Below are 57,671 nucleotides of genomic sequence, written 5' to 3'. Positions count from 1 at the left end.
GAGGTGACGCTGCGCCGCGTGGGCGACACCACCCTGCTCGCCAGCGTGTATCACGTGCCCGAGGGCGGCCACCCCGACTTCGCGGCCATCGACGTGCTGACGCTCGCGCTGGGCGACCACCCGTCGGGCCGTCTCTACAAGGCCCTGGTGGAGACGAAGAAGGCGTCGAACGTGTCCGCGTACAACTACCAGTTCCGCGACCCGGGCATCATCGGGTTCAGCGCGGACATGCGCGAGGACCAGCCCCTGGCCGCCGCGCGCGAGGTGCTGCTGAAGACGGTGGAGGACTCGGCGCGCACGCCCTTCACCGAGGAGGAGGTCTCCCGCGCGAAGGCGACGCTCGTGAAGATGATGGAGTTGACGCTGAACAACTCCGAGCGCGCCGCCATCGGCCTGTCCGAGTGGGCCGCCACCGGCGACTGGCGCCTGATGTTCCTGCACCGCGACCGCATCGAGGCGGTGAAGCCCGCGGACGTCACGCGCGTGGCGGCCACGTATCTCAAGGCCTCCAACCGCACGCTGGGCGCGTTCATCCCCACGGCGAAGCCGGAGCGCTCGGAGCTGCCGCCGCCGGTGGACATGGCGAAGATGATGGACGGCTACAAGGGCCGCGCCGCGGTGGCGCAGGGCGAGGCGTTCGACCCCTCCCCCGCCAACATCGAGGCGCGCGTGCAGCGCGGCGAGCTGCCGGGCGGCATGAAGTACGCGGTGCTGTCCAAGAAGACGCGCGGTGAGATGGTGAACGCGTCCCTGTCCTTCCACTGGGGCACGGAGGCGGCGCTGCGCGGGAAGGCGGACGCGGCGTCGTACGCGGGCCGCATGCTGATGCGCGGCACCAAGAAGCACACGCGGCAGCAAATCCAGGACGAGTTCGACAAGCTGAAGGCGCGCGTCGGCGTGGACGGGGGCCTGGCCGGAGCGTCGGTGTCCATCGAATGCCCGCGCGCGAGCCTGCCCAAGGTGCTGGCGCTGGTGGCCGAGATTCTTCGCGAGCCCTCCTTCGACGAGAAGGAGTTCGCCCTGCTCAAGCAGTCGCGGCTGGCGGACCTGGAGTCGCAGCGCAGCGAGCCGGAGACGCAGGGCAGCATCGCCTTCTGGCGGACGCTGTCGGGCCACTATGCGAAGGGCCACCCCTACTACGTGCCCACGCTCGATGAGCGCATCGCCGGCGCGAAGGACACCACGCTGGAGCAGGCCCGCGCCTTCCACAAGGCGTTCTACGGCGGCGCCAACGCGGAGCTGGCCGTGGTGGGTGACTTCGACTCGAAGGAGCTCGTGGCGGAGACCGGCAAGCTGTTCGGCGACTGGAAGAGCCCGGCGCCCTACGCGCGCGTGCCGGAGGTCTTCAACGACGTGGGGCCCAAGGCCGTGGCCCTGGAGACGCCGGACAAGGCGAACGCGTACTTCTACGCGGGGCAGACGCTCAAGCTGCGCGAGGACGACAAGGACTGGCCGGCGCTGATGCTCGGCAACTTCGTGCTCGGCGGCGGCTTCCTCAACTCGCGACTGGCCACGCGCATCCGCCAGAAGGACGGCCTGTCCTACGGCGTCGCCAGCAACATCGACCCGGGTGACTTGGACGCGGTGGGCACGTTCATCACCTACGCCATCTACGCGCCGGAGAACGCGGGCCGGCTCGAGACGGCGATGCGCGAGGAAGTGACGAACGTGCTGCAGAAGGACTACTCGGCGGAGGAACTGGAGAAGGCTCGCGCGGGTCTGCTGGAGTACCGGCAGGCGGCTCGGGCGCAGGATGGCAATCTGGCGCGCAAGCTCTCCAGCTACCTGTACCTGGGACGCACCCTCACCTTCGACGCGGGCGTGGAGCAGCAGCTCTCCAAGCTCAAGCCGACCGACGTGCGTCAGGCCATGTCGCGACACCTGGACTGGACGAAGGTCACCCAGGTGAAGGCCGGTGACTTCGCCACCGCGGAGAAGAAGGCGAAGGCCCCCGTGCCCGCTCAGGCCGCGCCGTGACGCGGTGACGGCTCGCCCTTCACCGGGTTGAGCACCCAGCCCCGAGGTGCCCATGTGTGGCGCCTCGGGGCTTTTTCATGTCCGCGCGCGGGGGCTGTGAGCGACGTGGGTGCGGACCTCGCCGACGCCTTATTTCGAGGCGGTCTTCTTCTTCTGCTTTTTGATGATGTCGTTGCACAGGCCGACGCATTCGTCGCAGATATAGGCGTTCTCGCTTGCGATGAGATGTCTCACCTCGCGCTGGTACTTCTCGCAGAACGTGCATTGGAGGTTGATGCCGGGGAATGGGCTCTTCATGGCGTCGGCGATTTTGTCGAGCCACAGAGAGCTCCACTGCGCCAGCGCTCTCTCCGCGTCTCCGGGAGGGACCTGGTAGTCCCTCCATTCGTGGACCGTGGTCTTCTCCATGCGCGCCCAGCTCCCATCCGGCGCCACATTCAGGGCCCAGGTGCCGGGCTTGCGCTGACCGTTCTCGTAGACGCCCAGATGCACCACCAGGCCGTCTGGACCGAGCTCCGCGTAGAGCCCCTCCTTCCGGTCGAATGAGACGCCCTCCGGCAACCGCGAGCGGTCGAACCGTTCCTTCTTGTCCATGCGGTGGCACCTCTTCCCGCGAGGCAGATGGAGGAGAGGACCCACGTCGGTGCGGGAACCCGAGGGTCCACACGAGAAGATAGCCTGTTCATGAGAGGCTTTTGCTCGAGATGGCACGTGCGGGCGACGGGCTCGACGTCACATTTCACACATCACGTTCACCCGACACGTGAGGACGCTGGCTCCGTGCTCGCGGCCCGCGTGCGTGCCCGGTGGCCCAGGACGCCAGACAGCCACGCCAGCACGGCCGCCGCCAGCACCACGCCGCCCATGGGCTTCGCTGTGTTGTCATTGAGCACGCTCACCGCCCAGGACGCGGAGGCCGCGGCGGTGAACTGGAGCGCGCCCAGCACCGCGGACGCGAGGCCCGCATGCGCGGCGTGTCGCTCCAACGCGATGGCGGCGGAGTTCGGACCCACCAGACCGAGCGTCGGAACGAACAGGAACAGCGCGGCGGCAATCCCCCAGAAGCCCCCTACCCCACTCCACGTGACTGCCATCACCCCCGCCGCCGTCACCACATACAGCGTCAATGCCAGACGAAGCAGCCGGTGCAACGGGATGTGGCGCAGCAGCTTGCGATTGAGCTGCGCCATCGCCACCAGCCCCACCGCGTTCGCACCGAAGAACCAACCGAAGTCCTGTTCCCTCACCCCGTGCAACGTGATGAACACGAACGGCGCACCCGCGATGTATGCGAACATCCCCGCGTACGCGAAGCCACCCGCGAGCGCCGGGCCCACGAAATCCGCGTCCCGCAGCAATTCGCCCAGGCGCGCACGCATGCTCTTCGTCTTGGAGTGCTCGGGCGCTGTCTCCGGCAACACCTTCCAGGTCGCGACCAGGGCCGCCGCGCCAATGATTGCGAGCAACACGAAGATGACCCGCCAGCTCGTGTGCTGGAGCACGAAGCCACCCAGCAGCGGCGCGAGCACGGGCGCCACGCCCACCACCAACATCAAGCGCGACATCGTCCGCGCCGCTTCAGCGCCGGACCACAAGTCCCGCACCACCGCGCGCGGCGCCACCAACGCCACCGCGCCGCCCAACGCCTGGAAGAAGCGCATCGCCACCAACGCCGTCGCCGTGGGCGCGAGCGCACAGCCGAGCGAGCCCAGCACATACACCGCCAGCCCCGCGTACAGCGGCCGTGTCCGTCCGAACCGGTCGATGAGCGGCCCGGTGAAGAGCTGCCCCAACGCCAGCCCCGCGAAGCACGACGCGAGCGTGAGCTGGATGATGGACTGCGTCGACTGCAAGTCCTGCGCGATGCGTGGCAGCGCGGGCAGGTACATGTCGATGGACAGCGGCGCGAACGCGGTGAGCGTCCCTAACAGCAACTCCAGCGACAACGTGCCTGACGGGGGCGACTTCTTCGTGAGGGCGTTCATGCCATCCCAGATGTGAGGTGCGCACCGCGACGCGCGCGAGTTCGTGTCGGGCTCCGGATGTCGGGCAGACGACCTCTCGACGGGTCGCTCGCGAGCAACGCGGTGGCGACTCCCTGGGAGGTGCTCCGGAGCTTCATCATCGTGGACGCTGGATAGCGGCGCCGGCCCTGGCTGACCAGCACCACGAGGAGCCACGCAGCGTTCCACGCCGGGAACAATCCCCCCGCCTGGCTCCGGGACTCGGCGATGGCGGGGGAGGGGAGTGCCTGGGACCTACGTCCGCGCCCACTCACCTCCAGAGGGGCCGGCCCGGCGAAAGCCGGCATGTCAGACCCCTCGGTTATTCATATCCCCGTCGCGCACACGGGGGTGCAGGACCCTTCGGAGTCTCGAGCTCGAGTTTACCGTCGCGCCCTCACCGCCACGGTCCCAGGTCCGCCCTCCGTGTGTGCGACACCATGAAGTCAAAGCGCGCGAGGCGGCAGGGGCCCTCTCGCACGCAAGGGGGAAGGGGCGCCGCGCGAAGACGCGGGGCCTCCGAGGTACCGGCGACGCCTTCGGGCCCGCCCGACATTTTTGAATCGCCATCCAGGCCGGAGGGAAAGCCCGTCGCACGGGACTGACTTTCCGGAGGATGGCCGGTGCGCGCGAGGCAGGCAGCCCTCAACCCCTCCCACTGCCCGCCTCGCGCGCTCCCGTAAACCTTCCCTTTGCTTGCCAAGGGGGCGCACCGGAGACATAGGGACTCGACAGGTCGCGGCGCGCGGAGCCAGGGTGCTCGGTGCCATGACGGAGCGGGCCCGAGTCAGGTCCCGAAGCCCTCCGGCGACCTCGTGAGCGATGGGACTCCGGTACGACGTCATCGTGGTGGGCCTGGGCCATGCGGGCTGTGAGGCGGCGCTCGCCTGCGCACGCCTGGGCCTGGCCACGCTGGGAATCACCCTCAAGCGCGAGCGCTCCGCGGTGATGAGCTGCAACCCCGCCGTGGGTGGCACCGCCAAGGGCCACCTGGTGCGGGAGTTGGATTCGCTCGGCGGACAGATGGGGCGCGTGGCGGACCTTGCCGGCACCCACTTCAAGACGCTCAACGCCTCGAAGGGCCCCGCCGTCCAGGCGACTCGCGTGCTGTGCGACCGCGAGCAGTACTCCGCCCTGATGCAGTCCGTCCTCTTCACCCAGCCGAACCTCACCGTGCTCGAGGGCGAGGTCTCCACGCTCGTCGTCGAGGACGCTCGGGTGAAGGGCGTGCTGCTCGGCGACGGCACGCAGGTGTCCGCGTCGGCGGTGCTGCTCACCACGGGCACCTTCCTCCAGGCGCTGATGCACGTGGGGGAGAAGAAGGAGGTCGGCGGACGCCTGGGCGACGACGCGGCTCGCGGCCTGTCTGATTCGCTGCGCGCGCTCGGCTTCACGCTGGGCCGCTTCAAGACGGGGACACCGGCGCGGCTGGCGCGCGAGAGCATCGACTGGGACGCGGTGCAGCCGCAGCACGGTGACTTCCCGCCACGTCCGTTCTCCTGGCGCACGCGCGAGGAGTCGGGCAGGGGCGTGCCCTTCCCGCGTCAGCCCTCGGTGACGTGTGGCATCACGGCCACCACGCTCCAGACGCACCGCGTGCTGCGCGACAACCTGCACCGCTCGCCGCTGTACCAGGGGGAGATTGTCGGGCGGGGGCCGCGCTACTGCCCGTCGCTGGAGGACAAGGTGGTGCGCTTCGCGGAGCGCGAGCGGCATCAGGTCTTCCTGGAGCCCGAGGGCCCGGACTCGCCGCTGGTGTACCCGGCGGGCCTGTCCACGAGCCTTCCCGCGGACGTGCAGCTCGACTTCCTGCGCACCATCCCCGGACTGGAGCGCGTGGAGGTCATCCGCTACGGCTACGCGGTGGAGTACGACTACTCACCGCCCACGCAGCTCAAGCCCACGCTGGAGACGAAGTCCATCGCGGGCCTGTTCTTCGCGGGCCAGCTCAATGGCACGTCGGGCTACGAGGAGGCCGCCTTCCAGGGCCTGTGGGCCGGGCTCAACGCGGGACTTCAAGTGAAGGGCGAATCGCCGCTGCTGCTCGGCCGCGACGAGGCGCATGGCGCGGTGCTGGTGGATGACCTGGTGACCAAGGGCGTGGACGAGCCGTTCCGCATGTTCACCAGTCGCTCCGAGCACCGGCTGCGATTGCGCGAAGGCAACGCGGACCTGCGGCTGGCGCGTCACGGGCACCGCGTGGGGTTGTTGCCGCGCGAGGCGTTGGAGCGTGCGGAGGCGCGCGGTCGCGAGGTGGCCGGGGAAGTGGCGCGGCTCAAGCGCACGGGCCTCGCGGCGAGACTGAAGCGGCCCGAAGTCACGTATGCGCAGTTGGGGGAGGGGAGGGCGGACTGGCCCGTGGTGGCGGAGGACGTGGCCGAGGAGGTGGAGGTGGAGGTGAAGTACGAGGGCTACATCGCCCAGGCGGCGCGAGCGGCGGCGCGCGAGTCGGAGGCGACGGACCGGTGGCGGATTCCGGAGGGCTTTCGCTTCACGGAGGTGCGGGGGCTGAGCAAGGAGGCGGCGGAGAAGCTCGGCGCGCACCGGCCTTCGACGGTGGGGCAGGCGCGGCGGATTCCGGGCCTGACGCCCACGGCCGTGTCGCTGTTGCTGGTGGCGCTCAAGCGCGTCTCGGGCCCCTCGGGCGGGGGCAATACCCCCCTGGAGTGATCAGAACAGGGGGTGTGGACAACGTGTGGACAACTTTGGGGATGGGAATCCCCTGAATGATTCCGGAGGGTTATGGCCCTCTGCGCTGTGGAGGCGCTGTGGATAACACGAGGTTCGTAGATCTGCTGGCATCCGGTTGCCAGGCGTTGGGCGTGTCGGTGGGCGAGGACGTCGGGCCCCGGTTGCAGCGGCTGATGGCGGAGCTTTTGAAGTGGAACGCGAAGGTGAACCTCACGGCGATTACGGCGCCGGAGGAGGTGCTGGAGAAGCACTTCCTGGACTCGCTCGCGGTGTTGCCGGAGGTGACGGGCGCGGCGTCGTTGTTGGATTTGGGCGCGGGTGCGGGCTTCCCGGGACTGCCGTTGAAGATTGCGTTGCCGGCGCTCGGCGTGACGTTGGTGGACACGGTGGGCAAGAAGGTCGCGTTCATCAAGGCCGCGTCGGCGAGCCTCGGGTTGCAAGGCGTGCGTGGGTTGCACGCGCGCGCGGAAGGGACGCCGGAGACGGAAGGGATTCCCCGCGCGGAGCTGTTGATTGCGCGAGCGTTCAGGGACCTGCCGGACTGGCTGGCGTTGGCGCCGGCGTATGTGGAGCAGGGGGGCCGCGTGGTGGCGATGCTCGGCAAGTCGCAGTCGGACGCGGAGCTGGCGGCGCGCGCCGAGGAGCGACAGCTGCGAGTGGTCTCCGCGAGGGCGTACCGGCTGCCGTTCTCTGGTGCCGAGCGTCAGGTCGCGGTGTTCGCGAAGCAGTAGGGCAGGGGAGGGCGGGCTCGCGCGTGCACCGTGGAGGTGCGCGCGTGGCGCCATGCGGACAACTGCCATCCAGTATCAGTTGCCGACGTGTCGTGAGGGTGAGCGAGCGGGCAGGTGGAGAGGGACCTCGTTAGCTTCAGGGCGGAGGTGCCTCGCATGCAGCCGATTCCGACGGACCGGCCGGTGGTCTGGGGTGGCGACGAGCCCCACGAAAGTGAAGTCGCGGCGGCCCGAGTGTCCCGCGCCGACTTCGAGCGACGCTGGGGACCTCCGCATTTCCGAGACGTGGAAGGTGATGGACTCGGCCCCACTGACTACTGGGGTTGGCGCGCGGACTGCGGCTTCCAGTTCTTCGTCTTCTATCTGCAGGTCACTGACGATTTTCATGTCATGACCTCGGAGGAGGAGTTGAGCCATGCGCTCGCGCATCTCGACTGGTGGCGCGACGAGGTGGTGTGGCGGGCCAACCCTGGAGCGCCGCCGCTGACGGATGGCTGGGCGGTGTACCGACAGGACGACACGGGTCATCGCCATGATGTCTGTGTGATGACGAGCCGAGGACATGCGGAGTGCCTGGCGCGTCGGATGGAGGCTCGGGCGCACAAGCAGTGGTACGCCGTCGAGCAGCGTGGAACACCGCCCGTGCGGCAGTCTCGCCTGCGTCAGGGTTGGGCCGTGATTCGGCAGGACGAGCACGGCAACCGGGCGGAGGTGGCGGTGTTTCGGACCGAGCGTCGCGCGCGGGAGCTGGCCGCCGCGTACGAGTCCGAGCCTCGGCACAAACAGGCGTACTTCGTGGAGCCCGTGTCTCCTCCGAATCCGTGAGGTGGCGGCGAGGGTTTCTCGCGTGAGCCCATCGCCCACGGCTCTGACGCGTTGGCCTTCTGCCATTGCCTTGCCGTGTGTGAACACGGGCGCCCGGGATGGCGCGATGCTTCCGCGACTTCATCGTGGACGGAGCGCTGCTCGTCATCGAGTGCGCACGCGTCACGACCGTGAGACGCGCGAGCCTTCATCGGGTTCGTTCGTGGTGAGGACGGACCTGGGATGGAGATGTGCAAGCTGCGAGTCGCTCGACCGACGCGAAGCCTGACGGCGGTGGTGCGGTTCTATCGAGAGGGGCTTGGCTTCGAACTCGTGGGAGGCTTCGAGGACCATGCGGGCTTCGACGGAGTGATGCTCGGCCAGGTGGGGACGCCGTACCATCTGGAGTTCACGGTGGAGCGCGGACACGAGGCGCCTCGCGCTCCCTCTCCGGAACACCTGCTGGTCTTCTACGTGCCGCGGCGCGCGGAGTGGGAAGCGCGGGTGAAGCGCATGGAGCAAGCGGGCTTCCAGCCAGTGCGCTCACACAACCCATACTGGGACGTGCACGGAAAGACCTTCGAGGACCCCGATGGATATCGCGTCGTGCTCTACCAGGGAGAGTGGGCGCGCTGAGCCGCGCGCCTGGTGAAGACGTGGGTCATGCGCCTTGGGAGTCAATCCAGGTCGCGCAGGAGTGTGTCGCGGTCCGCGACGAGCTTCTTGGAGTTGAGGTGCTTGCGAATCACTCGCGCCGCTTCCGCGTGGACCGTTGAGTCACGAAGTCGAGCGAGCCACTGCGTGCGCAGTGCTTCGAGCTGTTGTCGCTGGGGCAGGGGAGTCGATGCGAACCATTGCTCCAGCTCGAGGATGACGTCGGGACGGGGTGGCCGGACTGGAGGCTCCGCGACGAGGTCAGTGGGCTTCGGCGTGTATCGAAACGAGGCCAGTTCATCGGAGAGCGGACCCCATGATTCGGCGAGTCCGCGCAGACTGAGTCGGACACTGTCGAGCGGTGCCTCCAGTCGCGGGTCGGTGAGCAGGCCCCAGTCGAAGAGTCGTTGCTTCACGGCTTCGCGTCCGTGGACTTCGTCGTGCGCTTCCTCGCCCAGATGGGCAGTGCCCCAGACGTTGAATTGATGGTTGTGGTGGAAGATGGCGCTCTCGACATGGGCGTCGCCGAAGACGCAGGTGCCCAGGGGTTCGTCCGCGCCGAACAGGCGGCGGACTCGAAGGTCCCCGAGGATGACGAGGTACTCGGAGGTGTAGACGGTGTGCGCGATGAGGTTGCCGCGCACGAAGACGAGTCCGCCCGGGTTTTCGAACCAGCCATCGACGACCAGGTCCCCGTCGATGAACGTCGAGCGTCGGCTGTTCTCCAATTGGAGTGATGAGACGCGCCCGCCTGCGAACAGCCCGGCACCGCCGCCGCCGAAACCGTCGGAGAGGACCAGGGGGTCCACGTCCATGCCGTTGCCGGCGCTTCGTTGCCGGAAGGCCGCGTAGGGACGGAGCACCTCGGCGGCTTCTTCGGGCGACAACCAGCGTTTGAGCGGGAGCACGGAGTAACCTTCGGACGAGTGAGGTTTGCTTGTCGTCGCGAGCGATGCGGCGTGGGCGCGAAGCCCGTCGACGTCTGGCCCACGCACTATCTCAAGGGTTCGAGCGCCACGGTCGCCGGGCCGTGATTCGACCTGCCATTCGCGCGGAAGCCGGCTCGGTTTGGGGGCAGGGGAGGGAAGGTTGCTGGGTGGCCTGGAGGACTGGCGGTTTCTTCATGCGAGTGAAGTAGGCGGCTGGTGGTTGCTTCGAGTCATGGCGAGCGGGGTGCGCGTGCGCTCGCTTGATGGGTCGCTCGCTCAAGCTGCGAGCGACCCAGGGATTGAACTGCCTGCTCGTGAGGCTTGAGGTGATGAATCAGCTGGGTCGAGCGTTGGAGCGAGGACGCGGACTCCGTTGAGTCGAGCGCTGAAGCCAGGACGCGGACTCCGTTGAGTCGAGCGTTGGAGCGAGGACGCGGACTCCGTTGCATGAAGTCGCGTGGATACTCATCGCGCCGAAGTTTTTCGGTGTGCGAGGCGCGGCGTTTCGCGACCCCTGTTGTCGCAGCGTGCGCGTGACGCGGAGGCGGTTCGCGACAACGGACGCGGTATCGAGTCCGTGTGGACTGAGCGCTCTTGTCCTCACGAGGGTCACGTTCGAAAGCCCCCTGGTTCAAGAGGTTCGCGAACACGGAGGAGCCTTCTCAGTTCCCAGTCCTGCGTGGTGCCGCGTGCTGGAGTGCGGTGGCCCAAGCCAGGTCACGAGGTTGGAGGAGGAGCATGCCTGCATGCTCAGCGCTGCACGGCTGTCATGACTTGATGCGAGCGTCCAAGCAGGTGCACGAGAGGCCCGTTGCGGATGCGGAGGTCCATGCCCGGTTTGATGCTCGTTCCACGTGGAACAGGGCCGACGCGGCGCCGTGTCAGCGTGAGCTCCGACTGCGGGGTTCGGCGTCATCGTCCTGAGGTGAGGGCTTCGCGACCGGACCGTGTTCGAACGCGCGCGGGAGGTAGTCGCTCATGGTCATGGGCCGAGACCTTCGAGCCTCGCGACGTGAACTCCGTGGCGCGTGAATCGTGGGCCGGAAGGCGGTTCGGAGTGCGCGCATCCTGGAGGCTCGAGGCCACGGTTCGAACTCCATGTGCTCCAGCACATGGGCTGGGCCCGCACTCAGATGGTTCGTGGCGCGCGCCTGGGACTCCGTCGCGAGGCTCACTTGAGCCGGGTGGTCTTGTTTGTGAGGCGTGAGTTCCGGCCCAGGTGCTGAGGCGCGAGCGATGGAGGTGGAGGGCTTGAGGTGACGAGAGTTGGCGCGAACTTCGATGCGACCCCTGTCCTGGTCAGGTCGGGGTGAGGTTGGCGCACTCGCGCGGCACGAGGATGTGAACGCACCCGGTTCGCGTGGCCATCGGATGTCCCCTCGCGTGGGGTTCCTTGAGCTTCTCGTTCGCGGGTCTTCGATGCGGGAGTGGCTGGGGAAGAGGAGTGGATGCCGTCCGCCACTTTCGGCCGCCTCCACGTGGCGCGAGCGATGGAGTCCGCGGGTGGTCCGGTCCTTTGGGTCAGTTTTCTGAAGTGAGGCCTCGCAGGTGATGCCGAGCAGGGCTCCTTTGGGTGGCGCGAGGCGCGGGTGAGGCGACTTCAACGAGGTGCCGCGCATGGCGTCGACCGGCGAAGTGACGAGGCCTGCTGGTTGGTGGGGAGGGGAGGGGGCGCGCCAGTGGTTGGGGAATGGAGTGAGGTCCGGGTGCGGTGCCGGCATCACCTCGCGGGTTCCTGAAGCAGTGCCATGCCGTGGTGCGCCCCGCTCATGAGGGCTCGCGTGAGGTTGAGTCCCTGAACGGAGACGAGTTCATGGGGTGCGGCGACGCGCCGGTTCTTCTTGAGAGGTCGCCGACCCGAGGTGCTCGTGATGCCCTGCTCAGCGGTGTGCCCGTCATGAGTGTTCGCGCTGGTTGCTTCTCGTGAACGAAGGCGAGCAGCGGCAACCGCATCGTGATGGTCCCATCCACATCCATGCCCCAGGCTCACGGCTCCGGGTTCCGCGCGTCGCCCTGGTTCCGTGAGGTCGCCGAGGAGCTCCTTCATGGTTCCAGCGCGCATCGACTCGCGCGAAGAGCGAGCCACCTGGCGTTGCCGCGAGCCGCGTTCCACGTGGAACGGCGAAGAGCGCAGATGCGCACCCCGCGCTGGCCTTCACGTGGATGAAGTCGCTTCGTGGTGCCGCTCAGGCCGACTTGAGTGAGTTCTCAGCCATCCGGAGAGATGCCGTGCGCCGTGTTCCACGTGGAACGGCAACGAGGAGGCTGGGGCTAACCCTTCTTGGTGTGCGTATCTGGTCGATGAGGCTGCTTCGCGCCGCCGTGCATGGCGATTCGCGAGAAGCGTCAGCCATCCGGAGAGGCCGTGCGCCGTGTTCCACGTGGAACGAGAAGAGGCGCGGATGGGCGTCGCGCGTTGGCCGTGCGTGGTTGAAGAGGCCGGCGCGAAGCTCCTCTCCGTTGCCGGCGTCGAACAACTCGCGTGAGGCCTCAACCCACTCGAGATGCCGTGCGCCGTGTTCCACGTGGAACGAGAAGAGGCGCGGATGGGCGTCGTGGCCAGGCCGCGCGTGGTTGAGGAGGACACTGGGAAGTCGGCTCGCGTGCCCACGCCGGACAACGCGCTTGAGGGTTCGGTAGGCCAGCGATGCCGTGTTCCACGTGGAACGAGAAGAGGCTCGGATGAGCGCCGCGTGTCGGCCTCACGTGGTTGAAGAGAGCACTGAGAAGCTCTTCCTCGTGCCCATGCCAGACAACGCGCTGGAAGCTTCGGTAGGCCAGCGATGGCGTGTTCCACGTGGAACGCGAAGAGTCTCGGATGAGCGCCGCGTGTCGGCCTCACCTGGTTGAAGAGAACGCGGAGAAATTCGTTCGCGCACCCACGCCGGACAACGCACTGGAAGCTTCGGCCAGCCAGCGATGGCGTGTTCCACGTGGAACGAGCAGAGGCTCGGATGGGTGCCGCGTGTTGGCCTCACGTGGTTGAAGAGGTGGCCGTGTAGTGCCCCTTTCAACGTGCCCGCGGCAGACAACTCGTGGTCGCTCAGCGATGCCGTGCGCCGTGTTCCACGTGGAACGAGAAGCGACCTGGACGCGCGCGTTGCCTTCTCCACCTTGCTTGATGAGGTGGTGGAGGAGTCGCTGCGTGGTGGCGGTCGCTGATGGTTCGCGGCGCATGCCGTGCGCCGTGTTCCACGTGGAACGAGTTCAACGTGGAGCGCGGTGATGCGCGGAGAAGTGAGGCAGCGGTGCGTGACCTGATGACGCCTTTGCGAGCACGTGCGCTGGCGAGCATCTGTGTTCCACGTGGAACGCAGCTCGCTCCATGCGCCATGACCGAGCTCCGCCACCTCATCGATGAACGACCGAGGTCGGCATCCAGGGCTTCACGAGAAGCCCATCACCACCGCGTGTTGTCGCGAAGCGCGGTGATGGTGGAGACCTCTCGTGGGTGCGTGACGTGTGGCGCGTTCCACGTGGAACACGGTGGTGCGTGAACTAGAGGAAGAGGTCAGCCACCGGTATTGAGCGGAGCCTCATGCATGCGCGTTCGTGTTCCACGTGGAACAGCGAAGAGGCATCACGCGCCACGTGTCGAGGCCTCGGTGAGAAGTGGTGCGTCAGTTCGCGCCGGCGCCATGGATGTGGCCGAGCGTCGTTGGTGCGACGCGAATCGTGTTCCACGTGGAACGGGAAAGCGGTCAGCGCGAGCCGCCGAAAACTGAGCTGACTCGATGCCGTGTTCCACGTGGAACGCGGAAGCCGTTCACGTGGAGCCGTGAACCATGGGCCAGCGGTTCGGCAACGCGGTGGTGGACCGTGGTCGATGTGGTTCAAGGACGGCGCCTCGTGTGGCGTTGCCGCGAGCAGTTGATGCGGCGTGAGTCGTGTTCCACGTGGAACGCGAAAGCGGCTGAACGGTGATGCGCGCGACAGGCTCGCGGCCTCGGCGATGTGGTGCTGAGGACCGTTGAGCAGGTTCTTCATGTGGAGGCCCTCGCGGTGGTTTGAAGCGTCGCGTGTCGTGTTCCACGTGGAGCGTGGATGCGCCCCGCGCGGTGATGCGCGTGACAGGCTCGCGGCCTCGGCGATGTGGTGCTGAGGACCGTTGAGCAGGTTCTTCATGTGGAGGCCTTCGCGGTGGCTTGAAGCGTCGCGTGTCGTGTTCCACGTGGAACGCGATGGCGTGCCGGAAGGACGGGGAGTCATCCGCGAAGACAGAGCGGGCCGCTGGGCTCGAGCCGATGACGTGGACTGGCAGATGTCCGGCTCGTGGTTGTCGTGCGTGAGTTCGCATGACGTGGCGGACGTTGCTGAGTCATCTGCCCGAACCCCATGAAACGCCGTGATGCCGTGCGCCGACGTGGTCCGCTGATGTGCAGCCGAAGCGCGCATCAGTGGACGTCGCGTTCCGCGTGGAGTTGGTGGCGTGCCTGCGGTGGAGTCCTGATGGTGGAGATGAGGACTCACGAAGCCCGGTCCCGCACCAGGTTCCAACTGGAGTGGGTGGCGGTTCGGTCGGTCCTCGGATGTGGTGGTGATGCCGTGCGTTCAGGCTCGCCAGTTCTGGCGTGGAGCGAGCCGTGTGGTGGCCCGTGATTTCAAGTGCGGGTGCCGGACAACGCTTCGATGACTTAAGTCATCGGCGCCACGTGAGGTTCGTGTCTTGGGCTACGTGGTGCGCGAGACCAATTCGATGTCGAGCCGCTCAAGGTCGAGGCTGCCCACCACGGGTTCGCCAACTTGAGGGGGCACAAGTTGGAGGCAGGTGGAACGGCGGAGAGGTTCGTAGCGCATCGTCCCGATGGAGGCCGCAAGGGCCACCTGCGTTTCGACACCCAGCGCACGCACCGGTGCATCGCTTCAGGCCGAACGACGATGGGTGTGGCGAACCAGTTCACGTCAGCGCGGAGTCCGCGCACCAGATGGCGTGGCGAACGGGTCGGTGAATCGGTGGGGCAGTTCAAGCGGGCGCTTCTGACAGGGGGCTGATGGAGGCGGCATCAGCGGACACGGAAGCACCCACGTCATCGCTCAGGTGATGAATGTCGCGAACCGGTTCACGCCGCATCGGTGGGTAGCACCGTTCAGAGGTCGCCCATGCGCTTCATGACGCGTGGGCGATGGAGATGGCGAACCGGTTCCTGCGGAGACTCTCGTTGGTGCGTATCGGCGGGCATCACACCGGAGGGTGGTCGCGCGGCGATTCGTGGCGCGCGGGAGTTGGATGCGGCGAACCGGCGCATGCGGAGGTGCTCGATGAAGGCGCATCGCTGGGTGCCGCATTGATGGGCACCGCGCTTCACGGCCCGCAGTCGATGGAGGCGGCGAGTCGGTTCGTGTGGAGGTGCTCGATGAAGGCGCATCGCCGGGTGACGCACTGATTGGCACCGCACTTCATGGACCACGAGCGCGGATGGTGGCGAGCCGGTTGCGTGGAAGCTCCCGACGATGGCGCATCGATGAGCACCGCACCGGAAGGTGAGCGCTCAATGCGCCGGAGAACGGGTTCGCGTGGAGGCGCTCATCAATGACGCATCGGTGGCCGGTCACCACAGGGGAGGGTGGCCGCGCCTCATGTCGAACGGACCGTGGAGGTGTGCACAGGCCCGTCAGTGCTCGGCCTCGCGGTACGGAGTTGCTCCCGCGCTCCATCCCGAACGGGCGAGCGCCCTGGCGAACCGGGTCCAGCGATGACTTCCAACATCCCACCCAGAAACGGTCGCCACTTCGAACAGCACACGCACTGCCTCCATGGCGAACAGGTCACAGCGCTCAACCCGCTTCACGAAGACCCACCGCGATGAACCCGACCCCGTCCCCGCGCGCGTGCCTCCACCCCCACCAGCACCCCAGGCCCGTTCCCCATGGAACGCGCGCCCCCACGCGCCTCCTTATAAGGACAGCATCCGAGCAGCCTCCATCCACCACCCGAATCCAGGATGCGAACGCCCGGTCGGCCGGGTTCTGGACGTAGGAAATCTTGCGTCCAAGTCTTCGGAATCAGGCCTTCCGGCTTGCTTGGTCGCCCTCGAAAAGAGTCGTCGGTCCAGGAGCGCCGTGAATTTGATCCAACACCGAATCGCGTGCTAGCAGCGGATCAGCGTGCAGTCGTGCACCGCATCACGCACGGCGCCTGGCTCTCCGCCGGGCAAGAGAGAGGATGGGGCTCGTGGGTCGAATCATCTGCATCTCCAATCAGAAGGGTGGCGTGGGGAAGACCACCACCGCCATCAACCTCGCCGCGAGCCTCGCCTCCGCCGAGCGCCGCACGCTCCTCGTCGACATGGACCCGCAGGGCAACGCCGGCAGCGGCCTGGGCCTCAAGCAGGACAAGCTCCACGGCACCATCTACGACGCGCTCCTCAATGGCCGCCCCATGAAGGAGCTCTTCCACCCCACCGAGCTGCGCTACCTCCAGGTCGTCCCCGCCACGCCCGACCTCACCGGCGCCGAGGTCGAACTCGTCAACCTGGAGAACCGCGAGTTCCGCCTCCGCGACGCCCTGCGCCCCCTGGCCTCCGAGTTCGACTACATCATCATCGACTGCCCGCCCTCGCTCGGCCTGCTCACCCTCAACGCCCTGTCCGCCGCGGACTCCGTCCTCATCCCGCTCCAGTGCGAGTACTACGCGCTCGAGGGCCTCTCCCAGCTCACCCACACCATCGACCTGGTGAAGCAGGGCCTCAACCCCGACCTCAAGATGGAGGGCATCCTCCTCACCATGTTCGACGCTCGCGCCAACATCGCGCACCAGGTCGTCGACGAGGTGCGCGGCTACTTCAAGGAGCAGGTCTTCCAGGTCGTCGTCCCACGCAACGTGCGCCTGTCCGAGTGCCCGTCCTTCGGCAAGCCCATCATCCTCTATGACATCAAGTCCAAGGGCTGCGAGAGCTACCTCGCCCTCGGCCGCGAGCTGATGAAGCGCGACACTCCCAAGACGCCCCGCCGGCGGGTGGCGTGAAGCCCTCCGCTCGCGGCACTGGAGTCATGACTTGGTGAAAGCAGACACGCAGAAGCGCGCCCTCGGTCGTGGGCTCTCCGCACTCATCCCCCAGGCCGCTCCTGGCAAGGCCGCCGAACAGGCCGCCCTCAAGGCCGGCGTCCTCAAGCTTCCCATCGAAGCCATCCACCGGGACAAGGACCAGCCCCGGCGCTACTTCGATGAGGAGAAGCTCAAGGAACTCACCGAGTCCATCAAGACGCAGGGCATCCTCCAGCCCATCCTCGTCCGCAAGGACGGCGACGGCTACAAGCTCATCGCCGGCGAGCGCCGGTGGCGCGCCTCCCAGGCCGCGGGCCTCAAGGAAGTGCCCGCCATCGTCAAGGACGTCACCGAGGTCCAGGCCTTCGAGCTGGCCCTCGTCGAGAACCTCCAGCGCGCGGACCTCAACCCCATTGAAGAGGCCGAAGGCTACAAGCGCCTGACGGACGAGTTCCGCCTCACGCAGGAGCAGGTCAGCCAGCGCGTGGGCAAGGAGCGCTCCACGGTGGCCAACGCGCTGCGCCTGCTCGCGCTGCCCGCCGACGTGAAGCTGATGGTGGCGGATGGCTCGCTGAGCATGGGCCACGCGCGCGCCCTGTTGGGCGTCCCCCGCCTGCCCGAGCTTCAAAACCTGGCCAAGCAAGTGGCCGAGAAGAAGCTGTCCGTGCGTGACACGGAGCGGCTCGTCCAGCAGAGTCGCACCCACGGCAAGAAGGATGCGGGCAAGACGCCGCCGAAACAGAGCCCGCAGGTGAAGTCCTTGGTGGAGGAGCTCCAACGTCGCTTGGGAACCAAGGTCCGGTTGACCGAACGAAGTCCCGGAAAGGGCACCATCGAGGTGGACTTCTTCTCCTACGATGACCTGGACCGGCTGTTGAAGCTGCTCAGGAAGGAGTAGCGCGTGGCGCTCCTTGGCGGGAAGAAAGACGAAGCACCCAGCAAGCCCCTGTTCAGGCGGGAGGAGGAATCCGTGTCGCAGCGCTCTGGTGAGGTTCATACGCTTCTGGGCAAGGGAAGCGAGTTCGAGGGGAAGCTCACCTTCGAGGGACAGGTCCGCATCGACGGAAAGTTCCAGGGGCAGATCATCACCAAGGACGTGCTCGTCATTGGGGATGGCGCCAAGGTCCAGGCCGAAATCCAGGCCGGCACCGTCATCATCAACGGTCAGGTCGAAGGCAACGTGAAGGCCACCCAAATCATCGAGCTCAAGACTCCGGGCCGGGTGAAGGGGAACCTCGAGACGCCGTCGCTGTCCATGGACAAGGGCGTCATCTTCGAGGGCACGCTGAAGATGGAGAACATCGGCGGCAATGCCCCCGGGTCGCGTCCTCCTCCTCCTGGCGGCGAGTCGAAGAAGTAGGTGCGTCAGCGCGCGCACATCGCGCCAGCCCTGGTGCTGGCGCTGTCGCTGCTGCCCGGTTGCAAGGGCTGCAAGGACGAGGGGGCCGACTCGGACTCCCTCTCCGCGGATGGCGGCGCGCAGACCCCGCGCTCCGGCGTGAAGGTCCCCCTGCCGGACGGTTGGTCCGCGCAGGTCGCTCCCGATGACAGCTTCCAGGCGGGCCCGCCCGGCCGCCCGGTGCTGCGCGTGGACCTGCGCCGGGGCCAGGGCGAGCAATTGCCCACCGTGGATGCCCTGGCGGACCGCGTGCGCGAGGAGTCGAAGACCTTCGAGGTGTCACTGGACCAGGAAGAGTCCAAGGACACCTACTCGCTCCTGCGCGTGACGATGGCGCCGAAGCTCGGAGACGGTGGCGTTGGCCTCCAGGCTCCCGCGCTCTTCGGTGCCCGCCGCGTGGGCAATGACTTGTTCCTCTGCGCCACGCTGCCCGGCGCCTCGCCGGAAGACGTCCGGCTGGCCACCGAGGCGTGCCGCGAAATCGAAGTGCAGTCCAAGTAGCTCGCGCGGCTCCTCTCGGAGGACTGTGAGGCGCCTCCTCGTCACGCGAGCGAGCCGCCGAGCCCTTGCGTGGGCCCATGTCCTCGCGCGGCGTGCTCGCCCGAGCACTGGACCTCCAAGGTCCATCCGCACGAGGGAACGCACCCGGTTCTCCTGCGTCATGGGTCGCAACCAGGCGCGGGCGTGGCAAGGTTTGCCCCGGAGGTGGTCATGGACGACTGGCGAGCGAATCTCATCGAGGACGACGCGGGCGTGCGGCAGGTGCTGGAGCGCTCCCGGCGGGTGGCGGTGCTGGGCATCCGTTCGGAGGCGCAGGCGCACAAGCCGGCGTACTCGGTGCCAGCGTTCCTCCAGAAACATGGCTACGACATCGTCCCCGTGTCGGTGCACGGCGAGACGCAAGCCATCCTCGGCCGGCCCGTGTACTCCGCCGTCGCGGACATCCCCGGGGACGTGGACCTGGTGCAGGTGTTCCGTCGCCCCGAGGACATCGACGCGCACGTGCCGGATTTGCTCGCCAAGAAGCCGCGCGCCGTGTGGTTCCAACTGGGCATCCGCAATGACGCGGCGGCGGAGAAGCTGGCGCGCGCCGGCATCCGCGTCGTTCAAGACCGGTGCATGAAGGTGGAGCTGAATCACGCGCTGCAAGAGCGTCAGCTCGGTGGCGCGCTCCCCACCTGACCTCCGAGAGCAGGCAGGCGTGGCGACGTGCTGAACATTCAGCGAGCGCCGGGCGTCCATCTGATTATGGATGAGAAGAGGGAGCGGAAGGCTCCGAAGTCGGGACGAGGGGTGCACTTCCGTGCACGCCGCGTCGCCATCGTCTCACGGGGACTTCCAGAATCCCTCGCGAGTCCCTAACCTTGTCGTTCCCCGGCCCGTGGTGGGTCAACACCCCAGCCCATCCTCCGGACCTCCACGCAGCGCCCCGCAAGGAGTTCCCCGCATGTCGTTCACCGGAATGCTCCCTCTTCACCTTGCCACCGTGGACCTCAGCCCCGTGGGGGAGCGGCTGTTCGCCGCGGGAGGGCTGGCCGTCACCGTGCTGGCCGCGCTGTGGTTCGCCTGGACGCGGCCCCAGCCGCAGCCCGTGCCCGTGCGCGTGCAGTCCCGTCGCAACCCCCGCCGCTAGTCGTCGGGAGGACGCCGGACCTGGTGGCCGGGTGATGCCCGACCCCAGGTCCGAGCCCGTGGAACTCAGCCGCGCTTGAGCGCGAGGGACAGGGCGAAGTCACCCGCTCCGTCCGTCCACCACGCCGCCAGTCCCAGCCCCGCCGCGTCCAACTCTTCTTCGACGCGCGCCTGCTCGAACTTGCAGCTCACCTCCGTGCGCAGCACCTCGCCCTCGGTGAAGTCCACCCGACGCTTCAGGGAGGACAGCCAGACGGACTGCGTGCGCTGCGACACCAGCCGCATCTCCACCCAGGAGTTGTTCTCGTCGAAGGGCGCGATGTGCTGGAACGCGTCCGGGTTGAAGTCCGCGCCCAGCTCGCGGTTGAGCACGCGCAGCACGTTGCGGTTGAACTCGGCCGTCACCCCGGCGCTGTCGTTGTAGGCGGCGAACAGCCTGTCCCGGTCCTTGATGAGGTCGGTGCCCAGGAGCAGGCCGTCGCCGGGCTGCAGGCCCGCGGACAGCTCGCGCAGGAAGCGCGCGCGCTCCAAGGGCTTCAGGTTGCCGATGGTGCCGCCCAGGAACGCCACCAGCCGGCGTCCACCCGCGGGCAGACGGGACAGGTGGTGCTCGAAGTCACCCACCACCGCGTGCACGGTGATGCCCGGGTACTCGCGCGCCAGCGTCGCCGCCGCGCGGCGCAGGAAGGCCTCGCTCACGTCGAAGGGCACGAAGCGCGAGAGCTGCCCGGCCTCTTCCATCGCGTCCAGGAGCAGGCGCGTCTTCTCGCTGGTGCCGCTGCCCAGCTCGATGAGCGTCGTCGCGCCGCTCAGCCTCGCCACGTCGCTGGCGTGGGCCAGCAGGATTTCCCGCTCGCGCCGCGTGGGGTAGTACTCCGGCAGGCGGGTGATGTCGTCGAAGAGCTGGCTGCCCCGCTCGTCATAGAGCCACCGGGGTGACAGCTCCTTGGGTGAGCAGCACAGCCCCTGGAGCGCTTCCTGCCGCAGCGCGCGCTTGGCGTCGCCCGGCTTCACATACACCTCCACCTTCACCCCGGGAACGCCCCGCGTCCCCTCGCCCGAAGTCGTCTCCGCTGGCTCTACTGTCGACCGCATCGCTTCACCTCACACCTCTGACGCACAACGAAAGCCAGCGAAAATCTGCCGGCGGATGGGGTAATCCCAGTTGCGAAAGCCATTGCGTACCGCCACGGGCGCGCTCGCCCAGGCACCTCCTCGAAGCACCTTGTAGTCGTCGCCAAAGAAGACCTCCGAGTACTCGCGATAGGGGTATGCGCGGAAGCCCGCGTAGGGCTGGAAATCGCTCGCCGTCCATTCCCAGACATCTCCCAACAAGCCCCAGACACCGTCGCGGCTGACGCCCTCCGGATGACTGCCCAGCAGCGCGGGCCCCCATCCGTCGCCGCCCAGGTTGGCGCGCGCATGCGTGGGCACATCGTCACCCCACGGGTGCTCGCGCGCGACACCATCCGTGCCGCGTGCCGCCGTCTCCCACTCGGCCTCCGTGGGCAGCCGTCGTCCCGCCCAGCGCGCATAGGCGTCCGCTTCGTACCAGCACACGTGCTGCACCGGCTCGTTCGAGGGCAGCGGCTCCACCCTTCCGAAGCGCCTGCGCAGCCAGCGTCCGCCCTGCTGCGGCAGCCAGAACTGCGGATGGCGCAACTGCTCCGCGCGCACGAAGTCCCAGCCCTTAGGGTGCCACCAGCGCGCGTCGTCGTAGCCACCGGACTCGACGAAGGCCAGGTAGTCCCCGTTGGTGACGGGGTGCGCGTCCAGGAGGAAGGGCGCCACCTCGCGCGCGTGCGCGGGCTTCTCGTTGTCGTAGGCCCATGGTGATTCGCTGCCCAGGCGCGCGGTGCCGCCGGAGATGAAGACGGGCTGCCGGGAGACGGGCACCGGACGCGGGTGTGGCCGCGGCGAGACGATGCGGTACTCCACGTCCGTCATCAGTTGCAGCGTGGCGGCGAGCGTCTCCGCGTGCTGCTGCTCGTGCTGCGCCACCATCCCGAAGACATAACCCCCCACGAGCAGCGGCGCCTCGCTGTCCTCGGGCACATGGTCCGCCAGGTGTGCTCGCACGGCCTCTCGCACGCGCGCGGCGTAGGCGAACGCGGACTCGGGCGGCAGGAGCGGCAGCATGGCGCGCGTGCGCCGGGGGTGCTGGAAGGCGTCGTAGATGGCGTCGAAGGCCGGGTCCGTCAGCGCGGGTGCGCCGAGCGCGCGCAAGAGCCACTGCTCTTCATAATTGGCGACGTGCGCGACGTCCCAGATGAGCGGTGACATCAAGGGCGAGTGCTGGTTCATCAGCACGTGCTCCGGCAGGCCGGAGAGCATGCGCAGCACCCGCGCGCGCGCGGTCTCCAACTCGGCCCAGGCCCGAGCCTTCCAGGTCCTCCCCGGGCCTCCGTGGAGGTGTCGTGTCAACGAGTTGTCCGTCGTGCGGGACATGGCGCCTCAAGCTAGGGAGTGGAAGGGCGCGCGGGAAAGTCCCGGGCCCCTGGGGCCCGAGACACTCGTGCGGGAATGTACGTTTCCGTGGTGAGCGGTCAACCTGGCCGGTCCTTCGTCACCTCGCCGCCACCCCACCCGTGACATCCGCCCACGCCTCGCGTGCACGCCAGGCCGCGCGAGTGAGTGAATCCTCCCCGGCGGGATGCGTGACGAAGCCCGAGCGCACGCACGATTCTGTCCACTATCGCCGTGTCGAACGGGACACCGGGTCGCCGTGAGGGGGAGGGGGACTCTATGCTGTCCACCATGGCCAGCAGCATCGCGAAGCACAGCTCCGTGCTCGTCGTGGAGGACGAGGACGACATCCGTGCAGCCATCGCGGAGATTCTCGAGAGCGAGGGCTACGAAGTCACCATCGCGACCAATGGGCGCGAGGCGATGGAGGAGCTCTCCGACGTGCGCTACGTGCCGCGCCTCATCCTGCTCGACTTGATGATGCCGGAGATGAACGGGCATGAGTTCCTCGCGCGTCGCCAGGCGATTCCCCGACTGCGCAACGTGCCGGTGATGGTGCTCACCGCCGTCACCACGGACATTCCCCCCGGCGCCAACGGCCTCCTGCGCAAGCCCTTCTCCGTGGAGGAGTTGCTGGATGCCGTGCGGAGCATGCTGCCCATCGCCGCGTGAGTGACGCCGCGCGCGCACCGGGTGCTCACGGCTCGCGCTCCAACGACAGCAGCGTGAGCGTGCGCGAGCGGTCGTCCCACGCGTAGTCCAGGACGAGCCCGTGGCGCGGCACCTCGTGGCGGCCGGTGCCGCTCGCCTCGTTTCGCGGCTCGCGCACCAGGCCGTCTCCCAGCCGCTCCAGCGCGCCCTGGAGCGCGCCGAACGTCTCCGCGCTCATGCGGCCCACCTCTCGCCACGCCTGGGGCGAGTAGTGGATGCGGTGCGGTCCTGGGAGGCGGGGGCGGGACTGCGGCATGTTCCGGGGGCGACGTTCCTTTCGGTGTCACCCCTTGCGATTGCCGTGCCCGCGCGGATCCACCGGTCCTTCCCCTCGGAGTGCGGGGTGGATGCTTCGGGACTGGAAGGAGTTACCGAAGCCATCCCATGCGGGGCGGAAGAAACGACGGGCGTCGAGGGGTCCTCCGCCCGAGCGTGGGGCGAGGGAGCGGGCGTGGCGCGGCGCTTCAGGACGGGGCCTGTCCGCGTGGCAGGGGAGGAGGCGGCACCCCGAGCCGTCCTTGTGCTCTGGCTGCCCGCCCGGGGCCCGCGTGCTCACGTTTTGACACACGGGGTGGGCTTGGGCCCCGACAAGACAAGGAGAAGCCATGGCGGCACGGCGCGAATACACCCCCTGGTCTGCCACGAACGGGCTGCTGTTCGGCGTCGTCGCGGGCGTGGTGCTGGGGCTGGCGGAGGTGGTGATGGCGCTGGCGGCGGGCGACAGTCCGATGCGGCCGGTGCGCATGTCGGCGGGCGTGGTGTTGGGGCCTCGCGTCTTCGGCGAGGGCTTCCCCGAGGGCACGATGGTGCTGGCGGGCGTGGGCTTCCACCTGGCCGTGTCCGCGCTGGTGGGCGTGTTCTATTCGTTCCTCGACGCGCTGCTGCCGCCGGATGGACGGGGACGTTGGGAGTTCCAGGCCGCGGTGGGAATGCTCTTCGGAATCGCGGTGTGGCTGGTGGACTTCCAGTTCATCGCGCGCGGCTACTACCCGTGGTTCCTCGACGTGCCGCAGTTCCCCCAACTCGTGTTGCACTCGGTGTTCCTGGGGTTGCCGCTGGCGCTGCTCTTCACCGCGGCGGAGCGACGTCGCGCGCTGATGGATGTGGAGGAGAGCGTGTCTTCCGCGCCGTGACGTGACGGTGGCGCGTGAGGCTCGAATGCGAGTGAAGCGGAGGCCGCGACAGAGGCGCGCGAGGCGTGGCGCGTGTTTGAAAAAACGCTGAAGGTATGGTGAAAGTACCCGACCTTCAGGGTTATCTAGGGGCTTCCGAGGCGCCTGGAGCGGGGCCCTTCTTTCGTGGACGACTGACACACGCATGGACACAGAACTGGCGAGCATGCTGGGCGCGGCGGCGAGGGCTGCCCGGGTGCGGATGGGCCTGACGCAGGCCGATGTGGCGGAGCGGATTGGGATGGCGTCGGAGGTGTACGGCCGCCTGGAGCGAGGCCACATGCTCCCCAGCGTGCAGAACCTGCGGCGGCTGTGCGTGGTGCTGAATGTGCCGCCCCACCAGTTGCTGGGGTTGGGTGATGACCTGGCCGCGCCGCCGCCCACGAAGGAGAAGACGGGCGGCAAGTCTCGCGAGGACGACACGCCGGAGATGCGGCGGCTGATGCGCAACCTGCGCAAGCTGTCCCCGGTGCAGCTCAAGCTGATGAACCTGGTTGCCTCCGCGATGCAGCAGAAGAAGAAGTGAGGCACCCGGGCCCCGGCGCCATGCGCGCGGGGGCCGTGTCTTGGGCTCGCGGACCTGGAGGTGAAGGTCCGCTGGAGCCTCGGGAGGGGTTGCCCCTCGTGCTCAGCGCAGGGCCAGGAGCGCCCAGCCGAGCAGGAGGAGCAACGCCACCCACGCCCCCACCATCCAGGGCTTGAGCGTGATGATCAGCTCCCGTCGTGCCGCGCGCGCGCCTGGGCCGCGGGCCTCTCTGGGCCGAGCCTGGGTGCCACCCTCGGATGACGCCACGGGCCTCGACTGAAGGCGTGAGCCTCGGGGTGGGGTGAGTCTCCTCGAGGGGCCGCGGATCATCCGCGCGGGCTCACCGGAGAGGCGTCGGGGCGACGGCGCGCTCCGCTCGGGAGGTGGGCGCTCGAAGAGGGGGCGGTCCCAGTCGGACGTGGCGTCGTTCAGCGCTGATTCGAGCGCCTCATGCAGCGTCCCTCCATCCGGGAACCTGTCCTCGGGACGCTTGCGGAGCAGCCGCTGGGTGATGGCCTCCAGCGCCAGGGGCACGCGCGCGTTCAGGGTGGAGGCGGGCGGCGGCATGCGCGTCTCGATGTGCTCGGCCAGCACCTCTCGGGGAAGGGTGGGCGAGAAGGCCGGGGTGCCCGTGAGCACCTCGTGGAGCGTCACGCCCAGCGCGTAGAGGTCATCCGTGGCGCGGAAGGCGTAGCGCGCGCCTCGCTGGGAGTGGTGCTCGCGGTGGAAGCGCAGGGCCTCCGGGCTGCGGTACTGGGGCGTTCCCGGTGGGAGGGGGCCCTCGGTGAGAGGGAGGGACTCGGCGTGGTTCGCGCTGCCGAAGTCGACGAGGACAGGGGCGTCATCGACGGCGCGCACCAGGATGTTGGAGGGCTTGAGGTCGCGGTGGAACACGTTGCGCGCGTGCAGCTCCCCGAGCGTCCGGGCCAGTCGGGAGAACAGGCGCGCCACGCGACGCGCGGAGGGGGCCTCGCGCTTCACCCACGCGGCCAGGGTGGCGCCTTCCACGTAGTCCAGGACGACGTAGTGGAAGCCCGTCCGAGCGTCGGGCCAGCGCCCGTGGGCCCAGACGCGCACGACGTGGGGATGCACCGCGTGGAGCAGACACGCCAGCTCGCGGATGGCCCGCGCGTCCGTGCGGTCCAGGTCCTCGCTGCCCGGTCCTCGCAGCGCGAACTTGAGCGCATGGAGCCGGCCGCCGTGCTCCACCTGGAACACCGCGCCGAAGGCCCCTTGCCCCAGCCGGCCGAGGACGCGCCAGGGGCCCACCCTCATCCCCGGACGCAGCGCGAGCGGATGGCCCGTCGTCATGGGGACCTCCGGTGCACCGGGACGGTGGCGTGGGGTGGGGATGCGGGACGGGAGAAGAAGGGGGCAATCATCGACGGGACCCGGGGGTTGGGTTGGAGCAATGGGTGACGACCTCCTGGGTCACAACCTAACAGGGTGGCCCCACGTTGGAAGATGGAACAGGTAGGGGGCCGCGTTTGGAGGTCGGAGGACCCTCCTGGAATCCATGCCCCTCCGGGCTGTAACCACGGGCCGCGCGCCGACGTAGCGGGGACGACACCCCTTCCGTGGGCTCATGGCCCGCCGTCACGTCGCGAGGTCCCCTCCGTGAGAATGCGCTTTCCGCCGTGCGCCGTGCTCCTGCTGCTGGCCGCCTGTGGCCCCTCCTCCTCGGTGGACGAAGGGCTGGGCATGGTGGGGGAGTTGGACACGTCGGAGGCGGGCATCACCGCCTTCGTGCGCGCGGGGCGCTACCTGGAGTGGCTCGCGGAGCCCGCGCCGCGCAAGTCCGTGAACTCCCACGGGGACAAGGTTCGCGTGTTCTTCAACGCACCGCTGGCCGAGTCGATGATGGCGGGGAACGCCACGCACCCGGTGGGCAGCATCACCGTGAAGGAGCTGTTCGAGTCGGACGGGAGGACGGTGCGAGGGTACGCGCTCGACGTGAAGGTGTCCGAGGGCTCGGGCAAGAACACGTGGGTGTTCTACGAGGGCTTCGGGCCGGACTACGACGACAACTACTACGGCCGGGGACATGACACCTGTCATGGATGCCACGCGGCCAACGGGACGGACTACGTCGCCACCCCGCTGCCTCGCTGACGGCGCGTAGACTCCCGCCCATGGTCGACGAGCTGATTCGCGGGCTGGGCCTCCTGCCGCACCCCGAGGGTGGTTTCTACAAGGAGATGTACCGCGCGGCGCTGAAGGTGGAGACCCCTCGGGGCACTCGCTCCGCGAGCACGGCCATCTACTACCTGCTGACCCGGGACACCTTCGCCGCGTGGCACCGCGTCACGTCCGACGAGGTGTGGCACTCCTACGAGGGCGCGCCGCTCGCCCTGTACCTGGTGGGCGCTGACGGACGGCTGGAGACCGTGGTGCTGGGGCGCGACGTGACGAAGGGCGAGCAACCCCAGTTCGTCGTCCCCGCGGGCGTGCTGCAGGCGGCGGAGTCTCGGGGCGCGTACTCGCTGGTGGGCTGCACGGTGGCCCCGGGCTTCGACTTCTCCGACTGGGAGATGCCGACCCCGGAGTCGCTGGTGTCCGAGCACCCCGCGCACGCGGCGCTGATGCGCAGGCTGTCCCGGACCCGTCCCTAGCCACGCGCTACGGCGTGTTGTCCGTGGAGAAGGGGAACGTGAGGAGGCTGAAGTTCCCCGCCTCGTCCTCCAGCCAGACCTCCACGGTGTGCTCGCCGTCCACCAGCTCGCGCGTGTCCAGCTCCGCGGTCCACAGGCCCTCCTCGTTCAGCTCCGCGCCGCGAATGCCCGAGCCGTCCCGAGTGAAGGCCACGCTCCTCACACCGCTGACGTCGTCCGTCACGCGCGCAGTCAACATCACCACGCCGCTGTATGTCCCATCCGCTCGGGGAATCAGCAGCTCCGCCACCACCGGAGGCGCGTTGTCGTAGCGCACCGTGCGAGTGAGCGTCGTGCTCAGCCCCGACTCGCCCGTCACCGTCACGGTGAAGACGTTGTCGCCCGGCACCAGGGGCAGCAGCGCCTGCACTCCGCCACCGCCGCGCGGCACCGGGTACGTGCCTCCTCCGGGCGTCACCTCCACCTGTGTCGCCGACTCCGCGTACACGCCGATGTCATAGGCCAGGACGTCCCCGGGCTGGGTCCCCACGAGCCACCCGTCCGGAAGCCCCGTGGCCACCCACGGCGCCTGCGTGTCCACCCAGACGCGGACGATGCGCTCCGTCACGTGGCCCACCGCGTCCGTCGCGATGATGAGCAGCTCGTTCGCTCCAGGCTCCAGCCCCACCGTGTGCGTCACCACGCCACCGCCCGCGGGCAGGTCGGTGCCGTGAATCCAGTTCGTCTCCACGCGCACCGGTGACCAGTCGCGCACGAGCAAGCGGAGCTCCACCTGTCCGTCCGCGAGCATCGAGTCCTCCCCGGGCGAGAGCACCGTGATTTCCGGCGCGGTGGCGTCCACCATCACCGTGACCTCCTGGCTCGCCTGCGCGCCGAAGGTGTCGGTGGCCACCAGCCGGATGACATTCGCGCCGTCGCGCAGCGGAAGCCGCGTCTCCACGAAGCCTCCACTGAAGTCCGGCTCCACCGGGTAGCGCTCGCCGTGGATGATGAAGGCCACGGATTCGAGCGTGGCGCCGGGGGCCAGGGCCGTCACGTAGCCACACACCTCCAGCGTGGCGTCGCTCGTGAAGTCAGGCAGTCCGCACAGCGTCACCAGGGGCGGAGGGTAGGGCGATGGAAGAATCTCCACCGCGCGCGAGGAGGAGCTGCCCAGGCGGTTGTCCCGCACCGGCTGGAGCGTTACTCCCGAGTACACCGCACGGATATCCGACGGCCCCAACACGCCCCACGTCCCACGCGGCCGCCACACCACCGAGTACACGCCGTCCCCGTTCGCGTCGTTGTCGGTGCCCACGGTGACGCCCGCCACCATGAACGTCACCACGCCCAGGCCCGGGCCTCGCGCCACCCAGCCGTCCTCACCCGTCACGCGCGCGGAGAGCACGTTGTCCAGCGCCACCGTGAGCTGGCCGTCCTCTGGTGCCACCACGGTGGTGACGGTGGGCAGGCCCTCGGTGGGGGGCGGCGGATTCGTGTACGTGGTGACGAGCGCGGAGCCCTTCACGCCTTGCGTGCTGTCCGAGATGGCCACCACCATGACGCTCGACGAGAGCGACGGAGCGAGCCCCGGAGGCGCGGATACGGTGAGCGTGACGGAGGCCTCCGCGTCGGGACCGAGCTCCAGCGTGGTGCGGTCCAACGTCGCGGTCCACCCCGTCAGCCCGCCCTGGGTTTCGAGCGTGTATGAGTCCGCCTTGTAGCCGTGGTTGCGCACGGTGAGCGTGTACTGGGCGCTCTGGGCTCGTGGCAGGTCCTGCTCCAACGGTCTGCGCGGGGTGCCGTCCACGGCGACGGTGACGCTGAAGTCCCCGAAGCACGAGAGCGCGAGCGCGCTGAACGTCGTCGGGATGTCCGGGTAGCGCGTGCCCACGCCCCAGCTTCCGTCCGCTGTCTGCCGCGACTTGAGCCACTCGAGCGCCTGCGTCATCCGCCCGTCCGAGCCCGGCTTGCGGCCCGCGACGCACAGGGCGTAGAGCGCCAGGCTGGTGGACGTCTCGTCCGCGGGCGCGCCGTCCAGGTTGCCCCAGCCCGGCGAGTCTCCTTGCGCCCGCGTCGCGAGCAGGCGCGAGGCCAGCGCTTCGAGCGCGGCGGTGTTCTCGCCCTGTGCCCCGGGGCCTGCGGCCTTCATGCCCACGGCGGTCCAGGCCACCTGGAACGTGTAGCGCTGGCTGTCCTCCAGCGGCCCGTCGGTCATGTCGTCCAGGTGCGCGCGGAGGTACGCGGCGGCGCGCTCCAGCGACTGCTGGTACTGGGCGGCCTTGGCCGGGTCCACGCGCTCGCGAGCCTGGGCCACCGCCGTCATCAGTCGCGCGGTGATGCCCATGTTGGAGGCGCCCACGGGCTCGAAGGGGAAGTCCTCCACCCAGCGGCCGCTCAGCTCCTGCGTGCTCACCGCCCAGTCGGCCGCGCGCACCAGGGCGTCCGAGTAGCGCGTGCCCACCTTCGCGTCGTAGCCCGCGAGCCCGAAGGCCGCGTAGCTGGAGCGCGCGTTGCGGTAGTGGATGCGCTCGTGAATCCAGGAACCGTCAGGTTCCTGCTGCTCCTGGATTTCCCGCGCCATGGTCTCCATGTTCTCGCGGTTGGTGCGGCCGTTGCGCGTGACGGCGTCCAGGTCGAAGCCGGAGGCGCTCGCGTGGGCCAGTCCGTAGAGCGCCGCGCCATGCCGGTGACATGCGGTGCAGCCGAAGATGCCGGACCACGTCACCGCGTCCGCGCTGACGAAGTCGAGCGCCTTCTGCGCGACTTCCGCGTTGGTGGCCGCGCGCGCCGATGGGACGGACAGCCACAACAGCGTGAGCACGAGGCCCAGCGAGGCGGGTGAGGCAATGCGAGGCGACAGCGCGCGGACGGACATCAAGTTGTGTACCCATGGGCCGGACCGCGCGTGGTTCACGCCCAGGTGCCTTGGCGCCTAGTCCGAATCATCGCGCGGATGCGCTCAATCACAAACAAAGCGAGGCGAGTCGCCATCACCCCTCCCCACGCGAGGGCCGAACGTGAAGTGTTGCCGCGCTCAGAGCGCGAATGACGCGGTGCCGAAAGCAGGAAGCGATGGCAGCGCGGGGGCCGGGGAGAGGAATCCACGAGTCGTGTCATCGAGTCCGTGGAATCCCGAATGACAGTCATCTTGGAACGAGCCCAGGGGCCTTGGGCTCGGTGCCGGGCTCGGAGGGCAGGCGAGCCGCTGCTTCCTCGCACGGAGGCGGAGTGGCCTCCGCTTCGACTCACGGGTGGCGAGGGACTCCGTCACTCCTGGGTCTTCCGAGCGGGTGCCTCGTGTCCTTCGCGTGTTTCGGGAGCGGTCGTCCGAGGAGGTGGCTCGCCCTCACGTGGAGCGGACCGCGGAGGCTCCTCCGGCTCCAGGTCGCCGGCCGGAAGCTGGGGCAGCGGCCAGCCCTCGAACATGGGCCATGCGCGGTACATGGAGCGGCGCTCCTCGGGAGTCAGCGGGCGCTCCTCCTCGGTGGGCGCCTCGACGCGCGGTGTGCCCCGAGGCACGGGAGGCACGGGCTGGCGCAGCAACACGGCGCCGAGCACCGCGCACAGCAACGACATCACGACGATGCTCCACGCGCGCGCCGGTCCTCGCAGTCCCTTTCGCTCGTTCACGTGTGCGGGCCCTCGAACTTCAGAACGTTCCCTGGCTCAACACGTCCCTCTTGGAGATGGTTCCGAGCAGCCGTCGGCCACCGTCCACCACGGGCAGCCGCTCGAGCGCCGTCAGCGTGAACCGGGAGGCCACCTCTCCCAGCGACAGGTCGGGGGTGATGGGCTGCACCTGCGTGTCCATGATGTCCTCGGCGATGGTCGCCTGGAGCAGCGAGTGGTCCGGCACATGCCCCTTGAGCGCATCCAGCACGAGCATGCCCCGGTAGCGGCCCTCTTCATCCGTGACGTAGAGGTCCTCCCCCGAGGGGGCCTCCAGCAGCAACGCGACGATTTCCTGGAACGGCGCCGACGGTGAGACGCGCTGGCTCACCGGCTTCAGCAACGCCCGCGCTCCCTCCTGTCGCAGCCAATGGGGGATGGTGGCCGGCATGCGCACGTTGCGGCGGTTGAGCACGGAGGTGTAGAGCGACTCGGGCTCCAGGCGCCGGCTGACGGTGGCGGACACCACGGCGCTGAGCATCAGCGGCAACACCAGCGGATAGTCCCCGGTCAGCTCGAAGATGAGCAGCACCGCGGACACCGACGCATGCGTCGTCCCCGCCAGCACCGCCCCCATGCCCAGCAACGCATACGCCCCACTGGGTGCGCTGCCGGGGAGCAGCCGCTCGGCAATCACTCCGAAGGCGCCGCCCAGCAGCGCGCCGTAGAACAGCGACGGCGTGAAGAGTCCGCCCGGCACCCCCGCGCCCGCGCACAGCGAGGTCAGCGCGAGCTTCGCCAGGGGCAGCACGAGCAGCAGCGCCAGGGGCATCCGCCCCAGCAGCGCCGAGTTCACCGCGTCGTAGCCGTTGCCCAGCAACTGGGGCAGCCCCACCGCGACGAGGCCCACGAGCGTCATCGCCAGCAGCGGCAGGAACGGCGCGAGCCACGACGCGGCGCGGTCCAGCAAGTCCGACATCACATTGACGCCGCGCACGTAGAGCGCGGAGGCGACGCCGAGCACCGCGCCCAGCACCACCGCCAGGAGCAGCTCGCGCGGGTGCAGGAGCGCATAGTCGGGGATGACGTAGCTGGGATGGTCCGCGATGAGCAGGCGCGAGACGAGCGTGGCCACCACGCAGGAGACGACGATGGGGCCGAACAGCTCCAGCGCGAAGCTGCCCAGCAGCACCTCCAGCCCGAAGAGGGCCGCGCCGATGGGCACGTTGTACGCGGACGCCATGCCGGCCGAGGCCCCACAGGCCACCAGCAGGCGCGCCTGTCCCGGACCCAGCCGGAGCCACCGGGCGAGCGCAGAGCCGCTCGCCGCGCCCGTGGACAGCAACGCGCCCTCACGGCCCAGGGGCGCGCCCAGGGCGACGGCGAGGATGGAGACGAACCCGCGCAACAGCGCGCGCGGCAGGGGCAGCCGTCCCGAGCGCACCCAGATGGACTCGATGATGCCGGCGGTGCCGTGGCCCCGCAGCGGCTGACCGACGACGAGCGACAGCAACGTCACCAGCGCGCCGCCCAGCACGGGGATGAGCAGGCGCCGCCACGTGGGCGCCGCCGCGACTCCGGACAGGAAGTCCTCCGACGCGCTCCGCCAGAAGAGCTCCTGGGTGAAGCGCAGCACCTTGAGCAGCCCCACCGCGCCGAGCCCCGCGATGAGCCCCACCGTCACCACCAGCACCCAGAAGCGCTTCTCCACCCGGGTGAGGTCGCGCAGGAAGTCGCCGACGGAGTGGTGGAACCGACGCGTGACGCTCACGCCGGGAGGGCCGACCTCGGTGTCTGGCGGGGTGTCGCGCGGAGGGCCCACGCGTCCAACCTGCGCACCCAGGCGTCAGGGCTCCGCGCCCACGTGCTCGCCTGCCCATCACCCGCGGCCAGCCGCGTGTCCCCTTGTCTCCAGAGGCGCTCGGATTCTCTCGACCCGCACCGCGGACGCCCGTGCGCCCGGGATGACCTCCGTGTTTCGAGGCCACCCCGAGCGCGGGGGGAACATCAGTTGTCGACGAAGAAGTTGAAGCGCTGGACGGTGGAGTTACCCACGCCGTCGCTCATCCACACGTCGATGGTGTGCGCGCCGTCGAGCAGCTCCGTCGTATCGAGCTGCGCCGTCCAGTTGCCGTCGGGCTGGAGCGTGCCCTGGCGGATTCCGGACATGTCGCGGCTGAAGCCGATGTTGGACACCGGGCCGAAGTTGTCGGTGATGCGGGCGCGCAGGGTGATGGTGCCGCTGGCGGTGCTGCCCACGGTGGGCGCGAGCAGCGTGGCGACGGGCGCCTGCGTGTCGTAGTTCACCCGACGCGTGGTGGTGGTGGTCATCCCCGTCTCGCTCGTGGTGACGATGGAGAGGTTGTTGACGCCCGGGTTGAGCGTCAGCGTCGTCTGCACCGCGCCGCCTCCGCGGTTCACCGCGACGGGCGCGCCGCCGTTGATGCGCACCGTCGTCGCGGACAGCGACTGCACGTTGACGGTGTACGTGAGCTGGTTGTTCGTCAGCGGGCCGAAGAGCTGGTTGTCCGCCGGGTTGGTGCTCACCACGGGCGAGCCCGGGTCCACCCAGATGAACACCAGCTTCTCCGTCACGTTGAAGGCGCTGTCCGTGGCGCGGACCAGGATGACCTGGTCGCCGTAGTTCATGGGCACCGTGTGCTCCACCGTGCCGTTGCCGAACTCCAACAGCGACGTGGCCACCCACTGCGTCTCCACGCGCACCGGCGTCTGGTCCTGCACCGACGACGTCACCGTGACGTTGAGGCCGCTGAGCGCCGCGCCGCTGACGGGCGACTGGATGGTGAGGATGGGCGGCACGCGGTCCACCGTGAGGTTGACCTGCTTGGTGGTGACGCCACCGAAGCTGTCGCGCGCGGTGAGCTGGATGATGTTGGGGCCTTCCGTCAGGGTGATGGTGGTGTAGATGAGGCCACCGTTGCCGGGCGTCAGGGGGATGACGGTGGAGCCATTGATGGTGAAGGCCGCGTAGGTGATGACGGCGCCGGGCGCGCGCGGCGTGGCATAGCCCCAGATGTCCAGCGTCGTCTCGCGCGTGTAGGCCGGCGGGTTTCCGATGGTGACCGACGGCGTGTCATGAGGGAACGCGTCGATGATGACGGTGCGCGCGTCGGTGCTGCCCAGCAGGTTGACCTGCGGCGCCGTCCGCTCCACGCCCGAGTACACCGCGCGGAAGTCCTGCGAGCCCGTCACCGTCCACGTGTCCGTGGGCGGCACCCAGTTGAAGGTGAAGAGGCCGTCTCCATCCAGGTCCGCGTCCGCGCCCACCGGCACGCCCGCGACGTAGAAGGTGACGACGCCCTGGTTGGTGGGGCCGACGACGGGCACGTTGTTCACGTCACGCACGCGCGCGGACAACACGTTGCCCGTGCCGATGGTGATGTGCGCGTTGACGGCCGGCGCCTGGATGGTGGTGACGGTGGCCAGGCCCGTGACGGGCGGCAGCGGCGGAGTGTACGCGTTGACGCGCGCGGAGCCGGACACGCCCGGCGCGCCACCGGACGCGGCGACCAGGGTGAACTCAGACGTGAGCGCGGGAATCAGCCCCGGCGGCGCGGTGACGGTGACGGTGACGGTGCTGTCGCCACCCGCGGGGAGGAAGAGGCTGATGGGGTTGGGGGAGGACGCCCAGCCGGGCAGGCCGCCCGTGGTGCTCAGCGTATAGGTGTCCGCCTGGTAGCCGTGGTTCTTCACGTTGAAGGTGAAGGTGACCTGCTGTCCCTGCGGGGACGCGATGGCCAGCTCCTTGCGGGCCTCGCCCACCACGGTGACGTGCACGCTGAAGTCGCCGTAGCAGGACAGGCCCAGCGACGCGAAGGTGGTGGGGATGTCGAACGTCGCGGAGCCGGTGCGCCAGCTGCCGTCGGGGGACTGGCGCGTCTTCAGCCACTCGATGCTGCTGCGCACGCGCGGGTCCGTGGCGGGCTCGCGGCCGGCGAGGCACAGCGCGTAGATGGCGCTGCCGGTGGCCACGTCGTTGGCGGCGCCGTTGGGCAAGTCGCCCCAGCCCGGGTTGCCGGGCGAGGCGCGGGTGAGCAGCCGGTTGGCCAGGGTGTCGATGGCGGTGAGGTTCGCGTTGCCGGGGCCGGGGCCCGCGGCCTTCAGGCCCACCACGGCCCAGGCGACCTGGAAGGTGTACGGCATGCCGTTGCCGGTGGCGGACGTGTCGCCGTTGTCCAGGTTGGCCCGGATGTACGCGGCCGAGCGGTCCAGCGCGGCCTGGTACTGCGCGGCCCGCGCCGGGTCCACGCGCTGCTTCGCCTGGGCGATGCCCGTCATGATGCGCGCGGTGGTGGGCAGGCTGCCGTGGTCCACCGGGAAGCTGGCGTGGTCCGACGCCCACCGGCCGCTGGCCTCCTGCGTGGAGAGCGCCCAGTTGGCCGCGGCCACCAGCGTCGCGCTGTACTGCGTGGAGACGTTCTGGTCATACCCGGCCAGGCCGAACGTGGAGTACGACGTCTTCTCGTTGCGGAACGAGACGCCCTCGTGAATCCACGAGCCGTTGGCGAGCTGCTCGTTCTTGATGCGCTGGCCGAGGAACTCCAGGTTGAACTGGTTGGTCCGCCCGTTGGAGGCGACGGCGTTCATGTCGTAGCCGTTGGCGCGCGCCGCGGCGATGCCGAAAGTCGTGGCGCCCACGCGGTGACAGGCCGCGCAGCCGTTGGCGGTGACCCAGTTGGACACGTCCGCGCTCAGGAAGTTGATGGCGCGCTGGGTGGCCTGGGTGTTGGTCTGCGTCTGCGCCGACGCGGGCGCGGACAAGAAGGCGACGACGAGCGTCAGCAGGCCGATGAGGGCCGGCCGCCGCGCGGGACGCCGCGACGAGGTAGCAAGGGAAGACATGGAGCTCCGAAGAAGGTGGATGGCTGGCGCCAGTCGATTGGCGCCTTGCGCGACACCTTTCGGGGCTCTGGGACGTGGCGTGCCGCTATCAGAGCCGGAATCCCTCCCAGGTTTCCGGTCCGAACGGGCGTGTCCAAAGAGTGAGTGGCCCCCCCACAGGCAGCGCGTATTCGTGAAATACTCCACGAATGCTGAAACTGTCCAGTAGATGAAAATCGGACAGTCTCAGTGATAACGGGGTTTTGAGTGACCCCGGCCCTCCTTGAGAGAGCGGCGCACCCTCATGCGGTCTGGAAGGACCTGGAGGTCCGACTTCCTCGTCACGCGGGGTTCGGGGCGTCACGCACCCGCGTTGCAGGCGGCCTGGTCAGCGCTCGTATGCCGCGTGTCGCTTCAGCCGCCGACGATGTCGAGCGTCTGGCCGACGCCCCGGGTGCGCGCGACGTCGTAGAGGGCGCGGGCGAGGGCGACGTCCTGGAGCGCGAGGCCGGTGGAGTCGAAGACGGTGACTTCGTCTCCGGTGCGGCCGGGCTTCTTGCCGGCGATGACCTCTCCGAGGGTGCCGGCAATCTGCTCGGCGCTCAGCAGGCCATCGTGGAGGGGGACGTTGACCTCGCCGGAGTGGAGGGCCTGGTCGGTGTCGTCGATGAAGACGCGGCCCTCGGTGAGGATGCGCGCGTCCAGCTCCTGCTTGCCGGGAGCGTCCGCGCCCATGGCGTTGATGTGCGCGCCGGGCTTGAGCCACTCGCGCTTCACCACGGGGGTGCGCGAGGGCGTGGAGGTGCAGACGATGTCCGCGCCGGAGGCTTCCTGGAGGCTGACGACGCGGCCACCCTTCTCGGCCTGGAGGGCCTTGGCGGAGGCCTCGGAGACGTCGGCCAGGAGCAGCTCCAGCTCTCCGAAGATGGCGCGGTGCGCGTCGATGAGGACGCGGGCCTGCACGCCACAGCCGACGAGGCCGAGCGTCTTGGGCTTGGGCTTCGCGAGGAACTTGGACGCGACGCCGCCCGCGGCGCCAGTGCGCCAGGCGGTGAGCAGCGTGCCGTCGAGGATGGCGAGCGGGGACGCGGTGTCCGGGTCGCTGAGGATGTAGAGGGCGCGGACGGTGGGCAGGCCGTGCTTCTTGGGGTTCTGGGGATGGGCGTTGACCCACTTCACGCCCGCGGCGCCGTCGAGGAACGCCGGCATGGCGCGGAAGTCGCCGTCGTACTGCGGCAGGGAGAGGTACACCTTGGGAGGCATGAGCGACTCGCCAAGACCGTGGGCTCGGAAGGCCCGCTCGACGGCGTCCAGGCCGAGCTCGACGGTGTAGAGGCCGCGCAACTCTTTCGCGCTGAGGATGAGGGTGGACATGGCGGCGCTATATACCGGAGCGGCCGGGATGGCGCCGCAGGCACGGCGTCCGTGACGGCTCGGGAAAGGACGGCTCGCATGGACTTGTTCACTTCGCCCCTGATGGAGCGGCTCGCATCGGCTCGTCACATCCTCATCGCGGGCGGCGGAGGCGGCTTCGACGTGTTCAGCGGGCTGCCGCTGTACTTCCGGCTCCGTGAGTTGGGGAAGACGGTGACGTTGGCGAACCTGAGCTTCACGAACCTGGAGGCGCTGGAGTGCGAGCGGCCGGTGCCCGGCGTGTACCGGGTGGACGCGTCCACCGAGGCGCGGGCGTACTACTTCCCCGAGGGGTGGCTCGCGCGCTGGTTCGAGCGCAGGGGCGAGCAGGTGTCCGTCTACTGCTTCGACAAGACGGGGATGGCGCCGCTGCGCGAGGCGTATGCCGCGCTGCACGCGCACCTGGGGTTCGACGCGGTGGTGCTGGTGGACGGGGGCACGGACATCCTCATGCGCGGGGACGAGATAGGCCTGGGCACGCCGCAGGAGGACATCGCGAGCCTGGGCGCGGTGCATGCGCTGCCGGTGCGCGAGAAGCTGGTGGTGTGCCTGGGCTTCGGGGTGGACACGTACCATGGCGTCTGTCACGCGCACTTCCTGGAGGCGGTGGCGGCGCTGAGCAAGGAGGGCGCCTACCTGGGCGTCACCGCGCTGCTGGAGCCGATGCCCGAGGTGGCGCTGTTCAAGGAGGCCGTGGCGTACGTGTGCGAGCAGATGGCCAACGCGCCGAGCATCGTCTCGCTCTCCGTGGTGTCGGCGCTGGAAGGGGAGTATGGCGACGTGCATCGCACGGTGCGCACGCAGGGCAGCACGCTGTGGATCAACCCGCTGATGAGCATGTACTGGGCGTTCGATTTGACGGCCGTGGCGCGGCGCTGCCTGTACCTGGAAGCGCTGAAGGACACGCGAACGCCATGGGAGATGCACGCCATCATCGAGGCGTTCCGGGCCCCGTTGGCCATCCGGCCGTGGAAGGACATGCCGGTGTGACGGGGAGTGGGTTGTCTACCCGGGGTACCCTCCAGCCTGACAGGGGGCGCCGGCTTCGACGGAGGGAAGGGGCTCCGGTACGCTCACGCCGCTGAACGGAGGTGCCGTGAGCGAGCAAGAGGATGCCGAGCTGCGCCATGCGCTCGCGGAGGGGCTGATCTCCCGGGATGAAGCAGATGCCTTGCGCCTGGAGGCCGCGCGCGAGGGGCGCCGTCCCTTGGACCTGCTCAGGGAGCGGGGTCGTATCTCCGAGGACACCTATGCGTCGGCCCTCCGGTTGACGCGGACAGAGGTCGCGCCGGCGGGGCCTCCGACGGGAGGGCGGCCCACGACGGGGGAGCCCGAGGTGGCTCCCGTGACGGCCGGTCCGGACGCGCCGGCCTTTCCCCTGCCGGGTTGGGAGCGCTACACGCCCGTGCGCTTCCTGGGGCAGGGCGGCATGGGCCGCGTGTTCCTGGCGTGGGACCCGGGCCTGCGTCGCCACGTCGCGCTGAAGTTCGTGCGCGGCGACGAGCCGGAGTTGGTCCGTCGCTTCGTCTCGGAGGCTCGGGCCCAGGCGCGTGTCTCGCACCCGAGCGTCTGTGAAGTGTACGAAGTGGGCGAGGTCCAGGGCCGCGTCTACATCGCCATGCGGTACGTGGAAGGGCAGCCCCTGAATGCCCTCGTGGAGACGCTGTCCGTCGAACAGAAGGCCCGTGTGCTGCGTGAAGCGGCCGAGGGCGTCCACGCCGCGCACCGCGCGGGCCTCATCCATCGGGACATCAAACCCTCCAATATATTGGTGGAGCGTGCACTCGACGGAACGCTGACACCGTACGTGATGGACTTCGGGCTCGCGCGGGACTGGAAGGAAGGGGCCACCGCGACGGGGACGGTGCTCGGCACGCCGCACTACATGTCGCCCGAGCAGGCCCGGGGCGAGGTGGCCCGGCTGGACCGGCGCGCGGATGTGTACAGCCTGGGAGCCACGCTCTATGCGCTGCTGACGGGTACGCCTCCCATCCCCGGGGAGAACGGGTTGGAGGTGCTCGGACGCATCGCCACGGTGGAGCCCCGTCCTCCTCGCGCCCTGGACCGCGATATCCCCGTGGACCTGGAGGCCATCACCCTCAAGTGCCTGGAGAAGGAGCGCTCGGCGCGCTACGGCTCGGCGCGTGAGCTGGCGGAGGACCTGGACCGCTTCCTCGAGGGCGCGCCCGTGCTGGCTCGCACGGGGCCGGGCTACCGCGCGCGCAAGTGGTTGCGCAGACACCGGCGCTCCGTGGTGGTGGGCACGGGGGCGGTGTTCGTGGTGACGCTCGCGGTGGGGCAGGGCGTGCTCGCCCGTCGCGAAGTCTTCGAGCGCGAGGCCCTGGCCCGCCGCTTCACGGAGCAGGTGGAGCGCATCGAGGCCCAGGCCCGCTATTCGGGCACGTCGCCCGCGCATGACACGCGTCCTGACCGACAGGCGCTGCGCGCGCGGATGCACGAGCTGGAGGCGGCGATGCGGGACGCGGGCCCTCTGGCTCAAGGGCCGGGACACTATGCGCTGGGGCGCGGCTTCCTCGCGCTCGGTGAGGATGACCAGGCGCGAGTGCACCTGGAGGCCGCGTGGAAGGCGGGGGCCACGGAGCCTCGCGTGGCGTACTCGCTGGCGCTGGTGCTGGGGCATCTGTACCAGCGGGCGCGACTGGAGGCGGAGCGGGTGCGGGACGCGGGGACTCGCGAGGCCCGCTCGCGTGAGGCCGACTCGCGCTTCGGCACTCCGGCCCGTGAGTTCCTGCGTCGCAGCGAGGGCGCGGAGGTCCCCGCACCCGAGTACGTCGCGGCGCTGCTCGCCTTCTTCGAGAACAAGTCGGACGAGGCGCTGGCCAGGCTGGACGCGCTGGGCACGCGACTGCCCTGGTTCCACGAGGCGCCGCTGCTGCGCGGAGACATCCTGCTGACGAGAGGGGCGAGCCGATGGAACACGGGGAATCGGGAGGGCGCGCTCGCGGACTTCGAGGAGGGGCGACGGGCCTACGCGCGCGCGGCGGACATCGGCCGCAGCGTGCCCTCCGTTCATCGCGCGCTGGCGCACCTGGAGGGGTGGGCGCTCCTCGTGGCGCTGTATGGCCAGGGGGATGTGGCGGCGCACTACGCGAAGGGCGTGGAGGCGGTGTCCCGGGCGCTCGTGCTCGCGCCCGATGACGCGGAGGCGCATGAGCTGGAGGCGGGCTTTCATCGCCGGCTCGCCGAGCACCATGCTCGACACGGTGGCGAGGTGGAGCCGCTGTTGGACAAGGCGCTGACGTCGGCCCGGCGCGCGGTGGAGCTGGCGCCGGCCGGGCCGCGCGTGCTGCATGAGCTGGCCCTGGCCCACTGGCAGCGAGCGCGCTTCCGACAGGAGAAGGGGTTGGATCCTCGCGAGTCGCTGCGCGAGGCCACCGCCGCCTTCGAACGGATTGCTCCCGAGGCCCGCGACTACGACTTCCACGCGGACCTGGGACAGGTGTTCCGCGTGTGGGCGGACCACGAGGAGGGTGCCGGAGGCGACTCGTTGCCCTACCGGGAGAGGGCCATCGCCTCGTTCGAGCGGGCTGTCTCGCTGGATACACGCCGGACGGAGGCGTGGATCAACCTGGGCACCGAGTACCTGTCCCGGTCCTCCCATCCGCGCGCCGTGAATCCGGCGGACGACCTGGACAGGGCCGCGTCCTCGCTGGAGCGCGCGTCGTCCAGCAATCCCGACCATGTGGTGCCGTGGTTCTACCTGGGCGAGGTGCAGCTCGCGCGGGCCGCGAGGCTGCGGGACTCGGGGAAGGACGCGGAGCCGGCGTTGGAGCGGGCGCTGGAGGCCTACCGCAAGGGCGTGGCCATCAACCCGAAGCTGCCACCGCTGCACAACGGCCTGGGCACGGTGTGGTTCGAGCAGGCGAAGCTGCGCTGGGAGCGAGGCGGTGACGTGGAGCCGCTGCTTCGCGAGGCGCTCCAGGCGTTCGATGCCGCCATCTCACTGGCGCCGGCCCAGGGCTACGGACAGAACAACGTGGGCGAGGTCCACGCCTGGCGCGCGGGGACCCGCGTGTGGGAGGGGACGTCACCCGAGGCCGAGGTGAGCGCGGCGCGTCTCGCGTTGAAGGATGCACTGGCGCGGGTGCCAGACCTGCCGCAGCCCTGGATGAACCTGGGCACCGCGCTCCAGGTGGAGGCGGCGTGGAGGTTGGGGCAGGGGCGCCCACCGGGCCCGGAGTTGGCCGAGGCGACGAAGGCCCTGCGCCGCGCGCTGGAACTGAACCCGAAGCAGGCACAGGCGTGGCGCGTGCTGGGAGAGGCGCTGGCCACCGAGGCCTTGTCGAGGGCGCGACGAGGACGGGCGCGAGCGGAGGACTTCACGGAAGCGGAGAAGGCCTTCAGCAAGGCCATTGAACTGGAGCCCGCTCAGCCCGAGCACCGCGTTGCCTTCGGCCACTTCTGTCTGGAGCGCGGGCAGTGGCTTGGCCAGGAGGGTGGGAAGGTGCTGGAGCAAGGCGTGGTGCTCGCGGACGCGGCGCTGGTGGAGAGGCCCGGCTGGCCACGTGCACGGGCCCTGCGCGCGCGATTGGGGCTGGCGCGGGCAGGGCTCTCCAGCGGCGGAAAGGCGAGTCCGCGGAGGCGTCGTGAGGCGCTCGAAGAACTGGCTCGGGCGCTCGACGACAACTCCCATCTGGCTCGTTGACTCAGTGCGCGCCGTGGGGCTCGGGCACCTTGGTGACGACGTCGATGTTGCCTCGGATGGTCTGTTCATCCTGCACGTCACAGTCTGACTTCTTGCACCCCTGGGAACAGTCGTTGGTCTCGCTGTCGCAGAGGCTCAAGCAGTACTTGCCAGGAGGGAGCGAGGTGCCCTCCCAGTTGCCCTCGCTGGAGAGGCTCGTCCGCATGACGACGCCACCATCACCACTCGTGCTGACGTCGCGCAGGTCGACACAGAGGCCCTTGTCCATCAGCGAGCTGAGCACCAGTCCCTGTCCCGAGCACATCTTCCAGCCACCCTTGCCCGGCTTGGGGTTGAAACCCTTGCCCGCGGAGGTGGCCGTGACGGCGATGTCCAGGCAGTTCGTTCCTCCATCCGCCGGACACGCGTCGACCGCGCAGCCGTTCTTGCTCTTGGCTTGAATGCCCGGCGCGTCGAGCGCCATGGACGCTTGCCCCGCTTCCGTCGCGCTCACCGGCTCACGCGTCCGCGTCGCACACGCCACCCAACCCGCGACGAGCAACATCCCCACCACCACCTGGCTTCCGTTCCTCACGTTCACACCCTTCCATCGAAACAGTGTCGCCGTCTCCGCAGCACGCACCGTGCCACGCGCGCACGGCGCGCCTTGGAGCAGGGACGCGAATCACTCCGCGCGAGGCGTCAGGCCCAGCTCCTTCAAGCGCCGGCCCAGGGCCCTGCGAGAGACCTCGAGTCCTCGCGCCATCGCATCCAGGTCCCCCGCGTGTGCCTCGAAGGCGCGGGTGATTTCCTCCGCGCTCAAGTCCCCCGCGGTGCGCAGGTTCGGGCTCTTGTCGATGAGGTCGTAGAGCGATGGCCGGGGAATCCCCAGCGCCTCGGCGGTGGCCTTCAAGTCCCACGCATGCTCACGCAGCGCGCCCAGCAGCTCCTGCTCCGTCACCTGGGATGCCTTGCGGCGCGGGGCAGGGGGCTCGACAGCGCGCGGCCCGTCGCTGGAGGGTGGGATTGCGGCACCGGGCGCGACTCCGGCGGCGAGCTCCAGCTCCTGCTCCAGTCGCGGCTCCGCCTGGAGACTCGGCTGTCCCCGGCTGCCGATGACGAGCTGCCGGGCGAGGTTGCGAAGCTGGCGGATGTTCCCAGGCCACGGGAAGCGCACCAGTCGCGTCGCGAGCGGCGCGGGCAACCACGGCTCCGCGTACGCGTCGTCGTTGTCCAGCCGGTGCGCCTCGCCCAGCGCCGTCAGCTCCTCGCGGGCGAAGTGGAAGAAGAGGCGCCCCAGGTCCTCGCGCCGCTCCCGCAGCGGGGGCACGTGGAGGTCATAGCCCGCGAGCCGATGCAGCAGCGGGGCCTTGAATCTCCCGTCGCGAATGCGCGCGTCCAGGTCCGCGTCCGTCGCGGCGAGCAGGCGCACGTCCACTGCGATGGGCGTGGTGCCTCCGACGGGGAACAGCTCGCCCGTCTCCAGCACGCGCAGCAGCAGCACCTGCACCTCGGGCGGCGCCTCGCCCACTTCGTCCAGGAAGAGCGTGCCTCCGTGCGCGGCGCGGAAGAAGCCATCGCGGCTCTGCGTCGCTCCCGTGTATGCGCCCTTCTGCGTCCCGAACAACTCGGCGGCGGCCAGTTCCTTGGGAATGGCGCCCAGGTTGATGCTGAGGAAGCGGCCCTCGCGTCGACGACTCCGCTGATGGATGGCCTGGGCCACGTGCTCCTTGCCCGTGCCCGTCTCGCCCCGGATGAGCACCGGCACGTCCAGGTCCGCCACGCGCTCGATGTGTCGGCGCAGGCGGCGCACGCCCGTGCTCTCGCCCACCATGCCGAGCGCATCCGGCGCGGGCGCCTCATCGCCCGGCTCCATGAGGTGCAGCAGCAGCACCACGCGCCCGCCCAACTCCAGCGGGACGCCCGTGGTCAGCTCCTCCTCGGACAGCTCCCACGTCCCTTCCAGCACCGAGCCCGCGAGCGCCACCCGCGTGCCCCCGTCGGGGCTCGTCAGCCGTACGCTCCCGGGCCTCCCACCGGGAGAGAGCACCAGCGGCTTGCGGCTGATGAACGGGTCATTCAGCGGCTGTCCCAACGCGAAGCCGGGGCGCGTGAAGTCCGGCCCGTTGCGAGACAGGGACACCTCGCGGCCCGTGGTGAGAGCGTCGAGGCGCAGTCGCTCGCCGACGCGCCGGGGCACCGGATGGGAGATGACGGTGAGGGCCGGCGCGAGGCGAAGCCCCTGTGGGCCACCGCCACGCTCCGGCACGGCGGCGGTGGACACATCGGCGAGCGTGGGGGACATGATGAGCCTGGGTCTCATGCCAGTCTGGCAGGGCCGCCATCAATCCCCCACGCACACGGAGTGCTCAGCCGCTGATGAACCAGGAGGCGGAGATGTTCCAGCCGCTCATCGAGCCGCTCTCCTGCGCGCTCAGCCCCGGGCTCGTCTGCCAGTTGATGTGATTGGCGCCCACGGAGGGAATGGTCCAGGTGAGCGTGAAGGTCGCGTTGTTCACCGCGCTCGCCTTGTACGTGACGTTGCCAGCGGCGGGATTGCTGAAGTCGCCAGGGCTGCAGAACTGCCCGGACTGACCGGCGGAGATGATGTTCGGGGGCGGGATGGACCACTGCTCGTTGGTGTTCGAGTTCACGAGCACGAGGTCGCCCTGCGTCTGATTGACGAGGGTGGCGGCGAGGCTCTCCGTCGAATCGGGAGACGCCTTGGGCTGGGCCGGCTTGTCGATGGTCACTTCGGGCATGACTTGCTCCTGGATGAAGAGGGCGTCGTCACGGTGCGGAAGGCGCCGTGAGGCTGCTTGCCCCCTGTGCCCTCCCTCAGTGCAGCGCGCGTGCCGGGCACTTCGAGGCTGCTCTCCCAGGGAATTCCCAAAGGATGAGGCCTCCGACACGGTTTTCGACATGTCGGCGCAGGCCCGCCGACACGCCGGACGGGGCTAGGATGTCGAGTGCGTCGGGAGGGCTGAGCGGTCGCTGTCAGGCGGTCCTCCTCGTGGCGTCCTCAACCGCCGATGCGCCCTGATCCGACACCGTCCTCCGTGCTCTCCCCAGCCCCGTTGCTCCTCTCGAATCAACCCGTCGGATGCGTGACGCCCGAGCTGTACGCCCAGGTGCGGAGCCTCTACGACCAGGGCCTCTACCTCCAGGCGTACCGGTTGACCGAAGCGGGCGTGCCCCTGGAGCGGTGGACCGGGGCCCGGGCGCGGGTACTGGCGGGGCGCCTGTTGCATCAGCTCGGCGCCTCGCGCGCGGCCTGGCTCCAGTGGACGCGGGCCTTCCGTGAGTCACCTCGTGACGCGGAGGCCCGCTACTACTTTTCGGAGCTGCTCCAGCGCCGCAGGGGTCCGCTGGCCGTGCTGGACTTCCTCGAGGGCCCGGTGGACCTGGAGGCCGCGTCGCTGGAGCAGCGCTCGGACCTGCTGCTCGCGCGCGCCGAGGCGCTCGTCGTGCTGCGCGACTTCGAGGACGCGGAGCGCTGGATGAACGAAGCGCTCACCCTGGTTCCCGAGCATCCCTGGGTGCACGTGGTCCGCGCGTCGCTGCTGGAGGAGCAGGACCGGCGCGAAGAGGCGCTCGACTCGGCGAAGCACGCGCTCGCTCTTCACCCCTTCTATCGCCCGGCCGTGCACACGGCGGCGAGCCTGCTCACGCACCTGGGACAGGACGCGGAGGCGCTGGAGTTGCTGTCCACCGCGTCGGCGCGACTGGAGTGCTCGGCGGTGTCGGGACAGCTCGCGCGGCTTCAAGAAGAGCTGGGCCTGTATGACGACGCGTGGGCGAGCTGGGAGCGGACGCTGCTGCTGGCGCCGAGGCTGGAGTCGAAGAACTTCGGCCTGCTGATGGCGATGTGCTCCGACACGATGTACCTGCGCGGAGACGTGGCGCGGGCCATCGAGCTGTCCCAGTTGAGCGGCTCGCCCTTCCACCAGCAGGTGGCGGCGCGGATGGAGGCGAACGCGGAGGGCCGTAAGCGGTTGTTGCCCGTGCGCTTCGTGCGGCAGCACCACAAGACGTGCGCGCCCGCGACGCTGGCCTCGGTGGCGGCGCTGTGGGACGTGCCGGTGGAGCACCTGCAGGTGGCGGAGTCCATCTGCTACGACGGGACGCCCGCGTACCAGGAGCGGCACTGGGCGGCGACCACGGGGTGGCACGTGCGCGAGTTCCGCGTCACCTGGGACAGCGCCCGCGCGCTGTTGGACCAGGGCATCGCCTTCACGCTCACCACGCAGGAGCCGGGCAGCAGCCACTTGCAGGCGGTGGTGGGCTACGACGAGCGCCGGGGCACGCTGCTGGTGAGGGACCCGTCCACGCGCCACCTCGTCGAGTTCGACACGGAGAAGGCGCTGGCGCACTTCGCCTCCTGTGGCCCGCGCGGCATGGCGCTGGTGCCCATGGCGCAGGCCGCGCGGCTGGACGCGGTGGAGCTGCCCGAGGCCTCGCTGTACGACGCGCTCCACCGGGTGGACGCGGCGCTGGTGGCCAATGACCGGGTGGCGGCGAAGGGCGCGCTGGAGTCGATGGAGCGCGACGCGCCCGGCCACCGGCTGACGTGGCAGGCGACGCGCGCGCTCGCGACCTACGACGACAGCACTCCGGACGCGCTGGCGGCGCTGAGCGGGCTGCGCGAGGCGTACCCCGACAACGTCAACTACCTGATGTCGTGGCTGGGTTGCCTGAACGAGCTGGGGCGCCGCGACGAGCTGCTCCCCGTGCTGCGCGAGCGTGCCCGGGACAAGAAGGCGCATCCGCTGCTGTGGCACGCGCTGGCGGCCGAGTCGATGACGGACGCGCGCGAGGAGGCCGAGGCGGAGCGACTGCTGGCGCGCACCCTGCGCGTGCACCCCACCTTCGCGCCCGCGTATCGCTCGCTGGCGCGGTTGCGGGACTCGCAGCTTCGCCGCGATGAGGCGCTGCGCCTGTACCGCGCGGCGGCGTGCCTGGAGAAGCTGAGCGAGGGCCATGCCTGGAGCTACTTCGAGGCGGCCCAGGCGCGCGGCGAGACGGCGCGCGCGCTGGCCTTCGTGAAGGACCGCTTCGAGCGCTTCGGGGCGCTCAACGGGGGGCCCGCGCGCACGCTGTGCCGCGCGCTGGAGTCGCTGAGCCGGCCCGAGGACGCGCACGCCGTGCTGGAGCAGGCGTGCGCGCTGCGGCCCGAGGATGGGGAGCTGTCCCTCTTCGCCGCGGAGCTGTCCGCGCGAGTCGGTGACGCGGAGGCGGCGTCGCGCCACCTGCGTTCAGCCGAGGGCCGGGTGCGGGACGTGGACTGGCAGCGCGCCGCGGCGACCCTGGCATCCCAGCGGGGTGAGCTGGCGGAGTCGCTTGCGCACTGGGAGCAGGTGCTCGCCCGGGAGCCGCTGCCCGCGGATGCGCATCGGGAGCGGGTGCGGTTGCTCACGGATTTGGGCCGTGCTCCGGAGGCGAAGGCGCACCTGGATGCGACGTGCGAGCGCTATCCGAGGCACGCGGGCCTGTTGCAGCTGCGAGTCATGTGGACGCGGGAGCACGAGCCGTCGGCGGTCTTCGACGCACTGGAGTCCTTCCTCGCCGTGCACCCGGAGGATGCGTGGGCGCGGCGTGAGCGCGCGGGCCTGTTGTCGGAGCAGGGCCGTCGCGAGGAGGCGCTGGAGGAGCTGGCGCGCGCGGAGGTGCTGGAGCCTCGCAACCCGGGGCTGCACTACAGCCGGGGACAGATTCTGGAGGCGTGTGGCCGCAACGCGGAGGCGGACGTCGCCTACCGCGAGTCGCTGCGGCTCCAGCCCTCGCGGCTGGGGATGCGCGCGCTGATGGGACTGGCGACGACGCCCGAGGAGCGGCGGGCCTCGCTGACCTTCATGCGCGACGCGCTGGAGGGCATGGCCCAGCTCGATGACACGGTGCTGGCCTTCGAGCAGGTGTCGCGCGACGAGTTGTCGCTGGAGGAGCAGGGCGCATGTCTGGAGGCCCTGCTCCAGCGGCACCCCGACTGCTGGGAGGCGTGGGTGGCGCGGCTGCGTCACCTGCTCCGCGCGCGGGAGCTGGATACCGCGGCACGCGTGGCGGAGCAGGCCACCACGCGCTTCTCGCTGCTGTCTCCAGTGTGGCTGGAGCGCGCGCTGGTGCACCGGGCGCGCGAGGACGCGGCCGGAGAGCGCGAGGCGTTGGAGGCGGCGTGTCGGCACTCGCCGGGCTGGACGCGGCCCGCGTGCGAGCTGTCGGAGCTGCTGGAGCGCATGGGCGAGCCGCTGCGGGCGCGCGAGGTGCTGGAGCGGGTGGGCCGCGAGAATCCGCGCGACGGCGTGACTCGGGGCTACCTGGCGGACCTGCTGTGGCGCTCGGAGGAGCACGACCTGGCGCTGGAGCGGCTCTTCGAGGCGCTGCGGTTGGACCCCTCCTACGGATGGGGTTGGGCGCGGTTGCAGGAGTGGGCGGAGGAGCGGGAGCGCAAGGCGGACGCGGTGGCCTTCGCGCGGGAAATCTGCGCGCGGCCAATGCCGGAGGAACTCGCGAGACTGGCGCTCGCGGAGCTGCTGGAGGCGGAGGGTGAAGCCTCGCGCGAGGAGCGGCTGGCGCTGCTGGATGGGGCGCTGGAGTCCTCGCCTCGCATGGATGACGCGCATGACGCCCGGGCGCGGACGCTGGTGGAGGCGGGGCGCTTCGACGAGGCGCTGGCGGCCTGTGCTCCCGCGGCCTACGGCGGCGCGCTCCCCCTGGCGCTGCGGGGCCGGGCCGCGTGGGTGCTCTTCGAGAAGGGCGCGCAGCGCGACGCGGTGCAGGCGATGGAGGCGTTGCTCCAGGAGGAGCCCCTCTACGGCTGGGGCTGGCAGACGCTGGGCGAGTGGGCGGAGTCGCTCCGGGACGACGTGCTCCTCCGGCGGGCCCGTGAGGCCCTGGTGAAGTTGAGCCCTGATTCACCCGTGGCGCACGTGCAGTGGGCGGAGGTGCTCGCGGAGGCGGGAGAGGTGGAGGGCGCCATCGTCGGGTGGAGGCGCGCGCTGGAGCTGGCGCCAGATTACGCCTACGCGGCGACGCACCTCTTCGACGCGCTGCTGGGCAAAGGCCGGCTGGACGAGGCGGCCCAGGCACTGGACGCGGCGCGCGGCCATGCGCCGGAGGTGCTCTTGGAGGTGCGCGCGGTGCAACTGGCCTGCGCCCGGAACGACGCGGCGGCGGCCCGGCGGCACGTGGAGCTGACGTTGGCGTCGCTGGGCAGCAGCACCTGGTCACTGGAGCGCTGCGTGGAGGCCATGCGCTCGCGGGGTTGGAACTCGGTGATGGAGCGCGCGGTGGACGCGGCGCTGGCGACGCAGGGAGTCGATGCATCGGAGACGTTGGCGCGAGCCTGGGCGCTCCAGCACGCCGAGCGGACATGGACGTGGCGGGCGTGGGGCCGGCTGCGCGCGCTGGCTTCCGGGAGCGCCGCGGGTGTCGAGGCCCTGGGCGTGTACGTGGAGCGGATGGGCGAGCTGGGGCGCACCGTCCTGCTGGCGCTGTTCCTCTTCTTGTACCCGGGCCTGCTGCGCGCGCATGCGCGGACCTGGGGCGCCATGGGTTATGCGCTGATGAAGCAGCAGCGCCGGGCACGGGCGTGGCGTTGGCTGCGTGACTGGCGGGAGCGGCCCACCGGGGAGCTGCGCGCCTGGATGATGTTGAACGTGCTCGTGTGCGGCTACGCGCGGGGGCACCGCGAGGAGGCCGAGGCGGCCCTGTCCCTGGGGCTGACGCTGTCGGAAGAGAAAGAGAGCGTCCTGGCCGGGGACCTGCGGGTGTGGCGAGCCTTCCTCACCGCGCTTCGGGACGACGGGGATGCACTCAGCACTGCGCTGCTGGAGGTGAAGCACTCTCCGGAGGACGGCCTGCTGAAGCTCGTCCTGGGCCTCGCCAGGACGGTGCACGCGGCGCGGACGTCGGGTGCTCGGGCCGCGAGGGAAGCGCTGCGCACGGCGGAGCAGTGCATGCCGGGCTTCCAGACGCATCCGGTGGCGCGCAGGGCGCATCGCGACGCGGTGGCCCGGGTGCGCACCGTCGTGGGCTGGCGCGCGTGGCTGCGCTCCACCTTCTGACCGTCAGCGCCGCGCGTCGAGCCAGGACACCAGCACGTCGGCATGACAGGGGCCGGGTTTGCACCAGCAGCCCAGTCGCTTGCCCCGCAGCGCGAGCACGTCCTCGCGCCAGGCGGCGTCATGCCGGGTGCGCAGCTCCAGATACCAGCGGTAGGACTCGAAGGGGTCCACGTCCGGGCCCATGCGACGCAGGGCCTCCGCGTGGACTGTCTGCTGCTCGGCCTCCAGCAGCGCGCCGAGCCAGGGGACGAAGTACTTCTTCCACATGGCGCCCGGAGTGCCGACGCCTCCGGGCTTGAAGGGGTTGCCGAAGCGACCGGGCACGGGGTTGGTGGGGCTCGGCTTCACCCACGCGCGGAAGGCGCGGCCCACGTACACGTCACAGCCTTCGTGCACATGGACCGCCGTGGTGCGCGTCCCGGTCATCGGCGTCACGCGCTACTTCTTGCGCTTCTTGCCGGACGCGGGGACGGCGGCGGCTTCGGCGGCCGCGGCGGCCTGCTCGGCGGCGACCTTCAGCTCGTCGCGCTCCTTGGACACGTTGGCCAGGTCGCCCTCCAACTCGCCGACCTTCGTCTTGAGGGCCTCGTTCTCCGCGCGCAGCGTCTCCGTGTCCTTGCGCAGCACGTTCGCCTCCGCCTTCGCGCGGTTCAGCTCGCGCGAGCCGCCACATCCGACGAGGGGAACCACCGCCAGCATCGCCACGGCCATCCATGCCTTCATGTGAGTCTGCTCCTGTGCGCCCCGGGGACCTGGGGACCTGATTCGTATCCGGCGGGAGCAAGTCGGGGGACCGCGCCCGTCCCACCGGCATCGAGCCGGCGAGCCTAGGCATGGAGCCGTCACGAGCGGAAGTCACCGTTGAGTCGGATGCGCTCGCGCGGGGGGCGGGAGTGTTTGCATCTCAAAACGGGGCTTCTGGCCCGGGCTCGGGAGTGCCAGCTCCTTGGACTTCGTGAATCCAGACGGACTCGACGCCCCAGGTGAAGAGGGCGCGATGGCGGGAGAGGACGGTGAAGCCGGGGGCTTCCACGGGGCGGGTGACGGTGAGGATGCGGGTGCCGGGGCGGCAGGCGCGCAGGCGAGCGATGAGCCGGGCCCGGGTTTCCGGGGAGAGGGCTGTCCAGTTGACCAGGACGTGGGTGGCGTCAGTCAGCGCTCCGTCCTCCCGGGTGGCGTCCCCCTGGCGCAGCACCGCGCCCGTCCTGGCCAGGGCTTCCGAGGCGAGCACGACGTGTTCTTCGAGCAGCTCGATGCCCAGCGCCTCCGCGCCCAGCCAGCGCGCGGCGAGCAGGGTCCTCCCGCGTCCCGCGCCCAGGTCCACCAGCAGGGAGCCCTTCGTCACGCCGGCCTTCCGGAAGAGCGACAGCGCGGTGTGCACCGGCGTCTCGCCGTACATCAGCTCGTGGAAGTCCTGGCCGCTGGCGCGCAGGACGCGGATCAACTCGAAGGAGCGACGCGGGCGGTAGGGCGAGACGCGCACCTCGCGCAGCCACAGCCGCAGGTACGCGGGCACCAGCCGGGGACGCCACGCGAGCACGAGCAAATCTCCCAGCCGGCTCACCGCATCCAGCACCACGCTCCAGGCGCTGAGGAGGAGGAGCCGGGGGAGGGACAGGTCGTCGGACGACGAAGCGCGCCGCGCGGGAGGGGTGGGGGCGTCCTCGGCCATGGCTCGGGCGGGCGAGGATAGCGCACCCGCCGGAGCGTGGCCTCGTGCGGCTCGGGCTCAAGGGGCCGCGCGACTTTTTCTGGGGCGCTGGGTTGGTACTTCCATACAGCGCGAGCCGGCCCGGCCGGCCCGCGGACAGGAGGACTGCCATGAAGAAGAACCTGTGGGCCGTGGGGACGTTGGTGCTGGGGCTGTTGGTGGCGCTTCCCGCGAGCGCGGCGAAGGCGGACCGTCGGCAGGTGAGCCAGCAGGCGCGCATCGTCCAGGGCGTGAAGAGCGGGGAGCTGACGGGGCGCGAGGCGGTGCGGCTCCAGCATCAGCACCGGGAGCTCCGGCGGGATATCCGCCAGGCGCGCGCGGATGACGGCCGGCTCGATGCACGGGAGCGCGCGAGCATCCAGCGCGAGCAGAACCAGCTCAACCGCCGCATCTACCGCCAGAAGCACGACGGTCAGTCGCGCTAGGTCTCCGGGCGCGGCGGAGTGAAGCCCTGTTCGTGAAGCACAGTCAGATGTCCTGCGTTCCGACGGAGACACAGAGCAGGTGGGGTGGACGCCGTGGTCTCTCGGGGGAGGGGCCACGGCGTTCTGCTGTGTGACGGCGGCTCAGGCCACAGGGGCCTTGGCACGAGGCATCAGGTACTTCTGGACGACCTTCTCCAGTGCATGGACCTCTTTGTCGGTCAGGTTGCTGAAGTATCTGGTGCGCTTCTGCTTGGACAAGTGCCCTCCATTCTGGAGGCAGAACTGGACGAAGCGGTTGCGCAGCGTGTCCGGCATCTCGACGATGCCGTCGAGTTTCGGGCGGGCCTCACGGTAGCGGACGACGAAGTCCAACTCGTCGCGGAACTCCGTACGGATGGTCTCTTCCGTCCAGCGGTAGAGGTCCTCCGCCATGCGCGTGAAGTCGACGTAGCGATAGAAGCCGCTCGTCTTGCCCTTCACCGTCAGGAGTCCCTTCTCGTTCACCGCGTAGTCGATGAGCTTCATCAGCGGCTTGGAGAAGGACTCGAGGCATGCGTCGTACTGGTCCTTCCTCTGCAACATGACCGCGGAGATGGGGAAGATGAGCCCCTGAGGGGTGAACCCGGCCCTGGAGAGGATGTAGTGGATGAGCAGTCTGTGGAGTCGTCCATTGCCGTCCTCGAAAGGGTGGATGAAGACGAAGCCAAAGGAGATGGCGGCCGCATGAACGATGGGGTCCACGCTGGAAGCCATCATTCGGTCCAGTGAGGACAGCAGTCCCGCCATCAATCGCGGGACCATCTTGCGCTGTGGCGGAATGAAATGGACACGCTGCCGCAGACCTACGCCGACGGACTCTCCGACATAGTTCTGCTCTTCGCGGTAACCCTTCTCCGCGAAGCGTTCCACGATGACATTCTGCATGTGGACCAGCGCGGCCTCGTCCAGGGACTCCCACGCTGGGAGCTCACGCAGGAGGGAGACGAACCGCGCGGCGCGTTGCTGGCTGGGGGTCTCCCGCTCGATGTTGAAAGAGGAGCGGGTCTCCTTGGTGTAGAGGTAGTCGACGGCGCGGCGGAGGGCATCGACGTCGTAGGACTGAACGATGAGCGCCGCCTCGTTCGCGAGCCGCTTCGCCTCGAACTCCTGAAGGATGGGCGTACGGCGCACCATGGGGCAGAGGTCCACATTGCCCAGGAGGTTGTCGCGCACGCGATGTCGCCGGCTCTTGATGGGCGCCGCTGTGTAGTAGCGCTTCGGGTCAAGCAACTCGACGTAGTTGCCCGTGGTCACGTCCTCGAGTGGAAGCCGGCGCCCCGTGAGGAACTCATAGAGAAACCAGAGCCGACGGGTGTTCTGACCAGTGGGGCGTGCCTGGATGTGGCGTGACAGCTCGTCCTCGAAAGGTCCCTGGTTCACCGCGCGGAACAATGCGGCGAGCACCTCCAGGGAGATGCCTTCGTGCTTGAGCGCGAACTCCAAGTGGTCACAAAGCGCTGGACCCGGGTCGTATGAACTCGGGTAGGTGACGAACTCGCGCCCGTTGCTGCTCCGCACATGCTTGACCGAGCCCGCGCAGGCCGAGAGCTGATGGGGAGGCACGACATCGAGGCGATGATCCGCGATGGCTTTCGCGTACCCGATGGGGATGCCTCTGCTCAGGAACATGGGGCCCCCTTCAAGCGAGGGTAGGTTTTTGACCTGCCTTTTTCAGCGGATTGCAGGCGCGCAGTGCTTTGAAGAACCGATAGGGCCGGCACTATCCCCTATGAATCTGTTAGAAGATTGCGGAAATCGTTAGAAAACGCCCCCTCGCCCCCAAAATCATTACAAAAGCGAGGCCGATGGGAGAGCAGCCGGGCTGAAAGGCCCTTGCTCGAATTCCTGCACCACAAACGAAGAAGGCCCCCACTTGGGAGGCCTCCAGGTGCCAGCGGACTGGCTGCTTCGCTTCAGCGACGGCGGCTCAGGCCACGGGGGCCTTGGCGCGCAGAATCTTCATGAACTCTCGCATCCAGGCCGGGTGGTCCGGCCAGGCGCGTGCGGAGACCATGTTCCCGTCGACGACGGCGGAGGAGTCGATGAACTCCGCGCCGGCGCCCCGCACGTCGAGCTGCAGTGCGGGATACGCGGCGCTCTTGCGGCCCTTGAGGACACCGACCGCGGTGAGCAGCAGCGGGCCATGGCAGATGTGGGCCACGGGTTGGTTCTTCTCGAAGAAGTGCCGGACGATGCGCTGGCAGTCGGCGTCGTTGCGGATGTACTCGGGGGCACGTCCTCCGGGGATGACGAGCGCCACATAGTCGGCCGGCTTCACCTCCGAGAAGGCCAGGTCGGCCTGCCACGTGTAGCCAGGCTTCTCCGTGTACGTGTCGAAGCCGTCCACGAAGTCATGCACCACGAACTGGAGCTTCTTCTTCGACGGGGCCGCGAGGTGGACCTCGTAACCCTCCTCCAGCAGCCGCTGGTACGGGTACAGCACCTCCAGGGACTCCGCCGCGTCGCCTGCAAGCATCAGGACCTTGGCCATGAATGTCGCCTCCGATGAGGGTCTGAACGAACGACCGGCGTATCGTCACCGCTGGTCTGACCATCAGTCAATCAGGTAGTCTGTCCGCCATGGTTTCCGGACGGACGTTCCAGGCGGTGGTTCGTAACCCCTTGTATCTCCAGGTGGCGGAGCGGATTCGGGAGGCCATCCTGAGCGGCGGGATGCCACCGGGGGACTCGCTGCCACCGGAGCGGGAGCTGGCGGAGCAGTTCGGGGTGAGCCGGGCCTCGGTGCGCGAAGCCCTCCGGGCGCTCCAGGCCCAGGGGTTGGTGGTGGGCAAGGGGAAGGGGCTGGTGGCCAGGGCGGCGAGCGGGCTGCTGAGCGAGGCGCTGACGCACGTGGTGCGGCTGCGGCTGGCATCGCTGGAGGACCTGGTCGACTTGCGGTGCGTGCTGGAGTCAGCGGCGCTGGAGCGGGCGGCGCGGCGCGCGGATCGAACGCACCTGGACGCGGCGCGTGCGGCGCTGGACGAGATGCGGCGGCCGGGCGTCACGGCGGAGTCGTTCCACGAAGCGGACGTGCGCTTCCATGTGGAGCTGGTGGCGGCGTCCGGCAACCGGGCCATGCACCTGGTGATGCTCGCGCTGCGAGATGCGATGGCGAGACACCTGCTCGACGCGCTGGGGACTGAAGGGCCAGACGTGCTCAAGCGGCTCGCGGATGAACACGCGACCATGTTGGACGCGGTGGAGCGGGGCGATGCGGCGGGTGCCGCCGCGCTGCTGCGCGAGCACATCGAGGGCTTCTATCGTGCGTCTGTCTCCGTACCAATGGAGACCGCGCGATGAGCGGACTGGCGCCGTGTGCCTTCACGGCCACCCCAAGTCAGGAGGCCGCCCCGTGACGGCCAACAGAAACGCAACCCTGTTGCGAGAGCTTGCGGCGGTACTCCCCCCCGAAGCGCTCGTCACCGACGCGGACATCCTCGACGCGCACCGCAGGGACCAGGCCGAGTGGGCTCCCGCCGGAGTCCCCCAGGTCCTCGTGCGCGCAACGTGCACGGATGACGTGCGCGCGGTGATGCGCATCGCCTCGGCACACCGAATCCCCGTGGTGCCGCGCGGCGCGGGCTCCGGACTGTCCGGTGGGGCGAACGCGCTCGATGGGTGCATCGTCCTGTCGCTGATGCGGATGAACCGCGTGCTGGAGGTCGACGCGAAGGGGATGCTCGCCGTCGTGCAGCCCGGTGTGTTGAACGCGGAGGTGAAGGCCGCCGCGGCGGCGCACGGACTCTGGTACGCGCCAGACCCGGCGAGCTGGGAGTTCTCCAGCCTGGGTGGCAACCTGGCCACCAACGCGGGCGGCCTGTGCTGCGTGAAGTACGGCGTGACAGGGGACGCGGTGCTGGGGCTCGAAGTGGTGCTCGCGGATGGCTCGGTGGTGCGCACGGGCGGGCGCACGGTGAAGAACGTGGCGGGCTATGACCTGACGCGCCTGTTCGTCGGCTCGGAGGGCACGCTGGGCGTCATCACCGAGGCGACGCTGAAGCTGCGCCCCAAGCCGCCGAAGGCGACGACGCTGGTGGCCACCTTCCCCACGCTCGGGGGCGCGGGAGCGGCCGTCACGGACATCATGGCGCGCACGCGCCCGTCGATGCTGGAGCTGATGGACCAGCCCACGTGTCGAGCCGTGGAGGCCTACAAGCCGCTGGGGTTGGACGTGGACGCCGCCGCGTTCCTCCTGGCGCGCTCGGACGCGGGCGGCGAGCAGGGCGTGGCGGAAATCGAGGCCATGGCGGCCTGCTGCGACGCCACCGGGGCGACCTTCGTCACGCACTCGTCGGACGAAGCCGAGGGCGAGCTGCTCCTCACCGCGCGCCGCCTCGCGTACCCCGCGCTGGAGCGGCAGGGCGCCACGCTGCTGGACGACGTGGGCGTGCCGCTGTCGCGAATCCCGGAGCTGCTCGCCGCCGTCGAGCGCATCGCCGCCGACCGGGGCGTCCTCGTGGGCACCTTCGGCCACGCGGGGGATGGGAACATGCACCCCACCGTCGTCTTCGACCGTCAGGACGCGGCGGCGCTGGAGCGGGCGCGAGGAGCGTTCGACGACATCCTCGGCGCCGCGTTGGACCTGGGCGGCACCATCACCGGAGAGCACGGAGTGGGCGCGCTCAAGCAGTCCTTCCTGGGCCGGCAGCTCGGGGAGGAGGGGCTGCGCCTGCACCGCCGCCTGAAGGGCGCGATGGACCCCTTGGGCATCCTCAATCCGGGCAAGGTGCTCTGAAATCCACCCCTCGACGCGTCGCGCCGGACGTCGACGCGCCGCGCATTTCTCGTGGGATTACGCACGGTTGTTCCACTGACCTGGGAGGTCGGTCGAATATCTTCAAAAAGGATGTCGAGACCTCGCCCCTGGCTCCGACATCCGGATGAACGCGCGCCAATGAAGGAGCGCGGGTGCCACGAGAAAGAGGGAGCTCCCCATGAAGTACATGCTCATGATGAACACGCCGACGGGCGGTGCGTACCAGGTCGCCACCTGGCCGAAGAAGGACCTCCAGGCGCACATCGGCTTCATGATGAACTTCGCGAAGAAGCTCGGAGCCGCCGGTGAGCTGGTGGGCGCCGAGGGCCTCGCGGGGCCCGACCAGGCGAAGCGCGTGCGTGCTGGCGAGGACGGCAAGCCCATCACCGACGGCGTGTTCCCGGAGTCGAAGGAGTTCCTGGCGGGCTACTGGATTGTCGAAGTGGACAGCCCCGAGCGCGCCTACGCCATCGCCGCCGAGGCCTCCGCCGCCCCCGGGCCTGGCGGCAAGCCGCTCAACCTGTCCATCGAAGTGCGGCAGGTGATGAGCGGTCCTCCCCCCGACACGATGTGAGGGTGACGTTGGAGCCACGTCACCTGGAGCACCTGCTGCGCGAGCACGCGCCGCGGGTGCTGGGCGCCATCATCCGAAAGTTCCGGGACTTCGGAGCCTCGGAGGACGCGGTCCAGGAAGCGCTGCTCGCGGCGGCCTTGCAGTGGCCGCGCGAGGGCGTTCCGGACGACCCGCGTGCCTGGTTGATTCAGGTCGCCTCGAGGCGAATCACGGACCACGTGCGCGCGGAGGCGGCCCGTCGCCATCGCGAGGAGCTGGTGGTCAGCCTGGTGCCACCGGAGCTCCAGCTCGTGCTCGCGCTGGACAGCGACGAGGTGACGGGG

44 protein-coding genes (2 of these 44 cut by a window edge) are annotated in these 57,671 nt (G+C 69.4%); 24 read left to right on the top strand and 20 right to left on the bottom strand.

The window, feature by feature from the left end:
- On the top strand, window positions 1–1,977 hold the 3' portion of the coding sequence (locus G4D83_RS31890; protein ID WP_163868628.1) for a M16 family metallopeptidase. Its footprint begins 858 nt before the window's first position; the window shows 1,977 of its 2,835 coding nt (coding positions 859–2,835); its start codon lies beyond the left edge, outside the window; it ends in the stop codon at window positions 1,975–1,977.
- Between the two features lie 129 nt (window positions 1,978–2,106).
- On the opposite strand, the gene G4D83_RS46470 is transcribed toward G4D83_RS31890, so the two are convergent.
- Together G4D83_RS46470 and G4D83_RS31880 are read right to left on the bottom strand one after the other, a co-directional pair.
- Window positions 2,107–2,571 carry a ClpX C4-type zinc finger protein gene (locus G4D83_RS46470; RefSeq protein ID WP_240356819.1) on the bottom strand — a complete coding sequence of 155 codons (465 nt, stop codon included), beginning with the start codon at window positions 2,569–2,571 and terminating at the stop codon, window positions 2,107–2,109.
- Between the two features lie 158 nt (window positions 2,572–2,729).
- Window positions 2,730–3,962: a multidrug effflux MFS transporter gene (locus G4D83_RS31880; RefSeq protein ID WP_163868627.1), complete on the bottom strand. Its 1,233-nt coding sequence runs from the start codon at window positions 3,960–3,962 to the stop codon at window positions 2,730–2,732.
- A gap of 840 nt (window positions 3,963–4,802) precedes the next feature.
- Between G4D83_RS31880 and mnmG the strand changes: the two genes are divergently transcribed.
- The 4 genes from mnmG to G4D83_RS31860 all read left to right on the top strand — a co-directional run bounded on the left by mnmG (window position 4,803) and on the right by G4D83_RS31860 (window position 8,842).
- Window positions 4,803–6,650, top strand: a complete 1,848-nt coding sequence (mnmG, locus tag G4D83_RS31875) for a tRNA uridine-5-carboxymethylaminomethyl(34) synthesis enzyme MnmG (protein WP_163868626.1) — start codon at window positions 4,803–4,805, stop codon at window positions 6,648–6,650.
- 98 nt (window positions 6,651–6,748) lie between these two features.
- A complete protein-coding gene (rsmG, locus tag G4D83_RS31870; RefSeq protein ID WP_163868625.1) occupies window positions 6,749–7,402 on the top strand; it encodes a 16S rRNA (guanine(527)-N(7))-methyltransferase RsmG in 654 nt (217 codons plus the stop codon).
- Between the two features lie 156 nt (window positions 7,403–7,558).
- Window positions 7,559–8,227: a hypothetical protein gene (locus G4D83_RS31865; RefSeq protein ID WP_240356817.1), complete on the top strand. Its 669-nt coding sequence runs from the start codon at window positions 7,559–7,561 to the stop codon at window positions 8,225–8,227.
- A 222-nt stretch (window positions 8,228–8,449) separates the two neighbouring features.
- Entirely contained in the window at window positions 8,450–8,842 is a 393-nt protein-coding gene (locus G4D83_RS31860; protein ID WP_163868624.1) for a VOC family protein, read from the top strand.
- A 41-nt stretch (window positions 8,843–8,883) separates the two neighbouring features.
- Here G4D83_RS31860 and G4D83_RS31855 read toward each other — a convergent pair whose 3' ends face one another.
- A complete protein-coding gene (locus G4D83_RS31855) occupies window positions 8,884–9,768 on the bottom strand; it encodes a hypothetical protein (RefSeq protein WP_163868623.1) in 885 nt (294 codons plus the stop codon).
- A 6,193-nt stretch (window positions 9,769–15,961) separates the two neighbouring features.
- Here G4D83_RS31855 and G4D83_RS31850 point away from each other — a divergent pair.
- The 6 genes from G4D83_RS31850 (at window position 15,962) to G4D83_RS31825 (ending at window position 19,806) form a co-directional block, all read left to right on the top strand.
- Window positions 15,962–16,753, top strand: coding sequence for a ParA family protein (locus tag G4D83_RS31850; RefSeq protein ID WP_141642456.1), 792 nt, complete (start codon window positions 15,962–15,964; stop codon window positions 16,751–16,753).
- Window positions 16,754–16,784: 31 nt separating this feature from the next.
- Window positions 16,785–17,672, top strand: a complete 888-nt coding sequence (locus G4D83_RS31845) for a ParB/RepB/Spo0J family partition protein (RefSeq protein WP_163868622.1) — start codon at window positions 16,785–16,787, stop codon at window positions 17,670–17,672.
- A gap of 3 nt (window positions 17,673–17,675) precedes the next feature.
- A complete protein-coding gene (gene bacM / locus G4D83_RS31840) occupies window positions 17,676–18,134 on the top strand; it encodes a bactofilin BacM (RefSeq protein ID WP_163868621.1) in 459 nt (152 codons plus the stop codon).
- Complete coding sequence (locus G4D83_RS31835; RefSeq protein ID WP_163868620.1) at window positions 18,135–18,674, top strand: hypothetical protein; 540 nt, start codon at window positions 18,135–18,137, stop codon at window positions 18,672–18,674.
- 210 nt (window positions 18,675–18,884) lie between these two features.
- Entirely contained in the window at window positions 18,885–19,355 is a 471-nt protein-coding gene (locus G4D83_RS31830) for a CoA-binding protein (RefSeq protein ID WP_163868619.1), read from the top strand.
- Between the two features lie 265 nt (window positions 19,356–19,620).
- Window positions 19,621–19,806, top strand: coding sequence for a hypothetical protein (locus G4D83_RS31825; protein WP_163868618.1), 186 nt, complete (start codon window positions 19,621–19,623; stop codon window positions 19,804–19,806).
- Between the two features lie 65 nt (window positions 19,807–19,871).
- On the opposite strand, the gene egtD is transcribed toward G4D83_RS31825, so the two are convergent.
- Together egtD and egtB are read right to left on the bottom strand one after the other, a co-directional pair.
- On the bottom strand, window positions 19,872–20,900 hold the full coding sequence (gene egtD / locus G4D83_RS31820) for an L-histidine N(alpha)-methyltransferase (RefSeq protein WP_163868617.1): 1,029 nt from the start codon (window positions 20,898–20,900) through the stop codon (window positions 19,872–19,874).
- Window positions 20,901–20,909: 9 nt separating this feature from the next.
- Window positions 20,910–22,253 carry an ergothioneine biosynthesis protein EgtB gene (gene egtB / locus G4D83_RS31815; protein ID WP_163868616.1) on the bottom strand — a complete coding sequence of 448 codons (1,344 nt, stop codon included), beginning with the start codon at window positions 22,251–22,253 and terminating at the stop codon, window positions 20,910–20,912.
- Between the two features lie 297 nt (window positions 22,254–22,550).
- On the opposite strand from egtB, the gene G4D83_RS31810 reads away from it, so the two are divergent.
- The gene (locus G4D83_RS31810; RefSeq protein WP_163868615.1) at window positions 22,551–22,943 is read left to right on the top strand and encodes a response regulator; all 393 of its coding nucleotides are present in this window, start codon (window positions 22,551–22,553) and stop codon (window positions 22,941–22,943) included.
- 25 nt (window positions 22,944–22,968) lie between these two features.
- Here the strand turns inward: G4D83_RS31810 and G4D83_RS31805 are convergent, their stop codons facing one another.
- Window positions 22,969–23,238, bottom strand: coding sequence for a hypothetical protein (locus G4D83_RS31805; RefSeq protein WP_240356815.1), 270 nt, complete (start codon window positions 23,236–23,238; stop codon window positions 22,969–22,971).
- Between the two features lie 349 nt (window positions 23,239–23,587).
- Between G4D83_RS31805 and G4D83_RS31800 the strand changes: the two genes are divergently transcribed.
- Window positions 23,588–24,115 carry a hypothetical protein gene (locus tag G4D83_RS31800; protein ID WP_163868614.1) on the top strand — a complete coding sequence of 176 codons (528 nt, stop codon included), beginning with the start codon at window positions 23,588–23,590 and terminating at the stop codon, window positions 24,113–24,115.
- A 184-nt stretch (window positions 24,116–24,299) separates the two neighbouring features.
- Window positions 24,300–24,680 carry a helix-turn-helix domain-containing protein gene (locus G4D83_RS31795; RefSeq protein WP_163868613.1) on the top strand — a complete coding sequence of 127 codons (381 nt, stop codon included), beginning with the start codon at window positions 24,300–24,302 and terminating at the stop codon, window positions 24,678–24,680.
- Window positions 24,681–24,782: 102 nt separating this feature from the next.
- Here the strand turns inward: G4D83_RS31795 and G4D83_RS31790 are convergent, their stop codons facing one another.
- Window positions 24,783–25,991 (bottom strand): serine/threonine-protein kinase, encoded by a 1,209-nt coding sequence (locus G4D83_RS31790; protein ID WP_163868612.1) that lies wholly within the window; start codon window positions 25,989–25,991, stop codon window positions 24,783–24,785.
- 306 nt (window positions 25,992–26,297) lie between these two features.
- On the opposite strand from G4D83_RS31790, the gene G4D83_RS31785 reads away from it, so the two are divergent.
- Together G4D83_RS31785 and G4D83_RS31780 are read left to right on the top strand one after the other, a co-directional pair.
- Window positions 26,298–26,792 (top strand): cytochrome P460 family protein, encoded by a 495-nt coding sequence (locus G4D83_RS31785; RefSeq protein ID WP_163868611.1) that lies wholly within the window; start codon window positions 26,298–26,300, stop codon window positions 26,790–26,792.
- Window positions 26,793–26,812: 20 nt separating this feature from the next.
- Window positions 26,813–27,292, top strand: a complete 480-nt coding sequence (locus G4D83_RS31780; RefSeq protein ID WP_163868610.1) for a cupin domain-containing protein — start codon at window positions 26,813–26,815, stop codon at window positions 27,290–27,292.
- Between the two features lie 7 nt (window positions 27,293–27,299).
- Here the strand turns inward: G4D83_RS31780 and G4D83_RS31775 are convergent, their stop codons facing one another.
- The 5 genes from G4D83_RS31775 to G4D83_RS31755 all read right to left on the bottom strand — a co-directional run bounded on the left by G4D83_RS31775 (window position 27,300) and on the right by G4D83_RS31755 (window position 37,099).
- Window positions 27,300–30,149: an Ig-like domain-containing protein gene (locus G4D83_RS31775; RefSeq protein ID WP_163868609.1), complete on the bottom strand. Its 2,850-nt coding sequence runs from the start codon at window positions 30,147–30,149 to the stop codon at window positions 27,300–27,302.
- Between the two features lie 392 nt (window positions 30,150–30,541).
- The gene (locus tag G4D83_RS31770) at window positions 30,542–30,904 is read right to left on the bottom strand and encodes a hypothetical protein (protein WP_217911644.1); all 363 of its coding nucleotides are present in this window, start codon (window positions 30,902–30,904) and stop codon (window positions 30,542–30,544) included.
- A gap of 19 nt (window positions 30,905–30,923) precedes the next feature.
- A complete protein-coding gene (locus G4D83_RS31765; RefSeq protein ID WP_163868608.1) occupies window positions 30,924–32,654 on the bottom strand; it encodes a chloride channel protein in 1,731 nt (576 codons plus the stop codon).
- Window positions 32,655–32,890: 236 nt separating this feature from the next.
- A complete protein-coding gene (locus G4D83_RS31760; RefSeq protein WP_163868607.1) occupies window positions 32,891–35,746 on the bottom strand; it encodes an Ig-like domain-containing protein in 2,856 nt (951 codons plus the stop codon).
- A gap of 393 nt (window positions 35,747–36,139) precedes the next feature.
- Window positions 36,140–37,099 (bottom strand): ornithine cyclodeaminase family protein, encoded by a 960-nt coding sequence (locus G4D83_RS31755; RefSeq protein ID WP_163868606.1) that lies wholly within the window; start codon window positions 37,097–37,099, stop codon window positions 36,140–36,142.
- 78 nt (window positions 37,100–37,177) lie between these two features.
- Between G4D83_RS31755 and G4D83_RS31750 the strand changes: the two genes are divergently transcribed.
- Together G4D83_RS31750 and G4D83_RS31745 are read left to right on the top strand one after the other, a co-directional pair.
- Window positions 37,178–38,128 carry a DUF1152 domain-containing protein gene (locus G4D83_RS31750; protein ID WP_163868605.1) on the top strand — a complete coding sequence of 317 codons (951 nt, stop codon included), beginning with the start codon at window positions 37,178–37,180 and terminating at the stop codon, window positions 38,126–38,128.
- Window positions 38,129–38,234: 106 nt separating this feature from the next.
- Entirely contained in the window at window positions 38,235–41,804 is a 3,570-nt protein-coding gene (locus tag G4D83_RS31745; protein WP_163868604.1) for a serine/threonine-protein kinase, read from the top strand.
- A gap of 1 nt (window position 41,805) precedes the next feature.
- Here the strand turns inward: G4D83_RS31745 and G4D83_RS31740 are convergent, their stop codons facing one another.
- The 3 genes from G4D83_RS31740 to G4D83_RS31730 form a co-directional block, all read right to left on the bottom strand.
- Window positions 41,806–42,378, bottom strand: coding sequence for a hypothetical protein (locus G4D83_RS31740; protein ID WP_163868603.1), 573 nt, complete (start codon window positions 42,376–42,378; stop codon window positions 41,806–41,808).
- Between the two features lie 90 nt (window positions 42,379–42,468).
- Window positions 42,469–44,088, bottom strand: a complete 1,620-nt coding sequence (locus tag G4D83_RS31735; RefSeq protein ID WP_163868602.1) for a sigma 54-interacting transcriptional regulator — start codon at window positions 44,086–44,088, stop codon at window positions 42,469–42,471.
- 64 nt (window positions 44,089–44,152) lie between these two features.
- A complete protein-coding gene (locus G4D83_RS31730) occupies window positions 44,153–44,545 on the bottom strand; it encodes a hypothetical protein (RefSeq protein ID WP_163868601.1) in 393 nt (130 codons plus the stop codon).
- 345 nt (window positions 44,546–44,890) lie between these two features.
- Here G4D83_RS31730 and G4D83_RS46980 point away from each other — a divergent pair, with 345 nt between their 5' ends.
- A complete protein-coding gene (locus tag G4D83_RS46980; RefSeq protein WP_163868600.1) occupies window positions 44,891–49,843 on the top strand; it encodes a C39 family peptidase in 4,953 nt (1,650 codons plus the stop codon).
- A gap of 3 nt (window positions 49,844–49,846) precedes the next feature.
- On the opposite strand, the gene G4D83_RS31720 is transcribed toward G4D83_RS46980, so the two are convergent.
- The 3 genes from G4D83_RS31720 to G4D83_RS31710 all read right to left on the bottom strand — a co-directional run bounded on the left by G4D83_RS31720 (window position 49,847) and on the right by G4D83_RS31710 (window position 51,515).
- Window positions 49,847–50,269 carry a DUF4326 domain-containing protein gene (locus tag G4D83_RS31720; RefSeq protein ID WP_163868717.1) on the bottom strand — a complete coding sequence of 141 codons (423 nt, stop codon included), beginning with the start codon at window positions 50,267–50,269 and terminating at the stop codon, window positions 49,847–49,849.
- A 12-nt stretch (window positions 50,270–50,281) separates the two neighbouring features.
- Window positions 50,282–50,566, bottom strand: coding sequence for a hypothetical protein (locus G4D83_RS31715; RefSeq protein ID WP_163868599.1), 285 nt, complete (start codon window positions 50,564–50,566; stop codon window positions 50,282–50,284).
- 181 nt (window positions 50,567–50,747) lie between these two features.
- The gene (locus tag G4D83_RS31710; RefSeq protein WP_163868598.1) at window positions 50,748–51,515 is read right to left on the bottom strand and encodes a class I SAM-dependent methyltransferase; all 768 of its coding nucleotides are present in this window, start codon (window positions 51,513–51,515) and stop codon (window positions 50,748–50,750) included.
- 149 nt (window positions 51,516–51,664) lie between these two features.
- Here G4D83_RS31710 and G4D83_RS31705 point away from each other — a divergent pair, with 149 nt between their 5' ends.
- Window positions 51,665–51,979 (top strand): hypothetical protein, encoded by a 315-nt coding sequence (locus tag G4D83_RS31705; protein WP_163868597.1) that lies wholly within the window; start codon window positions 51,665–51,667, stop codon window positions 51,977–51,979.
- A 141-nt stretch (window positions 51,980–52,120) separates the two neighbouring features.
- On the opposite strand, the gene G4D83_RS31700 is transcribed toward G4D83_RS31705, so the two are convergent.
- Together G4D83_RS31700 and G4D83_RS31695 are read right to left on the bottom strand one after the other, a co-directional pair.
- Window positions 52,121–53,647 (bottom strand): Fic family protein, encoded by a 1,527-nt coding sequence (locus G4D83_RS31700; RefSeq protein WP_163868596.1) that lies wholly within the window; start codon window positions 53,645–53,647, stop codon window positions 52,121–52,123.
- 298 nt (window positions 53,648–53,945) lie between these two features.
- Entirely contained in the window at window positions 53,946–54,509 is a 564-nt protein-coding gene (locus G4D83_RS31695; protein WP_163868595.1) for a DJ-1/PfpI family protein, read from the bottom strand.
- A gap of 89 nt (window positions 54,510–54,598) precedes the next feature.
- Here G4D83_RS31695 and G4D83_RS31690 point away from each other — a divergent pair, with 89 nt between their 5' ends.
- The 4 genes from G4D83_RS31690 to G4D83_RS31675 all read left to right on the top strand — a co-directional run.
- The gene (locus G4D83_RS31690) at window positions 54,599–55,318 is read left to right on the top strand and encodes a FadR/GntR family transcriptional regulator (protein ID WP_163868594.1); all 720 of its coding nucleotides are present in this window, start codon (window positions 54,599–54,601) and stop codon (window positions 55,316–55,318) included.
- Window positions 55,319–55,370: 52 nt separating this feature from the next.
- Window positions 55,371–56,753: an FAD-binding oxidoreductase gene (locus tag G4D83_RS31685; protein ID WP_205522760.1), complete on the top strand. Its 1,383-nt coding sequence runs from the start codon at window positions 55,371–55,373 to the stop codon at window positions 56,751–56,753.
- 199 nt (window positions 56,754–56,952) lie between these two features.
- Entirely contained in the window at window positions 56,953–57,348 is a 396-nt protein-coding gene (locus tag G4D83_RS31680) for a YciI family protein (RefSeq protein ID WP_163868593.1), read from the top strand.
- A gap of 2 nt (window positions 57,349–57,350) precedes the next feature.
- Window positions 57,351–57,671 carry the start of an RNA polymerase sigma factor gene (locus G4D83_RS31675; protein ID WP_163868592.1) on the top strand. It continues 936 nt past the right edge of the window, so only the first 321 of its 1,257 coding nucleotides appear in the window; its start codon is at window positions 57,351–57,353; its stop codon lies beyond the right edge, outside the window.

Source organism: Myxococcus eversor (assembly GCF_010894455.1).
GTDB classification, from domain to species: domain Bacteria; phylum Myxococcota; class Myxococcia; order Myxococcales; family Myxococcaceae; genus Myxococcus; species Myxococcus eversor.
The sequence above is the reverse complement of the archived record's forward strand: the minus strand, read 5'-3'. Positions and strand labels throughout refer to the sequence as shown.

Bases quoted from the DNA above. Each gene is read 5' to 3' on its own strand.
- G4D83_RS46470 (WP_240356819.1), bottom strand. From the start codon at position 2,571: ATGGACAAGAAGGAACGGTTCGACCGCTCGCGGTTGCCGGAGGGCGTC.
- G4D83_RS31880 (WP_163868627.1), bottom strand. From the start codon at position 3,962: ATGAACGCCCTCACGAAGAAGTCGCCCCCGTCAGGCACGTTGTCGCTG.
- mnmG (WP_163868626.1), top strand. From the start codon at position 4,803: ATGGGACTCCGGTACGACGTCATCGTGGTGGGCCTGGGCCATGCGGGC.
- G4D83_RS31865 (WP_240356817.1), top strand. From the start codon at position 7,559: ATGCAGCCGATTCCGACGGACCGGCCGGTGGTCTGGGGTGGCGACGAG.
- G4D83_RS31860 (WP_163868624.1), top strand. From the start codon at position 8,450: ATGGAGATGTGCAAGCTGCGAGTCGCTCGACCGACGCGAAGCCTGACG.
- G4D83_RS31830 (WP_163868619.1), top strand. From the start codon at position 18,885: ATGGACGACTGGCGAGCGAATCTCATCGAGGACGACGCGGGCGTGCGG.
- G4D83_RS31825 (WP_163868618.1), top strand. From the start codon at position 19,621: ATGTCGTTCACCGGAATGCTCCCTCTTCACCTTGCCACCGTGGACCTC.
- egtD (WP_163868617.1), bottom strand. From the start codon at position 20,900: ATGCGGTCGACAGTAGAGCCAGCGGAGACGACTTCGGGCGAGGGGACG.
- egtB (WP_163868616.1), bottom strand. From the start codon at position 22,253: ATGTCCCGCACGACGGACAACTCGTTGACACGACACCTCCACGGAGGC.
- G4D83_RS31810 (WP_163868615.1), top strand. From the start codon at position 22,551: ATGCTGTCCACCATGGCCAGCAGCATCGCGAAGCACAGCTCCGTGCTC.
- G4D83_RS31805 (WP_240356815.1), bottom strand. From the start codon at position 23,238: ATGCCGCAGTCCCGCCCCCGCCTCCCAGGACCGCACCGCATCCACTAC.
- G4D83_RS31800 (WP_163868614.1), top strand. From the start codon at position 23,588: ATGGCGGCACGGCGCGAATACACCCCCTGGTCTGCCACGAACGGGCTG.
- G4D83_RS31795 (WP_163868613.1), top strand. From the start codon at position 24,300: ATGGACACAGAACTGGCGAGCATGCTGGGCGCGGCGGCGAGGGCTGCC.
- G4D83_RS31790 (WP_163868612.1), bottom strand. From the start codon at position 25,991: ATGACGACGGGCCATCCGCTCGCGCTGCGTCCGGGGATGAGGGTGGGC.
- G4D83_RS31780 (WP_163868610.1), top strand. From the start codon at position 26,813: ATGGTCGACGAGCTGATTCGCGGGCTGGGCCTCCTGCCGCACCCCGAG.
- G4D83_RS31775 (WP_163868609.1), bottom strand. From the start codon at position 30,149: ATGTCCGTCCGCGCGCTGTCGCCTCGCATTGCCTCACCCGCCTCGCTG.
- G4D83_RS31760 (WP_163868607.1), bottom strand. From the start codon at position 35,746: ATGTCTTCCCTTGCTACCTCGTCGCGGCGTCCCGCGCGGCGGCCGGCC.
- G4D83_RS31755 (WP_163868606.1), bottom strand. From the start codon at position 37,099: ATGTCCACCCTCATCCTCAGCGCGAAAGAGTTGCGCGGCCTCTACACC.
- G4D83_RS31750 (WP_163868605.1), top strand. From the start codon at position 37,178: ATGGACTTGTTCACTTCGCCCCTGATGGAGCGGCTCGCATCGGCTCGT.
- G4D83_RS31735 (WP_163868602.1), bottom strand. From the start codon at position 44,088: ATGTCCCCCACGCTCGCCGATGTGTCCACCGCCGCCGTGCCGGAGCGT.
- G4D83_RS31730 (WP_163868601.1), bottom strand. From the start codon at position 44,545: ATGCCCGAAGTGACCATCGACAAGCCGGCCCAGCCCAAGGCGTCTCCC.
- G4D83_RS31720 (WP_163868717.1), bottom strand. From the start codon at position 50,269: ATGACCGGGACGCGCACCACGGCGGTCCATGTGCACGAAGGCTGTGAC.
- G4D83_RS31715 (WP_163868599.1), bottom strand. From the start codon at position 50,566: ATGAAGGCATGGATGGCCGTGGCGATGCTGGCGGTGGTTCCCCTCGTC.
- G4D83_RS31710 (WP_163868598.1), bottom strand. From the start codon at position 51,515: ATGGCCGAGGACGCCCCCACCCCTCCCGCGCGGCGCGCTTCGTCGTCC.
- G4D83_RS31705 (WP_163868597.1), top strand. From the start codon at position 51,665: ATGAAGAAGAACCTGTGGGCCGTGGGGACGTTGGTGCTGGGGCTGTTG.
- G4D83_RS31700 (WP_163868596.1), bottom strand. From the start codon at position 53,647: ATGTTCCTGAGCAGAGGCATCCCCATCGGGTACGCGAAAGCCATCGCG.
- G4D83_RS31695 (WP_163868595.1), bottom strand. From the start codon at position 54,509: ATGGCCAAGGTCCTGATGCTTGCAGGCGACGCGGCGGAGTCCCTGGAG.
- G4D83_RS31690 (WP_163868594.1), top strand. From the start codon at position 54,599: ATGGTTTCCGGACGGACGTTCCAGGCGGTGGTTCGTAACCCCTTGTAT.
- G4D83_RS31680 (WP_163868593.1), top strand. From the start codon at position 56,953: ATGAAGTACATGCTCATGATGAACACGCCGACGGGCGGTGCGTACCAG.